The organism is Pseudonocardia xinjiangensis (genome assembly GCF_012911925.1).
Taxonomy (GTDB): domain Bacteria; phylum Actinomycetota; class Actinomycetes; order Mycobacteriales; family Pseudonocardiaceae; genus Pseudonocardia; species Pseudonocardia xinjiangensis.
The window spans coordinates 1-54,814 of sequence record NZ_JAAXKY010000033.1 but is presented as its reverse complement, the minus strand read 5'-3'; the positions used below and the strand labels follow the sequence as shown (position 1 = coordinate 54,814).

Here is a 54,814-nt window from a genome sequence, read left to right as displayed (position 1 = left end):
CTGGGGGGCGGGCGGAGGGGATCCGCGTCGCCGGCGAGCGCGGAGTCGACGAGCCGCGGCGAGCAGGCGAACGGCCAGCCCGGCGACGACCCGGGCGCGGGCCCGCATCCGGCGGACGCGGCCGAGGAGGCCGGGATCCGACCGGCGGACACCGGCGGTGAGAACCCGGCGTCCGGGAGCGGCCGCGACGGCGGGGGTGAGCATGACGAGATCGGTTCCGCCCCGGCTGTCGGTGCCCCGACGGATGTCGACGACGTCCATGCAGCTGCGCACCATCTGGAGCCCGCGGCCGCGGTAGCCGGGGTCGGCCGGGGGCGAGCGCCACCGGCCGCTGTCCTGCACCACGATCCGGACCCGGCGCTCGCGGCCGTCGGGGACCAGCGTCGCGGTGAGGACGACCTGGCCGTCGACCCCGGGCGCGTAGGCGTGGTCGACGACGTTCGCCACGGCCTCGTGCACGGCCAGGATGACGTCGTCGACGGCGTCATCGGGCCACTGGTGGACCTCCAGCCATCCCCGCACACGTCGTCGGACGAGCGACGGCGTGGCGGGCTCGGCGGGCAGCCGCAGGGTGAGCGCATCGGCACCAGGCAATGGTGCAGCCCTCCGCCGGCCCCTTCGGCCGGTCGGACCACCGTCGTCGCCTGGTAATTCCGTCACCGAACGTGCTGTTCCCGCCCGGCGGATGTTTACACACAGGGGAGGTTCAGCCCAGCGGTGGTGCGTGCACGCACGCGTGCCCGGACCCGTCCGATCGCACGGTGATCTCGGTGTCCACCGCGGTCAGGGTCAGGATCCGGGCGATGTGCGGGGTGGGGTTGGTGAGGACGATGCGGCTGCCCGTGGCGCGCAGGTCGCCGTCGATGTCGACGAACGCGCGCAGCCCCCGCGCGTCCACGAAGCGCAGTTCGGACAGGTCGATCTCGACCAGTTCGGGCCGCGTTCCGGACAGCTCGCCCACCGCGTCGGCGAGCAGGCCGACGGTGGAGATGTCGAGCTCTCCGCCGAGGTGGACGCGGAAGTGCGGTGACGTGCCGTCCCGGATGACCGTGACCTCGATGTCCAGGGTCGCGGGGGGCGCCGACACGCGGGAGGCGGAGCTGTCCACGTCGGTCACCGATGCTCTCTCCGGGAGGGTCGCCTGTGCGCGGCCGAGGGCCGGGGACAGGCGATGGCCGGCTGTGGACTCAACCGGGGTGCGAATCGTAGGACGGCGGAGAACGCACTGCAACGGCGCCACTGGCGTCCGCGAAGACTTCCTCTGTCGTCAGCTCGATAGGATCTGTATCAATGACTGGAAATCTCGGGGGAGGTGTCCATGGGTGTGGGTCGGCTCGACGACGAGGACTATCCGGCGGTGGCGATGGGCCAGGCTGCGGAGCTGCTCGAGGTGCAGCCGGCCTTCCTGCGCAGCCTCGACGCCGCGGGGGTGCTGAAACCGCAGCGGTCGGGTGGTGGCCACCGGCGCTACTCGCGCCGCCAGCTGGTGCTCGCCGCGCGGATGCGGACCCTGTTCGACGAAGGGCTGACGCTGGACGCGGCCGCCCGGATCGTGGAGCTTCAGGACGGTCTCGACACCGCGCGGGACCGGATCGCCGAGCTCGAGCGGCAGGTCGCGCGCCTGACGGACCAGCGCAACGGCCGGGGGCAGGGCGCCGAGGAGTACGCCGAGGACGGCCGTCGGTCGAACGGCACCTCGTGACTGTCGCCGGCACGTTGGTCCCTGTCGTTCGGGCTGCCCTGTCGTTCGGGAGGCGCTGTCGTTCAGGCGGCGGTGCGCACGGGGGCCGGCCGGGTGGTCGACGGTGGGGCGTCCGCGCCGTGCTTTGCGCGGCCCCGCCCGGCCAGGCGCGCCGCGGCGCGCATCGAACGGCGCGGGGCCTCCAGCGCGCCCACCACGCTGCGGTAGAGCCAACCCGGGGTGCAGAGGGTGCGGCCCCGGCCGAGGTCGCGCAGGCACTGGTCCACCACGGCCGCAGGGTCCAGCCACAGCGGAGACGGGGCGGCGGGCGCGTCGTGCTTGCCGGTGCGCATCCGCCCCGGGCAGAGAGCGATCATGCCGACGCCCGTGCCCGGCAGTGACGCCGCCATCGTGTCGGTGAACGCGAGCACCCACGCCTTGGTCGAGGCGTACGTGCTGCCCGGTGCGGGGAGGTAGCCGGCGAAGCTCGCCACGTTGATCACCGAGCCGCTGCCGCGGGCGATCATGCCGGGAAGCGCGGCGTGGGTCAGAGACATGACCGCGGTGATGTTCGTGTCGATCTGGCTCTGCAGGTCGTGCAGGTCGGCCTCGACGAACACGTCGCTGTTCTCGACGCCGGCGTTGTTCACCAGCATCTCGACGGGGCGGTACGGGTCGGCGAGCCGGTCCTCCGCCGCGGCCCGTCCGGCCGGGGTCGACAGGTCGGCGGCCAGGACTTCGGCCGAGACGCCGTGGCGGCGTGCGGCGGCCGCGGTGCGCTCCAGCCCGGCGCGGTCCCGTGCGACGAGAACGAGATCCATGCCGTCCCGTGCGAGACGGTCGGCGAAGACGGCGCCGAGGCCGCGGCTGGCGCCGGTGACAAGTGCGGTGGACATGGGACTAACGCTAGGAAGTCCACCCTGTAGTGACGCTGAGAAGCGCGTCGGATTGCTGAACGCCCGCTGAGAAGCCCCTACCGTCACGGGCATGGCCGCGCCCACGTCCCTGGAACGGCTCGTCATGTTCACCGACGCCGTGGTCGCCATCGCGATCACCCTGCTCGTCCTGCCACTGGTCGACGCGGTGGGGCACGTGGGGCAGGCGCAGGTGCCCTCGGTCGAGGTGATCACGGACAACCAGCCGCAGATCTACAGCTTCCTGCTGAGCTTCGCCGTCATCGCCCGCCTCTGGGTGGTGCACCGCCGACTGTTCGACGCGGCGGACGCCGACTCCCGGGGCCTGCTGTTCTGGAACATGGCGTGGCTGCTCACGATCGTGGTGCTGCCGTTCCCCACGGGGATGATCGGGGTGTACGGCGACGACCGGTTCACGGCCACGGTGTACGTCGGGGCGATCCTGGCGAGCAGCATCTGCCTGACGGTGCTCGCGTTCATCATCCGCGGCGGGGCCGACGTGGCGGGCGCGGTGGCCACCACGGCGATCCTGGCGGTCGCGTTGCTGGTGGTGGCGCTGGTCCCGGGGGTGACCTATCTCGCGCTCCTGCTGCTCGTGCTCACCCGGTTCGTGACCCGCGCCGTCGAGCCGCTGCTGCAGCGCATCCGCGGCGCCGGCCCCACCGGGCCCGCCGGGTGAATGCGGCCGCGCCTCAGACCTTGCGGCCGATGCCGCCCACGAAGAGCTTCTCGACCGGGTGGTCCCTCGGCGTGTCCTCGTCCGGCCGCCACCTGTTGAGGTACACCAGGCCCGGCTCGACCATCTCGAGCCCCTCGAAGAAGCTGCGGTTCTCGTCCCAGGTGCGGAAGCGCCCGGAGCCGAGGCCGTCCATGAACCCCCGCTCGAGGTCCCGGCACCGTGGGTCCTCGTCGAGGAAGTGGCTGACCAGCAGGTGGCTGCCGGGGGAGAGCCGGCCCCGGAACTCGGCCACGGCGCCGAAGGGATCCTCCTCGTCGGACAGGTGGTGCAGGATGGCCGAGATGAGCACCGCGAACGGCTGCTCCATGTCCACGAGCTTGCGGGTCTCCGGATCGTCGAAGATCGTCTCGGGAGCCCGCAGGTCGGCGGTGATCACCGTGCTGGTCTCGTTCTCGTCGAGCATGGCCCGGGCGTGGGTCAGCACCATCGGGTCGTTGTCCACGTAGACCACCCGCACGGTGGGGTCGATCGCGTGCGCGATCTCGTGCACGTTCCCCGCGGTCGGCAGGCCGGAGCCGACGTCGATGATCTGCTTGATGCCGGCCTCGCCCACCAGGAAGCGCACGCCGCGGCGCACGAAAAGGCGGTTGTCCTTGGCGAGCTGCCCGGCCTCGGGAATCACGTTGAGGAAGCTGTGGGCGGCGCGGCGGTCGATGTCGAAGTTCTCCCGCCCACCGAGTACGTAGTCGTAGACCCGCGCGATCGAGGGCCGTTTGAAGTTCAGGTCGCGACGCGCGCCGCTGCGCTCGCCCTGGCCGTGCGGCCCGGAGCGCGACTGCCCACCCGGCACGGATCCTCCTTCGCGGGGCGGTCAGCTCTGGCCGTATCCCGTCACCGATAGTTGCGGCGGAGAGACTAGCGTGATCGGGGGCACACGAGGCAACCTGCCGTTCACCCTTCTCAGCCGATGCTCAGCAGGCCGTGAAGTGATCCATCCCCACCTGGGCGACCTCCCACGTCAGCCCGAACCGGACCGGTGCCCCGTCGCCGCCCGCCGCGCTCGGGAAAGCGACCTCGTGGGCCTCGCCGACGGCCAGGGCGTCGAGAGACCTCGTGAGCTCCTGTGCTGCGTCTCCGCCCGGGTCATCGTGGTCGGCGACCCAGTCCCCGACGACCTGGCGGTAGAACTCGACAGCCTCGGTCCACCGTGGGAACCGGTGCTCCTCGTCGATACCGGTGACCAGCCACATGTCCTGCTCCCGTGATCTCGTGTGCATCGATTCCACCACGGGTAGACCCGCTCTGCATGCACTTCCGATGCCGATCCTCGTCGGAGGCCGGTGGATATCGAGGGAGTCCGAAGTGCCCGAAAACGGGAGCGTGGAGCGATCCGGTACCTCGGCCGACGGGTCCGGTGCCGCCGGGGCCGATGCCGGCGTGTCCGGTGCCGGGGTGCCCGAGCGGAACGGGACCACGCGCATCGTGATCGTCGGTGGTGGCTTCGCCGGCTACCAGGCGGCCCGCTCACTGACGCGGGCGCTACCGGCGGGCTCGGGCACGGAGATCGTGCTGGTGAACCCCATGGACTACTTCCTCTACCTGCCACTGCTGCCCGAGGTGGCCGCGGCGGTGCTGGATCCGCGGCGGGTGACGGTGTCCCTCCCGGCGACGCTGCCCGGGGTGCGGCTCGCGCTGGGCGAGGTGACGTCGGTGTCCCTCGAGGAACGCCGGGTCTCCTACACCGATCCCGAGGGCATCGCCCACGGCCTCGACTACGACCGGCTGATCCTCGCCGCGGGGAGCGTCAACAAGCTGCTGCCGATCCCGGGTGTCGCCGAGCACGCCCACGGCTTCCGGGACCTCGCCGAGGCGCTCTACCTGCGCGACCACGTCATCAGGCAGGTGGAGCTCGCCGACTCCACGACAGATCCCGACGAGCGCGCGGCCCGGTGCACGTTCGTCGTCGTGGGGGCGGGTTACACCGGCACCGAGGTGGCGGCCCAGGGCCCGCTGTTCACCGACGCGATCATGGCGAACCACCCGCACCTGCGCGGCCAGCGGGTGCGCTGGCTGCTGCTCGACCTCGCGCCTGCGGTGCTCCCCGGACTGGATCCGCGCCTGTCGCGCGCGGCGGACCGGGTGCTGCGCCGGCGTGGCGTCGAGGTACGGATGGGGGTCTCGGTCCGGGAGGCGACCCGCTCGGGCGTCCACCTCACGACCGGCGAGTTCGTTCCGACGCGGTCGCTCATCTGGTGCGTGGGGGTCCGCCCTGACCCGCTCGTGGAGGACACCGGCCTGCCGACGCAGAAGGGCCGGTTGCTGGTGGAACCGACGCTCGTGGTGCCCGGTCACCCCGAGGTCTTCGCCTGCGGCGACGCCGCTGCGGTTCCCGACCTGACCCGGCCCGGCCAGGTGACGGCGATGACCGCGCAGCACGCCACCCGTCAGGGCACGCTCGCGGGGCGCAACGTCGCCGCGTCGCTGGGCTACGGCCGCATGCGCCGGTACAAGCACCACGACCTCGGTTTCGTGGTCGACCTCGGGGGCACCCAGGCCGCGGCCAACCCGCTGCACATCCCGCTCTCGGGGTGGCCGGCGAAGGCTGTCACCCGCGGCTACCACCTGATCAGCATGCCCGGCAACCGGATCCGCACCGCCGCCGACTGGATCCTCGACGCCGCGGTGGGCCGCCAGTCGGTGCAGCTCGGCCTCGTGCGGTCGGCCGCCGTGCCACTCGACACCGCCGAGCCGGGGCCGGTGCAGCGCAGCGTCGCGTCCGGCTGACGTCCCGGCCCGGAGCTCGCGCATCCCCTCAACACGTGATGTGGCGGACGCGGCGAGCCTCGACCATAGATCGAGAAGGGCGTGGCCACCCGTGCACCGGAGGCGAGAGAGATGACGACGACCGAGACATCCCCGCGCGAGATCGGCGTGTCCTTCCATCATGCGTTGGCCACGAGGGACTGGCCGATGCTGCGCGCGCTCATGAGCCCGAACGTCACGTGGACCCTGCCGGGCGACAACGCGATCTCGGGCACGGCAGCGGGGATCGACGACGTGATCGCGCGCGCCGAGCTGATCGCCGCGTACGGAGTGTCGTCCACGCTGGAGCGCGTACTCGTGAGCCGGAAGAACCTGGCCATCGGGTTGCGCGCCACCGCCCGTCGCGGCGAGCACGTGCTCGACGAGTACATCGCGGCGGTCTGCACCCTGCGTCAGGGGCGGATCGTCCAGGTCGAGGCCTACCTCGACGACGTGGACGGGATGAACGCCTTCTTCGCCCGAGACGGCGGGTGAGCCGGGGGCCTGCCTGCCGGGGTCCCGCGATCAGGACGGGATTCCGATCGAGCTGTTCGCCGGTGCCGCGGCGGCCTCGGGGGAGCGCACGGGCCTCCCCTGGGGCGACACCACCGACCACAGGCCGCCGTCGACGACCTTGCCCTGCCCGTTGGTCTGGCCGGGCGCCGTATCACCCGCGAAGGTGTAGACGGGATGCCCGTCGACCGTCAGCTGCTCCCCGCCGTCGGGCCGGATGGTCCGGCCGAGGCTGCCGGTCACTCCGGGCAGGAACGCCGGCAGCGGCGACGGCGCGGGCACGAAGGGCCAGTCCTGGGCGCAGCTGTCCGCGCAGACGGACACGTTCCCCGGGTCGTTGCTGAACATGTAGAGCGTCCGGCCCTCCCCGTCCACCAGGATGGTGCCCAGTGCGCTCGGTTGCGGCCCGACGAGTGCGCCGTCGGGCGCCTCCAACGGCATGGCCGTCACGTGCGGCGGGGCCTGTGCGAGCGACGCGGGCGAGTTCGGATCCTCGGTGCTGCAGCCGGTGGTGACGAGGGCGATCGTGGCGAGCCCGGCGACACCGGCCCCCGTCAGCCATCGACGAGACCGCCGGCGGTCGGCTGCGCTGCCCCGGATCATCGCTCCTCCTCCACCGCCGGCGCCGGACCGTCCCGTCACGGGGTGGCGCCGGACTCCACGCGCGTCAGGGCGATGCGGGCCAGCTCGAGGCGGGACGTGACACCCAGTTTGGTGAACGCGTGCTTGAGGTGGGTGCTCACCGTGTGCGGCGACACGTAGAGCCGCTCGGCCGCTGCCCGGTTCGTGGCCCCGTGGGCGATGAGCCGCACCACCTCGAGCTCGCTCGGCGTCAGCGCCTGCCACCCGTGACCGGTGCCCGGCCGGGTGCTGCGCCGCCGGTACACGCCGAGCTCGCGCAGCGCGGACCGGATCCGCGCGGCGTCGCGCTGGGCGCCTGCCTCGTCGGCGATCCGCATCGCCGTCTCCAGCAACCCGACGGCCTCGGCGCGGTCGGTCCCGGCCGTCACTGTCCCGGCGTCCTCCAACGCCGCCGCCCGGGCGAGCGGCCGTTGCCCGGCCTCGAACAGCGCCGCCGCCCGGACCAGCTCCTCGCGGTCCTGCAGGAGCAGCCCGCGAGCGTGCGCGCGGGCCGCGGCGAACAGCGGCACGTCCGGGTCGGCCTCGGCGCGGCGTCCGACCACGGCGGCCGCCCGTTCGGCGATGTCGCGGTGCCCGGCCCGGAGGGCGAGCCGCACGAACCACGGCACGTCGACGAGGTCGAGCGGGCTGCGGGACCACGGCCCCGCGTCGTGGAAGCGCGCCGCCCCCTCGGTCAGGATCGTGATGGCCCGGCCCGGGTCGCCTCCGGCGTCGGCGACGAGGGCTCCCAGCCACGCACCGGTGCTGCGCACCGACGCGGACCTGCTCGCCCGCATCCGCTCGGCCTCGCGACCCGCCGTCGCCAGCGCCGCCTCGTCACCGGTGAGGACCGCCACCCGGCCGGCCGTGAAGACCGCGGTGAGGGCCGTGAAGTCCCCGTGGCCGAGCTCGTCGGCCATGGCGAGCGCCTGCTCGGCCGCCTCCCGCGCCTCGGCGGGCCGGCCGGCCTCCAGCAGCAGCCGGGAGCGGGTGGCGCTCCACAACCGCATCAACGCCAGGCCGGCCCCCACGCCGGCCTGACGCTGCTGCTGCTCGGCCACGGCCAACGCCTCGTCGAGGCGACCCACCGCGGCCAGCGCCACCGCGCGCCAGATCTCCGGCTCGCACAGGCGCTGCGCCACCTCCACGCGCCTGGTCAGCTCGGCCGCGGCGTCGGCCCCGGCCAACGCGGTACGCCAGTCGGCCCGGCACAGGTCGACGATCGACCCGACGCACACGGCCAGCGCCTCGGCCCTCGCGTTCTCGGACAGCCCGGCCGCGGTCATGGCCGAGCCGATGATCTCGCTCGCCCCCTCCGGGTCCCCGTCGAGCGCGGTCGCCAGGGACAGCACGGCGAGGAGATCGGCCCGCAGCGAGAGCGGCACCCCGGGTAGATCCAGGGCGATCCGGCAGTGCCGGATCGCGTCGACGAACGCGAACTGCAGGCCGACCAGCGCACCGCCCAGCCGCACCCGCGCCTCCGCCTCGGGGCGGAGCGGGACCTCGAGGGACTGCTGGGCGAGAGCAGCGGCCTGGGCCGGCCGGCCTGCGCACAGCAGCAGCTGGACGGTCTCGGTGACCAGCTCGGCCCACTCCGGCGCCCGGGACGTGGTGAGCTCCAGGGCCCGCACGCTGAGGTCGGCCGCCGCCGCCGGATCCGACGCGGCGGCCATCGCCGCGGCCTGCCGCAGCAGCGACACCGCGTCGCTGTCACCGGGCAGAGCCACGGCGGCCAGCAGCGTGGCGGCCTCGGGCAGCGGCCGCCCGGCCCGCAGGTCGGCGTCGACCACCTGCCGGCGCAGTCCGCGGACCAGGTCGGCCGGCAGGTTCGCCACGATCGCCTCGCGGACCAGCTCGTGCCGGAAGGTGAAGTGGTCGTCGTTCGAGACGATCAGATCCTCCTTGATGGCCGAGCGCAGCGGCTCCAGCAGCGCCGACGCGGGTTCGTCCAGCAGCGCCTCCAGCTGGCGGACGGTGCAGCGGGGCCCGAGCACGGCCGCGATCTGCACGGTCCGCCGAACCCGGTCGGGAAGTCGTTCGAGGTTGCGCGCCACGAGACCGCGGAACCGGTCGGGGAGCTGTCCCGCACGTGAGCCGGCGTCACCGTCCGGGGCGTCGTCTGCCGCGTGCTCGGCCACCCCCCGCAGCAGCTCGACCAGCAGCAACGGCCGGTTGGCCGCCCGTCCGGCCAGCTGCAGCACCGACTCGTCCACGTGGTCACCGAGGACGTCGTGCGCGATGGCCTCGACCGACTCCTGCTCCAGCGGCTGCAGCTCGATGGTGTCCGCGCCCGCAGCCGCCAATCGGTCGAGCGTGGTGTGCAGGGCGTCGGTACCCGCGCCGTCGCGGACGGCGAACATCCACATCACCGGGCGGTACGCGAGCCTGCGGGGCAGGCAGCGCAGCGCCAGCAGGGTGGCCGGATCGGCCCACTGCAGGTCGTCGAAGGTCACGAGCACCGGGGTCTGCAGCGCGACCCGTTCGAGATGCTTCCGGATGGTCTGCAGCAGCAGGAACCGGTGGTCGGCGCCGTGGTACAGGGCGGTGGGGAGCTCGTCGCCGTCCATGACGGGGTCCGGTCCGGTCACCAGCGACTCCATGAGCGGCGCGAGCGGAACGGCCCGGCTGTGCGAGTCGGCCGACCCGGACACGGTGCGGATCCCCATCTCGCGCGCCATCCGGCGGGACTCGGCCAGCAGCCGGGACCGACCCGCTCCCGCGGCGCCGCGGACGATCACGACGGAGCCGTTCCCCGTGCGGAGCGCGTCCAGGCCTTCGCGGACGTCACCCAGCTCCGCGGCCCGCCCCCGCAGGGGAACCTCGTCGTGGTTCGTACCCATCGCCTACTCCGATCCCACCATCGCTCGACGCCGCGCACGTGGTCCGCTGACCCGGTCGCACGGGCGCCCCCCGGCGCGCCAGACGTCCCAACTCGGCCCATCGTGCGTGGCGACGGCCGACGCGGGCATCCGTCAGATGACTCTGTCCGATTTGTGCCTTGGCCTGCGGCGGAGCTGTCCGGAGGCCCCCTCCGGGCCCGCGAGTCGCCCGCTTTCGCACCCTGAGTCGCCCCGGCCCGGGCGCGTCGCCTGCGGCCGCCCCGCGCAGCCGGCGCGGGGTCTTCGCAGGGCGTGTGGGTTCGTCGCAGACGCTGTGGGCTCTGCGAGGAGCACGGTTGGTCTGCGAGGACGTTCGGGGGGCGGCGAGCCGCCCGGTTTGCGGACGGGTCAGGCGGTCCAGGGGGTCGAGGGGATCCGGGTGAGCGGCTGGGCTCCGACCATGTGGAGCGGCACCCGGTAGACGGCGGCGCCGAGGTGCTCGGCGATCTCGTCCATCGTGGAGGTGAGGCCGGTGCAGCTCGCGACGAGCAGCACGGGGTGACCGGGCTGGATGAGGCGGGCGAACGCGGCGAGGCCGGGGCCGGTGTCGGGCAAGGTCAGGGGAGGGCCGGCCGTGGCGCCGTCGGTGCCGAAGGGTGAGAGCCGGCGCAGGGGGCTGCCGAGTGCATCGATCACCTGCCTCAGCACGGTCTGGCGCTCGCCGGTCTTCTGCCGGGCCTCCACGCGGATCTCGCCGTCGGCGGAACGCGCGACGACGGCGACGTGGCGCATCTCCGGGAGGCCTGCGGCCCTCTCCAGCACCGCGGCAGCGCGGCGGGCGTCATGGAAGACGAAGAGGAGCACGTCCAGGCTGTGGGAACACATGAAGATCAACCGTCCGTTGCTGGGCGACGCGAACGAGAGCAGCGTCCTGGCCCGCACGACGTCGGACATCCCCCGAAGACGTGAGGATTTGGCCGCGGTCGTCGTCCGTCTCCACGTACACAAGGCCTGCGCAATGCCGGGGAAACGCGACGACAAAGAGACGGCCGTCGGGCACTCAGCCGGCAGGCGTGACGGCGTCCACCGGGGGGCGGCCGGGCAGCGGAGCCGAGCCGGGTGGCCGCAGCCCGTCCATGATCACGGCCAGGGTGCGACGCCACTGCTCCGCCTCGGGCGCGATCCCGAGGTAGTTGCCGGAGGTGGCGGCTGCTTCCGCGAGGACGGCCACGTCACGCCAGGTGACGTCGTCCCGGATCGCTCCGGAGCTCTGGGCGCGCTGCACCAGCTTCTCCAGCGCACCGCGCAGCGTGCGGGTGTGTTCCCGGATGCTCTCCGACCGCTCCCCGCCGACGCCCGTCGTGCACTCGCGCAGGCCGCGGTTGCCGACCTGTCCCTCTGCCAGCACGGAGAGCAAGGTGGTCAGGCCCGAGACCGGGTCCTCGTGGTCGAGCGCACGCTGGGCCGCGGTGGACACCACGCCGATGGAGTCGAGCAGGACCAGTTCGATCAGCGCGTCTTTCGAGCCGAAGCGCCGGTAGAGCGTGCCGATCCCGACTTCCGCGCGTTCGGCGATGTCTGCGGCGGCCACGGCGAGACCCTGCTCGGCGACCGCGGTACGGGTGGCTGCGAGCAATCGCAACCGCTTACGCCGGGAATCGGCGCGTTCCTTCACACCCTCATCGAGTGGCCCCGATGCGTTCACGCCAGGAAGGGTATCAGTCGGACTTTAAACATCCGTACGGACGATTGAGTTCCAAGCGGACGCAACTCATCCGATCGGTCCCGGTGCGAGCACCGCCGACCGGCCGACAGGCCCCTGGTAGCCCGCCGTTTCCCGGTCACCCGGCCGCCGTCAGCCGCGGACCCGATCGCCGGTGCCGCCTCCCTCCTTGTGTTTCACTTCACCCCGCTGCCGCCGGGCGTGTTTCGCCAGGCGGGGTCGGGGCAGGCGGTGGGCGTGACCGGAGCCAGCCAGAGCCCGACCAGCGCGTCGATGAGCCCGGCCGTGGTGGACTCCCACGCCTGTCGGGCAGGTGCGTTCCCGTCGTGCAACGACCGCTCGCGCTCGGCGCACATGTGCACGACGAGCTGGCGGCTCATCTCGGCGCGATCGGCGCGCACTCCCGGGGGCAGGGCGGGGAGCAGCCGGACCATCCCGTCGAGTGCCTGGCCCACGGTGGGCGACGCCTCCGCGTCGGCCCGCACCACCTCGCGCAGCGACGGCTCGGTGCCGGCCTGGGCGAGGAACCGCGCATGCCAGGTCCGCCCGCCGAGCGTCGCGAGGTGGGCGGGGAGTGGCCGGACCATGCACTCGACCCGGTCGCGCAGCGGGGACTCGGGACGGAGTTCGGCCAGCAGGCCTCCGCGCAGCCGCTCGACCGCGGCGGTGTGCCGTCGAAGAACAGCCAGCACGAGCTCGGAGCGGCCGCCGAAGTGGTAGCCGACCACGGAGTTGTTGCCCTGGCCCGCCGCTTCGCCGATCTGCCTGTTGGACGTGGCCAGCAGGCCGCGCTCGGCGAAGAGGCGTTCGGCGGCGTCGAGGATCAGGTCGCGGGTCGCGGCGCCCCGGTCGGGGGCGGACTGCCGCGCGTCCTCGGCTCGGCCGTCGACGGTCACGAAGCCTCCGGACATCGGTCTGCGGCCTGTAAGTCAGCTGTCTGAATCACGGTATCTCCCTCTCGGAGACGCGGCCCACCTCTCCGGGGGAATCGCCGCGACCGATACGTCCTTTGCGACCGTTTTTCGCGATTTCTGCAGTGGGTAGAGACAATCAAATAGGTTAACGTGACCTAGGTGTGGGTCGACCTGCTTCTGCTGGCGAACCTGACCGCGCAGCCCGCTCACGGCTACGAGCTGCGCCGCAGGGTCGAGCAGAGCAGCGGGTACGCGCTGTCGAACAACTCGCTGTACCCGGCGCTGCGGCGGTTCTACGACGCCGGCGCCGTGACGCGCACGGCGGTGGACCGGCAGGGCGCCCCGGCGCGGCACGTCTACGCCATCACCGAGGTCGGCCGGGAGCTTCTGCACGACATGCTGGCCGAGCTCCCCGACGAGCTGGCCGCCGACGAGGCGGAGTTCCTCTCCCGGGTCGGGCACTTCGCGCTGCTGACCCCCGTCGAGCGGGTCGGCGTTCTCGACGCGCGGCGGCGGGCGATCCTCGCGCGTCGCGACCGGGTCCAGGCACTGGCCCGCTCCGTGGGGACGGCACCGGACGACGTCTGGAGCGCACTCGTGCTCGACGAGCTGCTCCGTCGCAGCCACGCCGAGGAGCACTGGCTCGCCACCGTGAGCGCCCGAGCGGCCCCTGCCGCAACGACAGCCGCCGCCCCAGCCCCGCCACCCGAGGAGGATGTCCGATGACCAGCACCGAACTTGCGCCGCAGCTGCCCTTCGACCGGCCGAACGTGCTCGATGTCGCGCCGCTCTACGCCGTCTTGCGGGCCGAGGCGCCGATCACGAAGGTGCGGACGCCCGCCGGCGACCCGGCCTGGCTGGTCACGCGGTACGAGGAGGCGCGCGCGCTCTTCGGTGACTCGCGGCTGGGCCGCTCGCACCCCAACCCGAGCGAGGCCGCCACCGTGTCCGACGCCGCCATCCTGAGCGGCCCCTCGGGCGACTACGAGACCGAGCAGGCCGACCACGCCAGGATGCGTGCCCTGCTGGTCCCGGCCTTCTCGGCCAAGCGGATGCGCCTGCTCGCCGGCCACGTGCGGGATCTCGTCGACGGCTGCCTCGACGCGATGGAGGCGGCCAGGGCGGCCGACCCGGAGCGGCCGGTCGACCTGCACGCCACGCTGTCCTTCCCGCTTCCGGTACTGGTGATCTGCGAGCTGCTCGGTGTGCCGTTCGATGACCGCGAGTACTTCCACGGCCTGTCCGACCGGGTCGGCCGGCTGGACGGCGGCACCGACGCCGCCGAGGCCATGGCGGAGTTCGAGCGCTACATGGGCGGGCTCGCCGAGGCCAAGCGCGCGAACCCCGGCGAGGACGTCGTCTCCGACCTGGTGCGGGCCCAGCAGGCCGATCCTCGTTTCACCGACGAGATGCTGGCCAGGCTGTCGGCCGGGCTGCTGTTCGCCGGGCACGAGACCACCGTGGGCCGTATCGACCTCGGCGTGCTCCTGCTGCTGTCCGACCTCGACCGGCGCGACGCCTTCGCCGCCGACCCGGAAGGTCAGGCGCAGCGCACCATCGAGGAGATCCTCCGGCTCTCGGCCCCCGGCGGGCTCGGCCTGCTCCGGTACGCCCACGAGGACATCGAGATCGGCGGCGTCACGATCGCCCGCGGCGACGCGGTCCTGCTGTCCACCGCAGCGGCGAACCGGGACCCCTCGGCGTTCGCCGAGGCCACGGAGTTCGACCCGGCCCGCAGCCCCAACCCGCACCTGTCGTTCGGCCACGGCCCGCACTTCTGCATCGGTGCGAGCCTCGCGCGCACCGAGCTCACGGCCGTCTTCTCCGCGCTGTTCCGCCGGTTCCCCGGGCTGCGGCTCGCCGTGGAGGTCGACGACCTGGTGGTCCGTGCCGACCGGCTCACCGGCGGGGTGACGGAGGTGCCCGTCACCTGGTGACGGGTCGGCCCACCGTCACGCGATCTCCGACGGCGCGACGAGCGCGTCGGAGATCGCATCGTGCAGGTCGCGGAAGGACGGGGTGAAGCGCAGCTCGCGCACGTCGCGCGGCCGGTGAAGCGGCACCGGGAACTCGGTGAGCACCCGTCCGGGCGCCGGGCTCATCACCACGACGCGGTCGGCCAGCGTGATGGCCTCGTCGACGTCGTGGGTCACGAAGAGCACGCTCGTTCCCAGCGTCTCCCACAGTGACAGGAACTCCGCTCCGATCCGGCGGCGCGTCAGGGCGTCGAGCGGGCCGAAGGGCTCGTCCATGAGGAAGAGGTCCGGGTCCGCGGCGAGGGTGCGCGCCAGCGCCACGCGCTTGCGCATCCCGCCGGAGAGCTGGCGGGGCAGGTAGTCGGCGAACCCGTCGAGGCCGACCGTGGTGATCAGGTCGCGGATCCGGACGTCCTGCTCGGCGCGGTTCCCGCCGGCCACCTGCAGCGGCAGGCGGATGTTCTCGTGCACGGTGCGCCAGGGGAGCAGGGCGTCGTTCTGGAAGAGCATCCCGACCCCGGCGGAGGGGCCGTCGATCGGTTTCCCGTCGATGAGCGCGTCGCCGCCGGACCGCTCGACGAGCCCGGCGACCACCTTGAGCAGCGTCGACTTGCCGCATCCGCTGGGCCCCACCAGGGCGACGAACTCGCCGTGGCCGATGCTCAGGTCGGCCCCGTCGAGTGCGAGATGCCGCCCCGTCCGCGTGCGGTAGGCGACGCGGAGGTCGCGGACCGCGACCTTCGGGGTCACTGCGGGCCCAGCAGGCTGAAGTCGAACGCGTCGGTGAACGACGGGACCTTGTCCGGCTGGACCTGCCCGACCTGCGTGAGCACCTGGGTGGTGTCGCGGTACGGGCCGTCGTCGATGGTCAGCTTCGGCGGGGCCTGGGCGATCGTCGCCGCGACGACGGTGCGCAGGGTCGTCGGGTCCAGGGTCGGGGCCTGCTGCTTCGCGGCGCCGAGCACACTCGGGAGATCGGCGTTCGCCTTGTCCTGCGTGGCGCGCAGGGCCTGCAGGAACGCCTGCATCGCGGGCTTGTTGTCGTTCACCCAGCTCGGCTTCGCGATCACCGCCAGCGCGATGTAGCGGAAGTCCGGCTTCCAGGTGAGGGTGAACGCGCCGGACTGCAGCATCGTGGTGAGCAGCGGGTCGCTGACCATGCCCGCCGCCGCGCCGCCCTTCCCGATCGCGGCCTGCATGGTCGCGCCGGTGCCCGCGCCCACGACGCGCAGCCCGGAGTACGGGACGCCCGCCTCGGCCGTCGCCTTCTGCAGTTCGGTGTCCGAGAGGCTCCCCGGCGCGGTGACGGCCACGGACTTCCCGGCGAGGTCGCCCACGCCGTGCACTCCGGAGCCGGCCGCGCTGACCAGGGAGTACGGCGGCGCCTCGCTCACGACCGCGTAGCCCTTCACGTCGAGGCCCTTGGCGCGGTTGTCGACGACGTGTTCCCCCGCGCCGACGAAGGCGTCGATGCTGCCGCCGACCAGCGCCTGGACGGCGTCGGAACCGCTGTCGAAGCAGATCTTCTGCGCCTGCAGCCCGTCCGGGAGGCCGCCGGAGTCGATGGCGAGCGCGGCCAGGCCCACCCCGCCGCAGACGAGGCCGACGCGGATCGTCGGGGGCCCGGGCTCGGCGGAGCAGCCGGCGACGAGCAGGGCCGTGAGCACCAGGGCGCCGGCCCACCGCCACGGTCGGCGAAGGGGATGGGTCATGGGTCGGGTCCTCGTCTCGGTGGTGTTCTCAGTGCTGCTTCTCGGGGTGGTGCCGCATGACCCGGCGCTCCACGTATCCCAGTGCCTGGTCCAGCACGATCGCCACGGCGGTGATGACGGCGAGGCCTGCGAAGACCCCGGTGACGTCGAGCAGGTTGGACGAGAGCTTGATGTAGTAGCCGAGCCCGGAGCTCGCGGCGATCAGCTCGGCGATGACGGCGCCGATGAGCGCGATACCGATGGAGAGCCGCAGCGCGGTGACCAGCCAGGGGACCAGCGACGGCAGCATGATCCAGCGCACGGTCTGCCAGCGGTTCGCCCGGAACGAGCGCGCGACGTCGAAGAGGTCCTGGTCGATGTTCCGGACGCCCTGGTAGACGTTGTAGAAGATCACGAACAGCACCATCGTGACGACCATCGTGATCTTCGAGAGCAGCCCGATCCCGAACCAGACGATGAACAGCGGCGCCAGTGCCACGCGCGGCAGGCTGTAGAGAGCCATCACGTAGGGCAGCAGCCAGCCACTGAGCAGGGCGGACATGCCGAGCGCCACGCCGAGCGCCACCCCGAGCGGCACGCCGATGAGCAGCCCGGCCCCCACCTCGATGAGCGTCTGGGTCAGATGCGGCCACAGCTGGCCCGTGCCGACGAGCTGCACGAGCCTGCCGACGATCTCGCTGGGGGAGGAGACGAAGAACTCCGACACGAGCCGGCCCGAGGCGAGCTGCCAGGCGCCGAGCACGACGACCGCCACGGCGATGCGTCCGACCAGCACGGTGCGCCGGAAGCGGTTCGCCTCCCGCTGGTCCTGCTCCAGCAGCGCGCTCCCGGCGTCGGACGGCTGCCGGGTGTCGTCGTCGCCGGGCACGGGTCCCGCGCGGTGCGCGCCCCGGGCGGTGCGTAGCGAGAGGCTCTCGGTCACGGTGCCTCCTCGCCGGTTCCCGGCTCGGCTCCCGTGGCGACCGGCCGGTCGGGATCCGCGCTCCAGGCGGAGAACGACCCGACGTAGAGGGGCGCGGTCACACCGGCGTGGGCGAGAGCGGCGACGGCGAAGGCGCCGGCCACCCCGCCGCCGCAGGAGAGCCCGGGGACCGCCGCATCTGCTGCCGCGAGCCCGTAGTGCGCGCGCACCTCGTCCGCGTCGGCCAGCGTCCCGGCCGCGCCCAGCACACCCTGGGAGGGGACGTTGCGGGCCCCGGGGATGTGTCCCTCCCGGTACGCCTGGGCGTCCCGGGCGTCGACGAGCAGCCCGCGGGCGGCGAGGGCGGCAGCGGCGTCGGCGTCCAGTTCGGGCAGCCCGCCCGAGCCCAGCTCCACGTCGCCGGGCTCGATGCCGGGCTCCTCCGTGTCGAGCTCATGGCCGGCGGCGGTCCAGGCCTGCAGGCCGCCGTCGAGAATGCTCACCCGCTGCAGTCCGGCCCAGCGCAGGACCCACCAGGCACGGGCCGCGGAGAGCCCGGAGCGGGTGTCGTAGACGACCACGGTCGAGTCGTTGCGCAGGCCCCACCGCCGCGCGGACCGTTGCAGGTCGGCGGGGTCCGGCAGGGGACGGCGCCCCTCGACCGGATCGGCGTCGGACCGGGCCAGCTCCGTGGCCAGGTCGACGGTGACCGCTCCGGGCAGGTGACCGGCGCCGCCGGTCCCTCCGGTCTTCTGGTCGTAGCGGATCTCCAGCAGGCGGACCTGCTCCGGGGCGTCCTGCAGCCACTTCTCCAGCTCGGCGACGCCGACGAACACCGGAACCTCGGACTCCGTCATCCGGCCACCGCCCCGGCATCGACGCCCGTCGCGAAGCGGCTGGGCGGGCGGGGGAGTCCGAAGTGCTCGCGCAGGGTCGTGCCTGCGTAGTCGCGGTGGTGCAGACCGCGGCGCTGCAGTTCGGGGACCACGAGGTCGACGAACGCCTCCACCCCGTGGGGCACGGTGGGCGGGAAGATCATGAACCCGTCGGCCGCGCCGGAGGAGAACCACTCCTCGAGCACGTCGGCGACCTGCGTCGGCGACCCGACGACCTCCTTGAACAACCCCCCGCGGATGAAGGAGGCGTTGACCTCGGCCACGGTCACGCGCTCGCGCCCGTAGAGCTCACGGGCCGAGCCGACGATCCGGAGTCCCTCGTCGGACAGCAGCGCGAGGTCGGCGACTTCCCCGATCGGAGCGTCGGGAGCCGCATCCGTGACGGCGACGCCGAGTGCCTCGGAGAGCCGCGCCCGGTGGACGGGACCGGTCTCCAGCAGGGCCTGCAACGTCGCGTACGCCTCGTGCGCCGCGCGTCCGGACTCCTCCACGTACACCGCGACGCCGGGCACGATGAGCTGGTCGGACACCGAGCGCCCGTAGCGGGGCAGCCGGCTCTTGAGGTCGTCGTAGTACCGCCGGGCACCCTCGAGGCCGAGGGTCGAGGAGTTGGTGAACCGCAGGTCGGAGTACTGCGCGCCGAGCTCGCGGGACCGTTCGGAGGCACCCGCGTTGATGATCGGGATCTGCCCCTGCACGGGCCGCTCGACGTTCAGCGGGCCGTCGACCGAGAAGAACTTCCCGTGGAAGTCGATGGTGTGCACCCGGTCCGGGTCGACGAAGCGGCCGGTCACCGGATCGGCGACGCGCGCGTCGTCCTCCCAGCTGTCCCACAGCAGTTGCAGGACCTGGATGTACTCGGTGGCCCAGTCGTAGCGGTGGGCGTTGTCCCAGTGCTGCTCGCGCCCGAAGTTGCGGGCCGCCTCGACGTTCTTGCCGGTGACGATGTTGAGCCCGACCCGGCCGCCGCTGAGGTGGTCGATCGTGGCCGCCGCCCTGGCGACGTTGTAGGGCTCGGAGTAGGTGGTGTTGACCGTGGTGATCAGCCCGATGTGCTCGGTGATCCCCGCGATGTTCGCGGCCAGGGTCAACGCCTCGGGCCGCAGGACCTCGTTGGGTGCCGCGAACTGGGAGGTGGTCAGCCCGACCACCCGGTCGCCGATGAAGAAGAAGTCGAACCGGCCCCGCTCGGCGGTCCGCGCGGCCTGCTGCAGCAGGCGCGGGTTGGAGTTCCCGTCGCTCCGGGAGCCGGGCAGGCGCCAGGCTCCGGGGTGGAAACCGGTGGGCCAGATCGTGAGGCCGAGATGCATCCGACGGGCTGGACCGGGCATACGAAGCCGCCTTTCGGCGCGAGAGGGCGGACCGCGCGCGGGGCGGCGGCCGCTTACGAGGAGGGGGGACACATCGACGGTCGCGCGGACGGCGCGACGGTCGGCGGGCTCAGCCGCGACAGCGACAGGTGCAGACCTTCAGCAGGTCGATACACCGGCGGCGAACGAGCAGCAGGGTGGGGATGACGGACAGCACGTCCGTGCCGGAAGCGGGGCGACGCGTATGCGCAGAACCACCCATCACCCGTCTCACCGCCATTCTTTCGCGAAGTCTGCGTGCCGAACGTATACAGGCCTGAGTTCTTCGGGTCGGCGGTCGCGGCAACTGTGATGCGAATCTCGGAGAGCTGCGCGCTGACATACCGTCAATTGTCGGGACAGCGGAGTGCCGGGCAGCCCGGCAATGTCCGACAAATGTTCGGTCATTACCGTTCAATCGCTACGCCACAAAAGCGGACGGGCGTGCGCAGCGTGCTTTATCGGACATGCTTCCGGGCGTCGCGCCGGTCGGCGCGACGTGGTGGGCCAGGCGGACCAGTGGCCTCCGACCCATGGTCGTTGCGATAGCTCACGATCGATGGGTAAGCAAGATCCGTTACAGTGATCTGTAACACAGTGAACTGGGATGGCTTGATCGTCCGATCGGTTCGTCGCCATAGTTCTGATCGTGCCGATCATTGACCTCGAGGGGTTCTGGCCGACCCGTCGCCAGGACGATTTCGACCAGTCCTGTCCGGGGACCTCCGCCGTCCTCTGACCGATCGCCGCGGCCCGCGGGCCGAATCCCCGGCATTCGGTCCCCGACCCCTCCGGACGCATCGCGTCCGGCTCAGGATCCGGAGCTCTCCCGTGGCCCACATTCGTCGCATCGCGCCCCGGCCGGGTGTCGCCGCGCCCGCTCGGGAACTCCCGCGAGCCGGCCGCGACCTCTCGGTCCCCGGCCCGGTCGGACCCGGCGACCGGCACCGCGTCCGGGTCCGCGAAGATCTCGACGCGACGGTGACCGGTGGCTACTGTGAGCCGCGCAACATCATCAGCCTCAACCCGGTCGGCTCGCAGGGCCGGGAGGATCAGGGCGTCACAAAGATGATCTACACTCCGAACATCGAGGAGCCACTCGCCTCCGGGTACTCCCCGGACTGCCGTACCGATCCGGTGACGACACCATGATCCGCGTCGTGAGGGAGGATCGCGCCCGCCGGTTCGTTCCGCGGCTTCTCCTCCCCGTCCTCGTGTCGCCGGTGCTGCTCCTCGCGCTCGCCGGGCCCGCGTGGGCGCAGACCGGTTGGGGCGCGGGCGGTGGGTCCCGCGACGCGGTGGACACCCTCCTGCCGTGGCCCCTCCTCGCCGTTCTCGGTGTCGTGGCGCTGGTGTCCAGCGCGTTGGTGGCCGGCACGGCGGCGCTGGGTTTCCTCGCCCCACCTTCGCGAAGCTCGATGCTCCTCGTGCAGAGCGCCGCCGCCGTGGCGGTGGTCGCGCTGGTGATCCGCTGCGTCGGCGGAGGCATCAGCGCCTTCGCCGCGCTGCCGCAGGCCGCCGGCGCCGCGGTGATCGCGGTGCTGTTCGCGCGTGGGGCCCGGAGCGCGTCCGCGGTGGGGGGCGTGCTGCTCACCGCCGCGCTGGCCTACGACGCGACGATCGGGCACACCGACTGGCACGTGGGGCTCGCCGCCGTCCACATGGTGGCCGCGGTCACCTGGCTCGGCGCCGCGGTGCTGGTCGCCACGCCCGCGTGTGGCGCCCGCTTCACGGTCGTGCGGCGGGTCACCCTGGTCTTCGCCGTGTCGGCCGTCATGGCGGTGTCGGCCGCTGCGCTGGAGGCGGTCGCCAAGGGGATGCGTTTCGACGCCGTGACGGCCACCTCGCTGACCGGTCTGCTCGTGCTGATCCAGGCGCTGGGCATGCTCGTGGCGGTCAGCACGGGGCTGTGCCGCCCCGGTGCGGTCGGCGGCCGGGTCGTGGCCTACTCCGCGGGGCTGGTCTTCACCGCGGGTTCGGTGCTGATGCTGGTGACCCCGCCCCCGGCTCCCGCCGAGCCGGGCCGTCCGCTCCTGCGGACGGTGGCCTTGGCGGATCAGGACGCGCCGGTGGTGGTCGTCCCGCAGCGGCCGGGCCGCAACCTCGTCCATGTCGGGATGGCCGGGGCGCTGGTCGGCGGTGTGCGCGCCGAGGAACGGCCCGGCGCACCGGGCGGCTGGGCCGTGGTCGACCTGCCTGCGGGCACCGACGTCCTCACGGTGGAGGCGGGTGGCGAGCAGGTGTCGCTGCGCCTCGACCTCGGCCCCGATCCGGCACCCCCGGCGCTCGTGGCAGGACTCACGGGACCGGACGGACCGGAGTGCTTGAGCGCCGTGGTCGGTCGGCTGCTGCGGGGCGCCGCTGACCTCCCGGCCGCCTGTCCGGCCGATGCACTCTCCGAGGCGGACGCCGCGACGCTCCGGGCCACCGTGCGGTTCCTCGGCGACCGTGACGTGCCGGCGCTGTACCTCGTGACCGACGGGTCGCGCCGGTCGGCTGCGGCCGCTGCGGTCGTCCGGGAAGCTGCTGCCGGAAACGGGCTGCCGGTGGCCAACCGGCTGGATCGGGCGGACGCGGCGCTGGTCGTCGCGGGCTGGGAGGTCGGTGGGCGCAAGCTCACCGACGAGGCGCTGAGCCTGTCGAGCGTCGCCCGCACGTACACCGCTCCATGGCTCGCCACGAACGCCGTGCTGGGCCGGCAGACCGGCGCCGTCACCACCCTGGACTTCGACCCGCTCGACGTGTCGGCGCAGCGCTACCTGGCCGACCTGCGTGCGGCGGGGCTGACCCCGCTCGCGTCGCCCGCCGGGTTCCGGGCGTGGACGGCACCCGGCGACGCCGGCCCGGCGGTGGCGGGGCCGCGGATCTTCGCGTCGGTGCAGATCTCGATGATGCCGACCGGGGCGGGTGAGATGGACAACCGCACCACCGACCCCTGGTTGCCCGGCGGGTCACTGACCCCGGTCACCCCGCCCCTGCCGCGGTGAACCACTCCGGAGGGGCTCAGAGCCTCGCGCGCTGAAGCGCCGGGATCGCCCCCCAGAGCAGCCCGAACACCGCGACGCACACCAGACCGGCGACGATCGCCGGTGTCGAGCCGGTCACGACGTCGAAGATCAGCACGACCACGCCTGTGACCGCCAGGCCCAGCAGGGCGAGCCCTCCGATGGCGAAACGCTGGCCCCACGCCACCAGCGCCGCCCGCGCGTGCTGGCGGAACAGGGCGCGGTGCAGCGCGACGGGCGCGATCAGCAGGCCGGTCGCCGCCGCCGACAGGGACAGCGCCACCAGGTAGAGCACGCGCTGCGGACCGGTCAGGTCGCCGAAGCGCGCCTGGAACGGCACCGTGAGCAGCAGACCGGTGAGCAGTTGCACGCCCGTCTGCACCACCCGGAGCTCCTGCAGGAGATCGCCCCAGTTGCGGTCCAGCCGCTCGGTCGCCGTCTCGTTGCGGGCCTCCTGATCCCAGGTCGCGTCCGACGCGACGTCGTCGACATCTCGCTCCACCGGCACCTCCTCACACGACCGTCGAGTGTGCCTCGAAGCCCGGTGGGATGTCGGAGGCCCGTGTCCGGGTACGGGATCAGGGGTTCGGGTACGAGATCACCAGTGGGACAGGGCAGGAACCCGGTCGGAGGTGCGTGCCAATGGCGGAGTCGGTGGGCGATCACATCCTGCGGAGGTTGCGGGAGTGGGGGGTCGAGCAGGTCTTCGGCTACCCCGGTGACGGGATCAACGGCATCATCGCGGCCTTCGGACGGGCCGGGGACCGTCCGCGGTTCATCCAGGCGCGGCACGAGGAGATGGCCGCGTTCGAGGCGGTGGGGTACGCGAAGTTCTCCGGGCGTGTCGGCGTGTGCACGGCGACCTCGGGGCCCGGCGCGATCCACCTGCTCAACGGGTTGTACGACGCGAAGCTCGACCACGTCCCGGTGGTCGCGATCGTCGGGCAGACGGAACGCAGTGCCATGGGCGGCGCGTACCAGCAGGAGGTGGACCTGCAGGCGCTCTTCAAGGACGTGGCGAGCGACTATCTGGTCGAGGTCAATGTGCCCGAGCAGCTGCCCAACGCGCTCGACAGGGCCATCCGCACGGCGCTGACCCGGCGGGCGCCCACGGCCCTGATCATTCCCAGCGATCTGCAGACCGAGGACCACACGCCGCCGGCGCACGCGTTCAAGCAGGTGCCGTCGAGCCCGCCGGGCCTGGTGGCGCCGAGGCTGGTGCCCGACGAGGCCGAGGTGCTGCGGGCGGCCGAGGTGCTCAACGCCGGGCAGCGGGTGGCGATCCTCGTCGGCCAGGGTGCCCGTGGCGCGGCGGCGGAGGTCGAGCAGGTCGCCGACATCCTGGGCGCCGGGGTGGCCAAGGCGCTGCTCGGCAAGGACGTGCTGTCCGACGACCTGCCGTTCGTCACCGGAGCCATCGGGCTGCTCGGCACCCGGCCGAGCTACGAGCTGATGCGCGACTGCGACACCCTGCTGATCGTCGGCTCGAACTTCCCCTACAGCCAGTTCCTCCCCGAGTTCGGCAAGGCCAGGGCCGTGCACATCGACATCGACGGGGCGATGATCGGGATGCGCTACCCCACGGAGGTGAACCTGGTCGGCGATGCGCGGACCAGCCTGCAGGCGCTGCTGCCGTTGCTGTCCGGTCCGACCGACCGGGCGTGGCGGGAGAAGATCGAGGAGAACGTCGCACGCTGGTGGCGCACGATGGAACGCCAGGCGATGCTCGACGCGAAGCCGGTCAACCCGATGCGGATCGTGTGGGAGCTCTCCGAGCGGCTCCCGCTGAACGCGATCGTGGCTGCCGACTCCGGTTCGGTGGCCAACTGGTACGCACGACACCTGCGCATCCGCGGTGACGTCCGCGCCTCGCTGTCGGGCACCCTGGCCACGATGGGGCCTGCGGTGCCGTACGCGATCGGGGCGAAGTTCGCCCACCCCGACCGGCCGGCGATCGCGCTCACCGGCGACGGCGCCATGCAGATGAACGGGATGGCCGAGCTGCTCACCGTCGCCCGCTATGCCGGCCGCTGGTCGGACCCGCGGCTGGTCGTCTGCGTGCTGCACAACAATGACCTCAACCAGGTCACGTGGGAGCTGCGGGCGATGGGCGGGGCACCGAAGTTCGAGGAGTCCCAGACGCTGCCCGAGGTGTCCTACGCCGACTTCGCTCGCGGTGTGGGCCTGGAGGGGATCACCGTGACGTCCCCGGAGGAGCTCGGTCCGGCCTGGGACCGGGCGCTGGCCGCCGACCGGCCCGCCGTGCTCGACGTGCACTGCGACCCGGAGGTGCCACCGATCCCGCCGCACGCCTCGTTCGAGCAGGCCGAGTCGGTGGTGCAGGCGGTGCTGAAGGGCGACCCGGACGCCGTCCACCTCGTGGTGCAGGGCGCGAAGACGAAGCTGCAGGAGATGCTGCCCGGCCGCCGCACCTGAGGTCCCAGCACCGGCTGCCGGTGGCTCCGATGCCGCCATTTGTCGACTCGGTTCGCCCGTTTACCGTCGTCTTGCATTCCCCTGGGCTTCCGATTGCGGCCGACCGCCTACGGTCAGGAACGACTTCGACGCATGTCGGTCGAGGCTCGTCAGGGACCACAGTCACCGGTGGGCAGCGGCCCGCCTGTCCAGGACATCGGCTCGACCGGCGCAAAGTGTTACGCCGCCACGGCGACAGTGCACTGGAGGACCGCGATGGACATCCGCTCGGCGGTGTTCGACCTCATCGATGGAGATCTCGCGCTGAGAGCGCTCGGCGTGGCCCATGGCTGCTGCGGCCGCCATGGTCAGGCCTCGTGCCGGAGGATCCCCGGATCCTGTTTCATCGTCATGGAATGGGCTGCGGACGACAATCCGTCGGCTCCCGCCGGTGCCGAGCTGCTGACGGTCCGGGCGCACCTGCCCACCGAACGCTCGAGCCAGCACCTGATCCTCGACCTCCTGCTGCACCGCACGCGGGCGGTCCTGTCGGCCGGCACGGCCGACGGTCCGATCACGAGCCTGCACCGGGGAACCTCACCCGACGTCGTGCACAGCGACTTCGGCACCGTCTTCAAGAGCAGCACGTTCCAGGTCGCTCCCCGCCGGCCCGCGGCCGCGCAGACCGGACAGCGGCTGACGCTGTCCACGTGGTCCGGTTACGACGATCTGAGGCTCGCCGCCATCGGCGCTGCCGGCGCCGCATCCCTGAGCATGAACTGACCGGGATGCCGGTGGTCTCCCGCACTAGACTCGGCCGGCACAGGCATCCAGCTCAGGGACCGGGGAACAGTAGATGATCTTGACAATCGTGGGTTGGATCGTGTTCGGCCTGATCGCGGGCTTCATCGCTCGCGCGCTCGTCCCCGGAAAGGATGACATCGGCCTCCTGCGCACCATCGTGCTCGGGATCGTCGGCTCGGTGGTGGGCGGGCTGATCTTCGGGCTGCTGACCGTGGGCATCCGCGGGTTCCAGCCGGCCGGCTGGATCGGGTCCATCATCGGCGCGGTCGTCGTGCTCGTCATCTACAACCAGGTCACCGGCCGCAAGCGCAACCGGCTCTGACCCACTCGGGGGCGGTACGCTCGGCGGAGGTCCCGCCGTCGCCGGTTCCGCAGTCCCTGCCTCCGCGCAGGTCCGGCCCCACCCGTGACACCCGCCGTGGCCGGGCGCATGCTGAGGTGCTGCCGGATGCGGTGACCGGGACGGCTGCGGAACGGAGACCACCCTCGTGCGCACTCGAATCGTCGGGCTCGCAGTCTGGGCCTCTGTGCTGGCCATCGGGCTCTTCGGGGTGCCGCTGGGCGTAGGGGTGTTCCAGTACGCGTCGCAGAGCGAGCGCAGCGAGCTGCAGCGCGTCGCCGACGCCGTCGCGATCACCGTGGCAAGCGACGTGTACGACTCCGAGCGGATCGAGGGGGTCGACGGGCCCGGTCCGGTCCAGGTGGCGGTGTACGACGACGACGGCACGCTGCTGGGCGGCGTCGGGCCGGGCGCCGAGCAACCGGAGGTCGCGAAGGCCCTCCAGGGCGACGTGGGGGCGGGCACCGAGAGCGGCTCCTTCGTCGTCGCGGTGCCGGTCACGCACGAGGACGACATCATCGGGGCGGTCCGGGCCGCCGCGCCCCGCAGCGCCGTCCTGCAGTGGGTGGCGCTGGTGTGGGCGGGGATGATCGCGCTCGCCGCGCTGGCCGTCGCCGCCACCTGGCTACTCGGGCGCCGGCAGGCCCGACGGCTGGCCCGGCCGCTGGAGGAGCTGGCCGTGGCCGCGCGCCGGCTCGGTGAGGGCGACTTCAGCGTGCGCACCCGGCAAGGGGGGGTCGGCGAGATCGACGCGGTCGGTACGGCGCTGAACACCACCGCCGTTCGCCTGGACGACCTGCTCGCCAGGGAGCAGGCCTTCTCCGCCGATGTGTCCCACCAGCTGCGGACCCCACTCGCGGGCCTGCGGCTCCGGCTCGAGGCCGCCCTCGAACAGCCGGGCCTGGATCCGCGTCCGGCCATCGTCGCGAGTCTCGTCGACGCGGATCGCCTGGAGGCGACCATCGACGAGCTGCTGGACCTCGCCCGCGGCAACCGGGACGCCCGCGGGGGCCCGGTGGACCTCGGTGTGCTGCTGGACGAGCTGTCGCCGGAGTGGCGCGGGCGCCTGGAGCTGCTGGGCCGCGGCCTGAACCTGACCGTCGAGCCGGGGACGCCGTGGCCCCGCGCATCCGCCGCGGCGATCCGGCACGTGCTCGCGGTGCTCGTGGACAACGCGACGACCCATGGGGCAGGCACCGTCGGGGTGACCGTCCGCGAGTCCAGCAACGTGGTGGCGATCGACGTCTCCGACGAAGGCGCGGGCGTGCACGACCCGGAGGGCGTCCTGTTCGCCCGCCGTGCCGACCAGCGCGACGGGCACGGCATCGGGCTGGCGCTGGCGCGACGTCTCGCGGAGGCCGAGGACGGCAGGCTGGAGCTCACCCGGCGCGCGCCGCCCGTGTTCACGCTGCTGCTGCCGCCTGCGCACGCCGAGCCCCTCGCCGATCAGGAGCCCATGGGGGGAGACGCACTCGGAGCTGCGGACGAGGTCGACGTGGTACGGGCTGGGCGCGGCCGTGGCACCGCTCGCGTCGATCTCGCCGGACCTGGGCCCGCCCGGGCCGAGCCCCGCTCTTGGTGACCCGCGAAACCCGCCCGCCGCCGCACTAACGGGCAGCGTTGCGGGGTTCGGGCGGGTCGAGCTCCAGCCGGTAGCCGTGGCCCCGCAGTGTGACGATCTCGGGAACCCGGGCCTTCGTCGCCGCGGCGATCTCCTCGATCTTCCGGCGGAGTGCGGCGACGTGGACGTCGAGGGTCTTGGTGGAGCCGTACCAGTGCTCGTCCCACACCTCCGACATCAGCGTCTCCCGGCTCAGCGCCACGTCGGGCTGGGCGGCCAGGCGGGCCAGCAGGTCGAACTCCTTGGGGCGCAGCCGCAGCTCGTGCCCGGCGACGGTGACCCGGCGCCGGGTGACGTCCACGACGAGGTCGCCGATGGGCCGCACGGCGCGCGCCGTCGATCCCTCGTTCCGGCGGAGGTGGGCGCGGATGCGCGCGTGCAGCTCGGTCAGGCGGACCGGTTTGACCAGGTAGTCGTCGGCTCCCGCCTCGAGTCCGACCACGACGTCCATCTCCGCCGAGCGAGCCGTCAGGATGACGAGAATGCTGCCGGGCTGGGCCCGCCGGAGCTGGCGGCAGACCTCGACCCCGTCCAGGTCGGGGAGGCCGAGGTCGAGCAGGACCAGGTCCACGGGGGTCGACGCGGCCCGCGCCAGGCCTGCGGTGCCGGTGCTCTCCCAGAAGACCTGGTGGCCGTGGCTACGCAGGCTGGACTCGAGGACGTTCCCGATCGTCGAGTCATCCTCGATGATGAGAATCCTGCTGGGCACGCTCACATTCTGCTCGGTTTCCCGCCCTTCTGTGCTCCCCGCGGCCCGCGGCCGGTTCCCGGGCCCGAAGGTGTGACGTGGGCCATGGTCAGGAACTGGGCGGACGCCGGTACGGACCACTAGGTCGGCGGCATGGCCAGACGGAGAGGGGCCGCAGGAGTGGTGACCGGGGACGTGCCGCGATGGGTCCTGTCCGCGGCGTTCGCCGTCGCGGTCGGCTACTACCTCAACCGGATGGTCGCCCACCGGCGGAGCGGGGTGCGGCGCCCCGTTCTGGACGAGGGTCTGCACGCGCTCATGGGCGTCGCCATGATCGCGATGCTGTGGAGCTGGGGGGCCGGCGTCCCGGTCATGGCGTACGTCCTGGTCTTCACGGCCGCGGCGCTCTGGTTCGTGGCGGAGGCCCTGTTCGCCACGCGGTCCCCGGTGACTGGCCCGAGCGGGCCGGCTCTCTGTGCCGGACCTGCGGGTAACGCGTGGTACCACGCGCTGATGATGGGGTCCATGGTCTGGATGGCCGTGCTGCTGTCCGCGGCGTCGGCAGGGGCGGCCGATGGCGGGGCGACGGACGGCATGTCCGCGATGCCGGGCATGGGCATGGCGATGGCGGAACCGGGTGCGGCGACGGGGCCCGTGTTCCCGGTGCCGCTGTGGAGCAGGGCGTCGAGCCTCGCTCTCGCGGCCGTGTTCTGTACCGCCGCTCTCCTGCTGGTCGGCCGCGGCCTGAGGCCCGTGCTCTCCCGGCGCCGGACCTCCCCGGCGCCGCCTGCCGTCCAGCTGGTCGGTGGGCTGATGGCCGCGGCGATGACAGCGGCCTTCGTCGAGATGGCCTAGATCGGAAGGTGGAGCAATGAGGGACAGCGCTGGCATGCGCCGACGCCGGTGGGCGCTCAGGACGGGTGTGATCGGGATCGGTGCGGTCACGGCCGTCCTGGCTCTCGCCGTTCCGGCCTGGGCCCACGTGAAGGTGTCCGGCATCGACGCCGTGCAGGCCGGATCGGGCGTGGTGACCTTCCGGGTGCCGTCCGAGTCGGCCACGGCGTCCACCACCGAGCTGCTGCTGACCTTCCCGTCGGCCACCCCGTTCACCTCGGTGGACACCCAGCCCAAGGCCGGCTGGACCGCGACGGTCAGCCGGAAGCCGCTCGCCCGGCCCCAGCAGGGGGAGGACGGCTCGGTGATCAACCAGTACGTGTCGCAGGTCGACTTCAAGGCGACGAGCCCGGCGTCGGCCATCCCGCCGGGACAGTTCGACATGTTCAACCTGTCGGTCGGCCCGTTCCCCGACGCGCCGAGCGTGGCGTTCGGCGCGTTGCAGACCTACAGCGACGGCACCACCGTCAACTGGGACGAGCAGTCGGCCGACGGGGTCACCGAGCCCGTGCACCCGGCACCCGTGCTGCAGCTCTCACCCGCGGCCGCCGGCACGCCGGCGCCGGACGGCCGGGCCGCGGCTGGCGCCCCCGGCTCCCCGGGGAGCTCGTGGATGGACGACGCCGCCCTCGGTCTCGGGATCGTCGCCCTGCTGCTGAGCGGGATCACCCTGGCGGTCGTCCGGAACCGGAACAGGACGTCGGCCAGGTCTTGAGCCGGATCCTGCGGCTGGGCGGGCCCCGGCTCCTGACCCTCGTCCTCGCCGCCGTGCTGTCCTGCGTCACGGTCGTCGGGCTGGCCGGCCCGGCCGCCGCGCACGCGGTGCTGGACAGCAGCTCACCGCAGGACGGCGCCAGGCTGGAGCACGCTCCGGCCACCGTCACGCTGACCTTCGACGAAGCGGTCCAGCCCATCCCGGCGTCCGACGAGGTCATCTCCGCGACCGGCGACCGTGTCGACACCGGACGGCTGACGCAGTCCGCGGACGGCACGACCATCGTGCTGCCGCTCCGACCGGACCTGCCCACCGGCACCTACGCGGTGACCTGGCGGGTGGTGTCGGCCGACACGCACATCGTCGGCGGCTCGATCACCTTCGGCGTGGGCGTGGACCCCTCGGCCGCCCCGGTCGCCCCGGTCGCCCCGCCCGACCGTGCACGCGCGCTCGACGTCACCGCCGACGCCGGCGAGGGCCTGCTGTACCTGGGGATCGTGCTGCTGGTCGGCGTCGCGGCCGCGGCGGCGGCGTTGTGGCCCTGGGCGCTCGCCGCGCGCCGGACTCGCCTGCTCATGTGGGCGGGCTGGCTGCTGATGGTGCTCAGCACCATCGCGCCGTTCCTGCTGCAGGGGCCGCGTGCGGAGAACGAGAGCTGGTCGGCGGTGTGGCGGTTCGCCGACGCGGGACAGACGCTGGACAGTGCCTTCGGACGTGAGCTGCTCGCCCGCCTGCTCCTGCTCGTGGTGGTGGCCCCACTGCTGACCACGGCGTGGGCGGGGCGCCTGCAGCGCCGCCGGTACGCGGTCGCCGGCGGGACGGTCGCCGTGGCCCTGCTGGTCACCGTCGCGCTGACCGGACACGAGGCGGTCGGCTCCGACGTGCCGGCCGCGATGATCTCCGCCGTCCTGCATCTGGCCGCCATGGCGGTCTGGCTGGGTGGGCTGGCCGTCCTGTTCACGATCGTGCTGCCCGCCGCCCGTTCCGGCGGGTTCCCCCTGAGCGCCGCCGGGATGACGCGCTGGTCCTGCGTCGCCTACAGCTGCGTGGCGTGCCTGGTGCTCACCGGGGAGTTCCAGGCCTCCCGTCAGATCGATCCCGTCGAGGCCTTGTGGTCCACCGGCTACGGCGTCGTCCTGCTGGTCAAGCTCGCGGTCATCGGCCTGGTGCTCGTCGCCGCGGCCGTGGCGCAGCGCCGCGTGCTGACCGGTGGTGACGTGCGCAGCGTCGTCCGGCGCAGCGTGCGCATCGAGGCCGGCCTCGCCGTCGTGGTGCTGGCGGTCACCGCGCTGCTGGTGTCCGAACCTCCGGGCAACACCACCTACGGGCCGCCGTCCGACATGACCGCTCCGCTGGGGCCGGACACCGTCCACGTCCACGTCGACGGCACCCGGCGAGGCCGGCAGAGCCTCGAGCTCACCGTGACGGACGCGGCCGGCCGGCCGGCGCCGGTCCAGGCGATCACCGCGAGCCTCTCCTCCACCGAGGTGGCAGCGCTGGCGGTCGCGCTGGCCCCGGACCCCGGCCCCGCCCCCACCACGGCGTCGGCGCGGTGGCACAGCACGGATGCCGTCGTGCCGCTGCCGGGCCCGTGGACCCTCGCGCTCGACGTCACGGTCGACTCCGCCGACGCCTACTCCACCGCGGCGCACTACCGGGTCTACTGATCACGGTGACTCGGCCTCGGGGACGCTCCAGCGTTCCTCGATCCGGCCGAACCGCCATAGCGAGACCGCCAGCGCCCAGACCACCAGGAACAGGCCCACGACGATGTAGCCGACGTACTCGAGGTTCAGCGCGCTGACGAGGCCGAGCGGCCCGCCGGTGGTGCCCAGCCGGTCGGCCAGGAGCTGGAGCAGCTCGATCATGCCGATCACGAGCGCGACGACCACGGACAGCGCGGTGATGGTCATGTTGTAGAAGACCTTGCGGACGGGCTTGAGGAACGCCCAGCTGTAGGCCGCGGACATGAAGACGCCGTCGGCGGTGTCGAACAGGCTCATGCCCGCGGCGAACAGCACGGGCAGGACGAGCACGGCGTACCAGGGCAGGTCGAACGCGGCTGCGCCGCCGGCGAGCACGAGCAGGGTCACTTCGCTGGCGGTGTCGAAGCCGAGCCCGAAGATGAAGCCGATGGGGAACATGTGCCACGGCTTGCTCACCGTCCGCATCACCCGGCCCAGGAGCCTGGTCAGGAAGCCGCGGGCGTTCAGGTGCTGCTCCAGTGCCTCGTCGTCGAGCGGTTCGGTGCGCATCCTGCGGAAGACGCGGGCGATGCCGACCAGCGCGAGCAGGTTGAGCAGGCCGATGAGCACGAGGAAGCCTCCGGAGAGGATCGTCCCGATCAGGCCCATGAGCTGTTTCACCCGGGAGGTGTCGTCCAGGTCCCCGGCCACCGCCCGGACCCCGACGGCCAGGAGGACGCACAGGGCGAGCACCACCGACGAATGGCCGAGCGAGAACCAGAACCCGACACTCCGGGCGCGCTTTCCCTCGCCGACGAGCTTGCGGGTGGTGTTGTCGATCGCGGCGATGTGGTCGGCGTCGAAGGCGTGGCGCATGCCCAGCAGGTACGCGGTCAGCCCCAGCCCGACCCCGAACGTCCCCTGGGTCCCGAGCGAGTAGCCGGCTGCGGCCACGGGTCCGGCCAGTACGGACCAGCCGAGAGCGGTCAGCCCGAGGATGAAGGCCGCCATACTGCCGATCTGGATCCGGTCCGTCCGGTCGAAACCCTGTCCCCGGTCCGTCATCCCGATCTCGACCACGCCGGTAATCATTGCTGAGCTGTTCAGATATTCACTGATGCGATCGTGTGGCGTCGGTGACCCACGGTGCGACGAACCGCCTGGCCGGGCACGAACGGATCGATACTGATCACCGGCTGGTGCCGGGGCCTGGCCGGCAGCGGTGTGACCTCGGTCGCATTGATCATCCGTCGAGGCCCGGCCGGCGGAACACACCTGGGAAACCGTCCGCCCACCCCCGAGGTCGTCCGTGCCCGAGAACCAGCAGTTGCCCCGTCTGGACGCCGTCGGCCGCTTCGGTGCTGCCCCGCCCGGGGTCGTCCTGGTGCTGCACGGCGGCCGGTCGACCAGCCACGCGAGCGGTGGGCGGAGGCGGTTGGCCTACGCCCGGATGCTGTCGTTCGCGTGGGTGCTCTCCGGGGCCGGCCCCGCCGTCTACCAGCTGCGTTACCGCTACCGGGGGTGGAACGCACCGGCCAAGGACGCGGCCCGGGACGCCGCGTGGGCGCTCGAGGAGATCGCGAGGCGGCATCCGGGGCTCCCGGTGGTGCTGGTCGGCCACTCGATGGGTGGCCGAGCGGCGCTGACGGCGGCGGGCGCGCCGAACGTGGTGGCGGTGTGCGCGCTCGCACCGTGGCTCGACGGTTCCGACCCCGTGAACCAGCTCGCCGAGAGGTCCGTGCTCATCGTTCATGGAGACCGCGAGCGCTACACCGATCCGCGCGAGTCCTACGCCTACGCCGTGCGTGCGAAGCAGGTGGCCGACCGGACAGCGCGCTTCGAGCTCCACGGAGCGGGCCACTACATGCTCGCCCGCACCCGCGACTGGCACTCGCTCGTCCGCCGGTTCGCACTCGGGGTGCTCGGCGTCGAACCGGAGGACCCGGTGATCGCGAACGCCATGCGCCAACCCGCCCCGGACGGCCTGCGCGCCGTCGTCACCACCTCCCGACCTGGAGCCGACGGATGAGCACCACTGCTGCGAGCCGTCCCACCGCCGCGGTGATCGGGGCCGGTGTCGCCGGGCTGACCGCCGCCCACCTGCTGCAGCGCCGCTACGACGTCACCCTGTTCGAGGCCGACACGCGGCTGGGCGGCCACGCGCACACCCACGAGGTCGTCAGCTCCGACGGCGGCACCACCTTCGTCGACACCGGGTTCATCGTGCACAACGAGCGCACCTACCCGAACCTGCTGCGGCTGTTCGGCGAGCTCGGGGTGTCGACGCAGGACTCGGACATGTCGATGAGCGTGCGGTGCGACGGGTGCGGCCTGGAGTACGCGGGAGCGCGCGGCCTGGGCGGCCTGTTCCCACAGGCCTCCAACCTGAGCCGGCCCGCGTACCTGCGGATGCTGGCCGAGGTGCTGCGGTTCCACCGGCATGCGCGCCGCGTGCTGGCCGACGAGCGCGCCGGCGACGTCCCGCTCGGGGCGTTCCTCGCGGTGGGCGGCTACTCGCGCTACTTCGCCGAGCACTTCCTGCTCCCGGTGGTCAGCGCGGTGTGGTCGGCGGGCGAGAGCGTGTCGCTGTCCTACCCGGCGCGGTACCTCTTCACGTTCCTCGACCACCACGGGCTGCTGGCGGTGGGCGGCTCGCCGCGGTGGCGCACCGTCGTGGGCGGTTCGCGCAGCTACGTCGAGCGGGTGGTGAAGAACCTCAGCGCCGTCCGGGTCGCCACCCCGGTGCGGGCGCTCGTGCGCCGCGCCGACGGGATCGAGATCCGGGACGACGCGGGCGGGCTCCACCGTGCCGACCGTGTGGTCGTCGCGACCCACCCCGACCAGGCTCTGGCGCTGCTGGCCGAGCCGAGCGCGGCCGAGCGCGCCGTGCTGGGGGCGTTCACCTACTCCCGCAACGAGACCTGGCTGCACTCCGACACCTCCGTGCTGCCGCAGCGGCCGGGTGCGCGGGCATCGTGGAACTACCTGAAGCCCGCGTGCTCGTCCACCGGCGCACCGGTGCTGGTCAGCTACGACATGAACCGGCTGCAGCGGCTCACCGAACCCGACGACTACGTCGTGACCCTTGGCGGCGCCCAGCGGGTGGACCAGGCGCGGGTGATCGCCCGGATGGGCTACGAACACCCGGTCTACACGCCGGAGTCGGTGGCCGCGCAGCGTCGGCTGCCCGAGCTCGACGACCCCACCCTCGCCTACGCGGGCGCCTACCACGGGTGGGGCTTCCACGAGGACGGGTGCGCCGCCGGGGTGCGGGCGGCCACGACGCTCGGAGCAGGCTGGTGACCACCACCGTCGGACGCGCCGGGACGGACCCGGCGCCGGTGGTCCGGGCGCCGGTGGCGGTGCCCGCGCTGTACGACGCCGAAGTGCGCCACGTCCGCAGGCAGCGGCTGGAGCGTTCCTTCCGGCACGGGGTCTACCTGTGGCTGGTGGACCTCGACGCGCTGCCCGCACTGCCGCGGTGGCTCCGGCCGTTCGCCCGCTTCGAGGCCCGCGACCACCTCGGCGACCCGCAGCGCTCGATCCGGCAGAACCTCGATGCCTGGCTGGCCCGCCAGGGCGTGGACCTGCGTGGTGGGCAGGTGCTGATGCTCGCCAACGCCCGGCTGCTCGGCCACGTCTTCAACCCGATCACCGTCTACTGGTGCCACCGGCCCGACGGCGTACTCGACTGCGTCGTGGCCGAGGTGCACAACACCTACGGCGAGCGGCACTGCTACCTGCTCCACCCCGACGCCGCGGGCCGGGCGAGCACGGCCAAGGACTTCTACGTCTCGCCCTTCCTGTCCGTGGACGGGCACTACGCGATGCACCTGCCGGTGCCCGGCGAGCGGCTGACCGTGTCGGTGTCGCTGCGCCAGCAGGGCAGCACCGCGCTCACCGCCACCGTCGTCGGCGCCCGCCGGGCGGCCACCGCGGCATCGCTGGTCCGGATGCTGCTGCGCCGACCTCTCGTCACCCACCGGACCACGGCGCTGATCCGCCGTCACGGCATCGCGCTGTGGCTGCGCAGGCTCCCCGTGGTCCCCCGACCGAGCCATCACCCGCAGGAGGGCGTCCAGTGACCGCCGAACCGATCAGCCAGCCCGGCGCCGCCCTCGCCACGGGGCCGACGGGACTCGACCTAGCGCGGCCCAGCGCCGGCGTGTGGCCCGGCCTCGCCACCGTGCCCCGCGCTCCGGCCAAGGCGCGGATCGCCGAGGCGCTGTTCCGGCGGGCGGTGCGGTCACTGCCGGTGCGGGTGGTGTTCCCGGGCGGGGAGCGGATCGGAGCGGGCGGGCTCGACTCGCCGGTGATGCGGGTCGTGCGACCGGAGGCCTTCTTTCACCGCCTGGGCACGGGCTCGAAGATCGGTTTCGGGGAGTCGTACATGGTCGGGGACTGGATCTGCACGCGCCCGGCCGACCTGCTCACCCCCTTCGCCGCCCAGCTGTCCACGCTGATCCCGCCGGTCCTGCAGCGCATCGGCCGCCGCTTCGCCGAGGCACGCAGACCCGGCGCCGAGGCGAACACGCTCGACGGCGCGCGGGAGAACATCCACCGGCACTACGACCTGTCCAACGACCTGTTCGCCACGTTCCTCGACGAGACGATGTCCTACTCCGCGGCCTGGTTCGCCGACGGCAGCGACGACCTCGTGGCGGCGCAGCGCCGCAAGATCGACGCCGTCCTCGACATGGCAGGCGTGCGCTCCGGGATGCACGTCCTGGAGATCGGGACCGGCTGGGGTGAGCTGGCCGTCCGGGCCGCGCAGCGCGGCGCCCGCGTCACGACGATGACCCTGTCGTCCGAGCAGGCCCATCTCGCCGAGGAGCGGATCGCCGCCGCGGGCGTTGCCGACCGCGTGCAGGTGCTGCTGCGCGACTACCGCGAGGCCCAGGGCAGCTACGACGCCGTGGTCAGCGTCGAGATGGTCGAGGCCGTCGGCGTGCAGTACTGGCCGACGTACTTCGCCGCGCTGGACCGGCTGCTGCGCCCGGCCGGTCGCGTCGGGCTGCAGTCGATCACCATGCCGCACGACCGGATGCTGGTGACGCAGCACGACTACACGTGGATCTCCAAGTACATCTTCCCGGGCGGGGTGATCCCCTCGGTCGAGGCGATCGAGCAGAACCTGCGTGACCACACGGGGCTGCGCATCGTCGAGCGGCGCAGCCTCGGTCCGGACTACGCGCGCACGCTGGCCCACTGGCAGCGCACGTTCCTCTCGCGCCGCGACGAGGTCGCCGCGCTCGGGTTCGACGAGACGTTCTGCCGGATGTGGGAGTTCTACCTCGCCTACTGCGAGGCCGGGTTCCGCGTCGGCTACCTCGACGTCTTCCAGCTCTCGCTGCAGCGCCGCTGACCCCGCTGCCGCCCCCACCGCTCCGCCGGATCTCAGGAGACCCCATGCCCCGCCCCGTGGCCCCGCAGCTCGCCGGGCTCGTCGAACGCCTGATCGGCGCGCCGCTGCCGATCCGACTCCGCGCCTGGGACGGCAGCGAGGCCGGCCCCGGGGACGACCCGGATGCGCCCGTGGTGGTCGTCCGGCACCGCCGGGCGCTGCGGCGGCTGCTGTGGAACCCCGGCGAGATGGGTCTGGCGCGGGCGTTCGTGGCAGGCGAGCTGGCCGTCGACGGCGACATCGCCGAGGGCCTGTCGCGGTTCTGGAAGCTCGCGAGAGCCCAGAGCCTCGCGGGGGTGCGGCTGACCCGAGCCGATGTCGTGGACGCCGTCGCCGTCGCGGCCCGGCTCCGCGCCATCGGCCCTCGCCCGAAGCCCCCCGCGTCCGAGGCCCGGCTGTCCGGCGGCCTGCACACCCGCCGCCGCGACCGGGCCGCGATCGCGCACCACTACGACCTCTCCAACGAGTTCTACGAGTTCCTGCTCGACCCGCAGATGGCCTACTCCTGCGGGTACTGGACCCAGGAGGGCTCGCCCGGCTACGGGCTGGCCGACGCCCAGCGCGACAAGCTCGACCTGATCTGCCGCAAGCTCGGCCTGGCCCCGGGGATGCGGCTGCTCGACGTCGGCTGCGGCTGGGCGGCCCTGCTCGTCCACGCCGCGCAGCACTACGGCGTGCACGCCGTCGGCGTCACCCTGTCCGCGCAGCAGCAGGCGTACGGGCTCGCCCGCGTGCGGGCCATGGGGCTGGCCGACCGGGTGGAGATCCGGCTGCAGGACTACCGGGCCATCGGCGCCGACGTCCCCGAGCAGCCCTTCGACGCGATCGCGTCCATCGAGATGGGGGAGCACGTCGGCCAGGACAACTACCCGGTCTACGCGGCGCAGCTGCACAGGCTGCTGGCGACGCACGGCCGGCTGCTGCTGCAGCAGATGTCCCGCGGCGCGTCCGGCCACAACCCGGCGCCGGGCGGGGGAGCGTTCATGGAGCGCTACGTCGCGCCCGACATGTACATGCGGCCGCTCGGATCCACCGTCACCCTCCTCGAGGAGGCCGGGCTGGAGGTCGTCGACGTCCACTCGCTGCGCGAGCACTACGTCTGGACGGTCCGGCCCTGGCTCGACACGCTGCGGGAGCGGGAGGCGGAGGCCGTCGCGCTGATCGGCGAGGAGCAGTACCGCGTCTGGCTGCTCTACCTGGCGGGCGCGGCACTGGCGTTCGAGGAGAACCGGATGGGCGTGCACCAGATCCTCATGGTGCGCCCCGACGCAGCCGGGCGAACGGGCCTGCCGCGCAGCAGGCGGGCCGTGCTCGGAACGGACCCCGGCAGCACCCCCACCACGGCGAACGGCGTTCTCATCGCTCCGGAACTCCGGTGACGCCCTACCCGTGGGGTGCCGCGCTCACCAACCTCGTGGTCACCGCGGCCGTCGTCGTGGTGGTCTTCGCCGTGGCCCTGCTGGTCGCGGTGCGGGTGCGGGGCGGGCGCCACGACGGGATCGACGTCGTGTGGGGAGCCGGGTTCGCGATCGTCGCGGTCGCCACCCTGCTCCTGTCGGCCGGTGACGGCGACGCGTGGCGGCGTTGGCTGATCACCGTCCTGACCGTGGTGTGGGGAGTGCGGCTGGCGTGGCACATCGGGCGCCGCAACCACGGCACAGGTGAGGACCCCCGGTACGTCGCCATCCTCGCCGAGGCTCCCGGCCGTCCGGTCGCCCACATGGTCCGCAAGGTCTACCTCCCGCAGGCCGTGGTGCTGTGGATCGTGTCGCTGCCCGTCCAGCTCGGGCAGTACGGCTCCGCGGGCGGCGCACTGTCGACGGTCGTGACGGTCGTCGGCGTGCTGCTCTGGGCCGTCGGGTTCACCTTCGAGACCGTGGGCGACGCCCAGCTCGCGGCGTTCCGCGCCGACCCGTCGAACAAGGGCCGGGTGATGGACCGCGGGCTGTGGCGCTACACCCGCCACCCCAACTACTTCGGCGACTCCGCCGTCTGGTGGGGGCTCACCGTGCTGGGGCTGCACCACCTCGCCGGCCTGATCGGGCTCGTCGGGGCCGCGCTGATGACGTGGCTGCTGGTGCGGGGCACCGGGAAGAAGCTGCTGGAGCAGACGATCGGTGAGCGCCGCCCCGGCTACACCGACTACGTGCACCGCACCAGCGGGTTCCTCCCGCTGCCGCCCAGGAAGAAGAAGACGAGCTCGTGACCCGGGAGGTTCTCAAGCGCCGGAATGCCCGGTAGGGGATGCGCTCAGCTGCCCTGTTCGGCCGGTCTGGGTCTGCTGATCTGCCCCGCCCGTGAGTGAGCTGCACCGGCCTCGCCTGCGCCGGTGACGGAACCGGGGCGGGTCGTCGGGGTGATCACCGCTCCGTTCGGCTGCTGTGGCGCGCCGGTGCGCCCGTTGGTCGGGTACGGCAAGGGCTCCAGCGGGTGGCGGTGGACCTGTATGGCCTGGTAGGCGACCAGCGCGACGAGCAGGGCGAACAGCGCCACGGACGCCCACAACGTGCCCCAGCCGAGACCGCCTTCGTCGACCGGTTTGGTCAGCGAGTCACCACCGGCCGCCCCGAGCGGGCGGGTCAGGACGAACGCCAGCCAGAACAAGAGCATGGTGTTGATGTTCGTCAGGTAGTGGGCGCCCACGATCACCAGCATGATCGCGGCGATGATGAAGAAGGCGTTGTGGAACCCGAGGCCGGTGTCGTCGGACAGCCAGTCACCGGTGGCGGTGCCCAAGGTGTTCGACACCAGAATCGCGATCCAGTAGAGGATCTCGCCCCTGCGACTGGCGATGTTCTCCACGTCGTATGTCTGCCCGGTGCGCCACCACACCACGAAGATGATCGCCAGGAGGGTGGTGAGGATCAACGCGCCCCATCCGTAACCCACCCCGCTGGGGACGCTGGAGTCACCGGGCCCCCGGTCCAGGAAGTCCGAGACCTCGGTCCCCACCAGGCTGGTGCCCAGGACCACCGCCCAGAACAGCGCCGGACGGAACCGCTTCGCCCTGATCTGGAGCACCAGCACGACCACGAAGAACGCGAGAAAGATCAAGGCGGTGGCGACGTAGCCGACCCCGAGGGTGATCCCGAACAGGTCCCCGGCCGTCTCGCCCAGGGTGACCGCGATGATCTTCACAATCCAGAACAACAGCGTGACGTGCGGAAGCTTGCGCATCACGGAGTAGGCCAGATGGTCCGGAACGCTCCGACGGCCCGGTCCGGGCATCGTTGAGGACATTGTTCTCCCATCGAGATTAATGCCACGGTGGATGGCGAATACGCGCACGGTGCAGTCCGTGACCCGGATCGAAGATCTTTCGAATGTACCCGCGACTGCGTTAGCTATCGGCAAAAACGGTGGCGATTCGCTGTCAATTCCGTCGTTGGGCCCGATGTCCGGTATGCGCCTTCGGCGGGTAGGAGCTGGGCCGACGTATAACCGTCCGGAAGTAGAGAGTGAGCCCGGATGGTCTATTCCGAACGGATACGCGGAGGGACCGGAGCTGGTTCCACCGGCTCGGGCACCCGAGGCCGGAGACTGATGGGTATGACCAGCAGCGATGTGACCGGCGCGGCACGGAACCCGACGCGGTGGCGCCATCCGGCGAACCAGCGCCTGGACCGGCGCCGGCGGGGGGAACGGATCGCCGACCAGGTCACCACCGTGTTCGGGTCGTGGCGGTTCATCGTCATCCAGACCGCGATCGTGGCGGCGTGGATCGCCCTGAACCTGGTGGCGGTGGCCCAGCGGTGGGATCCCTACCCGTTCATCCTGCTCAACGCGCACGGCCGGGACTGCACCTGTGTCGGCCGGCTCGGACCGGACGCCGAAGACCTGCTGGCAGGCGTGTCGCGCGGTCTGTGACCTGGTGATCAGCCCTCGGGCATCGGTGCGTCGAGGAAGTGCAGCACCACGTCCAGGACCAGCTCGGTGCGGGCCAGGCCGAAGAAGTGCGTGGTCCCGGGGAACACTGCCAGCTGCGAGGCCGGGACGCCCTCGAAGTCGCCGTTGACGCCACCGCCCCGCAGCCGGAGGAACCGGACGGCGTGGTCGAGCGTGACCGCGTCGCAGTCCCCGACCGTGATCAGGGTCGGGGCGGCGATCCCCTCGATGTCGGCGTCGGACCAGCCGGTGAAGCCCTCGTCGAACGTCCCGAGCTTGTCGAGCAGGTCCTGCAGCTTGTCGGGGTGCGGCGACTTGGCGCGGTACGCCTGCTCCATCGGCGTTCCCGCGATCATCTCGACGGTCATCGAGCCGACCGCCCCGGCATTCTCCGGGCGGAGCCCGTCGCTGTTGAACGAGGCGGACGACACGATCACCTTGCGGACCAGCTCCGGGTGCTTGACGGCCAGGTGCAGGGCCGTCCCGCCGCCCACACTGAACCCGAAGACGTCGACCCGCGCGACGCCCAGGTGCTCGAGCACGCCCACGACGTCGGAGGCGAGGTCGGCGCACCTGAGCAGCCGGTCGGCGTCATTGGTCCGGCCGTGGCCCTGGAAGTCGACGGCGATCACCTGGCGCGTCGCTGACAGGCCGGGGAGCAGCTCACCGAACTGCAGGTCGATGTCGAACAACCCGCCGTGGAGCAGGAGCAGGGGTGTTCCGCCCGAGCCGTGGATCTCGTAGTACATCTGCAGGCCGTTCACCGGGGCGTATCCGGTTCGGGGTGCGGCACTGTCCGATATCGGCATTTCGCGAGTGTTCAGCCGTCCGGGCAACTTGGTCAACCACATTCGCCGACACGTCGGCGCGGCGCGTGCCGACCGATGAGTTCGAGGCCTGCCGGTGGTCGACACCGCTGTAGTCGACCCAGACGCCCAGGAGGCCGCCGATGACCACCACGATCGCCACCCACACCCTCGACGCGCCGGGTGCCACCATCATCTACGACGTGCGCGGCACCCTCGGTGCGGGCACGCCGCTGCTGCTCATCGGCTCCCCGATGGACGCGCAGGGCTTCGCCACGCTGGCCGGCCACTTCGCCGACCGCCCGGTCGTCACCTACGACCCCCGCGGCACCGCGCGCAGCACCCGGACCGACGGCCACGGCGAGATAACGCCCGACGACCATGCCGGTGACCTGCAGCGCGTCGTCGAGGCGATCGGTGGCGGCCCGGTCGATGTGCTCGCCAGCAGCGGCGGCGCGGTCAACGCACTGGCCTGGGTGGCCCGGCACGGCGAGCACGTGCGCACGCTGGTGGCCCACGAGCCCCCGCTGGCCACGATGCTGCCCGACCGTCAGGCCGTCACCTCGGCGATCGAGGACATGTACGAGACCTACCAGCGCGACGGGCTGGGTCCGGCGATGGCCAAGTTCCTCATCATCGTCAGCTACGACGGGGAGTTCCCCGACGGTTACCGGTTCCCGCCGGTCGACCCCGCGCAGTTCGGCCTTCCCGTCGAGGACGACGGCAGCCGCGACGACGCACTGCTCGGCCAGAACCTGCGCAACTGCACGGGCTACCAGCTCGACCTGGAGGCGCTGCGGGCGTCCGGCGCCCGCATCGTGCCGGCTCGTGGCGAGGCCTCCCACCAGACGCTGGCGGCACGCGGCGCCGACGCGGTCGCGGAGGCGCTCGGGGTCGAGCCCGCGCGCTTCCCCGGTGACCACGGCGGCTTCCTGGGCGGCGAGTACGGCATGCACGGTGAGCCGGACGCCTTCGCCCAGCGGCTGCGCGAGGTGCTCGACGGGGCGTGACGGTTACGCTGCACGCCATGGCGCGGGTGAACGACGTCGGTGGGCAGTCGGGCTTCGGACTGATCGCCGTGGAACCGGACGAGCCCCCGTTCCACGCCGACTGGGAGGCACGGGTGTACGCGCTCAACGTCGCGATGCTGCGGCAGGGGGTCTACAACCTCGACCAGTTCCGCGATGCGATCGAGCGGATGCCGCCTGCCGAGTACCTCGCCGCGTCGTACTACGAACGGTGGATGGCGGCCGTGGAGTCGTTGACGGCGGCTGCGGCTCCCGCGCCGCGTGCGGACGATGACTGAGCCCCGGTTCGCGATCGGCGACCGGGTTCGCGCACGAGCGGTGGACCCACCCCACCACACCCGGGTTCCCCGCTACGCGCGAGGCCAGGTGGGCGAGGTGGTGGAGATCCAGGGCACGTGGCCGCTGGCCGACGACCGGGCGCAGGGGTTCGCGGAGCCGCGGGTCGAGCCGGTGTACACGGTCCGGTTCCCCGCCGGGGCGCTCTGGGGGCCGCCGGGCGGCCACTGGGTGCAGGTGGAGTTGTGGGAGTCCTATCTGGAGGTCGTGGCGTGAGCGGGCACCACTCCGACTCGGAGATCGCCGTCCGGGTACGCAGGCTGGAGGAGCGGCTGATCGACGCCGGCCTCACCAGCGACGAGCAGCTCGACGGCATCATCGGGCAGATCCTGTCCGGTTCGCCGGCGAACGGGGCCCGGGTCGTGGCCCGCGCCTGGGTCGACCCCGCGTTCCGCGGGCGGCTGCTGGCCGACGCGAACCAGGCGCTGGGCGAGCTCGACCTGTCGATGAGCACCGGGCCGCAGACCCAACGGTTCACCGTCGTGGAGAACACCCCCACGGTGCACAACGTGCTGGTCTGCACGCTGTGCTCGTGCTACCCGATCGGGCTGCTCGGCCCCTCGCCGTCCTGGTACAAGAGCGAGGCCTACCGGGCGCGTGTGGTCCGGGAGCCGCGCGCGGTGCTGGCGGAGTTCGGGCTGGAGCTCCCCGCGGAGACGGAGATCGTCGTGCACGACACCAGTGCCGAGAGCAGGCACATGGTGCTTCCCCTGCGCCCGGAGGGCACGGCCGGCCTGGGCGAGGCCGACCTGTCGGCCCTGGTCACCCGGGAAGGGCTGATCGGAACAGCCGCGGTGTAGCGCGGTCAGCCGTTCATCATCGCCATCATCAGGTTCTGGATGGTCAGCACCGCGGGCGGCATGAGCACGAGCGGCCTCATCATGCCCTCGTCCTCGTGGTCGAGGATGTGGCAGTGGTACACGAACCGGCCGGTCTTCTCGCCGAACCGGCCGGCCACGGTGACCGCCTCGTTCACCGGCACGCCGACGGTGTCCTTCCAGCCGGACTCCGAGACCGCGATCGGCAGGGTCGCGCCGAGCGTGAGCGGCGTGGTCGTGCCACCGAGGGTGGCGTCCAGCCCGGCGGGGTCGAGGGCCCGGCGCTCGATCAGCTGGAAGTTCATCAGGTGGATGTGCATGGGGTGCACCAGCGGCCGACCGACCGGATCCACGTTGAGGAAGGTCCACTTCTCCCAGCTTCCCGACGCGGCGAAGAAGTTGGTGGTCTCCTCGAAGCTCTGGGCCGCGATGCGGAAGGTCCTCGTCCCGCCGGATAGCGCGATCTGGACGATCCCGGCGCCGGTCCTCGCCTTGGGGCCCGCGTCCACGAGCTCCGACATCTTCGGCATGCCGCTGGCGTCCATCGAGAGCATCACGAAGCGCTCGACCGCGTCCTTCGGCACGTCGGCGGCGGTGATCCGGGTGAAGCTGCTGAGCTTCTTCGGTGGTTGGTAGGCGGGGCCTTTCCGCGGGGCGCCGGCGACCCGGAACTGCATGACCTCGGGGAACGGGATGCCGGCCCCGGGAGCCGGGCTGCCGGCCGGAACGGTGGGGATGGTGTTGACGAGCCGGAGGTTCTTTCCGGCGAACCCGGCGAAGTCGATCAGCAGGTCCACCCGTTCCGCGGCGTTGATCGTCAGCACCCCGTCGACCGGGTGGGCCCTGTCGAGCAGGCCCCCGTCGGTGCCGATCACCTGGATGGCGCCCGTGACCGGCTTGCCGGTCTTCTCGTCGAGAACGGCCAGTGCGTAGCCGCGCGAGACCGAGGCGTTCACCATCCGGAAGCGGTAGGCCCGGGCCTCCACCTCCAGGTACGGCCACACCACACCGTTCACCATGGTGAACGGGCCGGTCGTCGAGACGGCCGGCGGCATGGCCCCGGGCGTGACGGGCCCGGCCAGGACCCGCTTGACCAGGATCTGGCCGTTGATCCGGCCGGCGGGGTCCGTGTCGAAGTTGATGTCCGCGAGCATCAGCGGGATCTCGTACGCACCGCTCGGCAGGCCGAGGTGCTCCTCGTCCGGGTCCCGGATGATGTAGTTGCCGATCAGCCCGGCCGTCACGTTCAGGGCGGTGATCGGCATGGCGTGGTCGTGGTAGAAGAGGTGGGCTGCCGCGTCCCCGTTGGGGTACTCGCAGAGCTGCACACCACCGGGCGTGACCCCGGCGTCGGGTAGCCCGTCGGCAACGGCGTTCTGCTGTCCGCCATGGACGTGGACCGAGGTCCACGGCGTCAGCCGGGTGAGCTCGGAGCGCGCCGGAGCCCCCTGCGCGCCGGGCGGGTTGGCGGCCGAGACACCGGGCGGCGGGCCCACGGGCTGCACGAAGACGCCCTTCACCGGGCTGGTGCCGGTGAGCTCGTTCTGCCACGCGATCCGGACCTTCTGACCGCTCTCCACCTCGATCGTGGGGCCGGGGTAGTGGCCCTCGTACGTCCACATCGGAGTGGTCGGCAGCTGGGAGTGCAGCCGGACCTTCTGGGCGACGAGCTTCACCACGTTCGTCACGCCGGTCCGTGGCTTGAGTGTGGGAGGTATCCGCAGGGGGTCCAGGAACGGGGTCAGCGTGGAGACCTGCGGACTCGACGGGCCGTTCGGCAGCGCACCCGACCCCGCAGCGCTCCGCGACATCTCGTTCGCCGACGCCCTGCTGACGTCGCCGCTCAGCAGTTGGGTTCCCCCGTAGACGGCCGCCGCCGCGGCCCCGGTCATTCCGATGAAACTACGTCGACTGTGTTTATCCACAGTGTGGAAACTTTCGCATGGACCACTCCGTCGGATGGTGGGAACCGGCATTTCCGAGGCGGCTCGTGGTATGTCTGCGAGCCATCTGGGGTAATTGTGCGCGACCGGACGACCGCGCGCGGACAGCCAAGATGTCGGATCGGGCGGATAACAGCGATCCCTGTTTCTCTCCCGTGCCTGACCGCCCGACGCACGGGTTGCATGCGGGGAGTCCTTATTCACTTACGCGTATGAAACCTGGCGAGTTCAGCTTGTGAAACATGGCGCACGTCACAACGTCGACGATCGGGGGACGCCCCACGCAAAAGATGCGGAAACGGCCTGGATCGCCCGGAAATAGATGACCGCCTCAGTCAGCTGGGTAGCGGTTCCGACCGGTACGTAAGTCGTTTGTTTCATTGCGCCGCGCATCCAGACAGGTGGCCGTCACGAAATGATCAGGGGATCAGCTCGCGCCGGGAGGGCTCCGCGTGCCGAGCCGGCCTGCGGAGCTGCTGCCTGCTGCGCGGGGTCATGGGGCGGGGTCGGGCGGTTCGACCAGGCGGTGCTGGTAGGCCAGGGCGACCAACTGGGCGCGGTCGCGGGCGCCGAGTTTCGTCATGGCCCGGCTGACGTGGGTCTTGACGGTGGCGTGGCTGATGGTGAGGGCGTTGGCGATGTCGGTGTTGCTCAGGCCGTGGGCCACGAGTCCGACGACCTGTTTCTCCCGGGCGGTGAGCTGGGCCAGTGCGTCGGCGTCGAGCCGCGGGGTCCGGTGGGTGAGCCGGGCGATCAGCCGGCGGGTCAGGCCGGGGGAGAGGAGGGCCTCGCCGCCGGTGACGACGCGGATGCCGTGCAGCAGTTGGCGGGGTTCGGTGTTCTTGATCAGGAAGCCTGCGGCACCGGCTCCGAGTGCCTCGATCACGTACTCGTCGTGGTCGAAGGTGGTGAGGATGAGCACGTGGACGTCGGCGAGGTCCGGGTCGTCGGCGATCTGCCGGGTGGCGCGCAGCCCGTCGACGCCGGGCATCCTGATGTCCATCAGCACGACGTCGGGGCGGGTCTGGCGGGCCAGGTCCACCGCGGTGGCTCCGTCGGCGGCCTGGCCGACCACGATCATGCCGGGCTCGTTGTCGATGAGTACCCGGAAGCCGCCCCGGACGAGGGCTTCGTCGTCGGCGATGAGCACACGGATGGGCTCGGTCACCGCTTCGCACCCCGGAAGTTCGCGCACGGGGACATCATCGCGGGTTCGGTACGGGCAGCTCGGCGCACACCTCGAAGCCACCGTCGGGGTGCGGCGCCGCGGTGAGCCGGCCGGACAGCGCGCGGGCCCGCTCGCGCATCCCGTCGATGCCGTGCCCGTGCTGCTCCGCCTCGGTGTGGTGGGTGTCGGCGCCGGTACCGGGGCCGTCGTCGTGGATCCGGATGAGCAGCCGCGCCGGCTCGTGCCCCAGCGTCAGCCGCACGGTGCGAGCCCCGGCATGGCGGAGCACGTTGGTCAGCGCTTCCTGGACGATCCGGTAGGCGGCCAGATCGACGGGGGCGGGCAGCCGCCGCGGGTCGCCGTCGACGGTCAGCTCCACCCGTAGGCCTGCGGCCTCTGCGGTGTCGAGCAGCTCGGAGAGCCGGTCGAGCCCGCCCCGGGGCGCCCGCGGCTGCCCGGCTTCCTCCGCTGTGGACGTATCCGTGCGCAGGATGCCGAGGATGGTCTTGACGTCGGTGAGGCCCTCGTCGCAGATCTTCTTGATCGTGGTGAGGGCCTCGCGGGCCTGACCGGGGCGTTGTTCGATGACGTGCAGACCCACCCCGGCCTGCACGCTGATCGTGGCCATGGTGTGGCCGAAGACGTCGTGCAGTTCGCGGGCGATGCGCAGCCGTTCCTCGGCCGCGATCCGGCGGCCCCGCTCCTCGCGGCTGCGGGCCTCCCGGGCGAACCGGGCGCGGGTGGCCGCGAGCACCGCCCGGTTGTAGCCGACGGCCGCCCCGGCGCTGCCCGCGGTGGCCACCAGGAGGGCCACCTCGGGGACCACGCCGGCGGTCTCGGCGTCGCCGAGCACCACCCGGATCGCGATGATCTGGATCAGCGCGGTGGGCACGGCGCCCGCGACACCCCACCGCCAGCCCTGGTGGGCCGCGAGGGTGTAGCAGCCGATCAGCGGCGCCAGCGTGATCAGCCGCCCGGGATAGGCGCCGAGGAACCAGACGAGGGGCACGGCGTTGAGCACGAGCAGCGCCGCGATCGGGTAGCGGCGGCGCACCGCGACCGCGGCGGCGGCCGCCGCCGCCAGCGCGACCGCTCCGGCGTCCAGAGGAGCCGGGCTCGCGGCCGCCGCGGGCCCGACCCCGGCGACCGCGGCGGCGAGGAGCCCGGCTGCCACACCGACACCGAGACCCGCGTCGGCCACGACCGGCGAGAGCCCGCCGCGGCGCACCGCCTCACGCACGGTGATGACCATTCTCCGCCCTTCGATCCGGGACCAACCGGACACCTGCCCGGATCATCTTGCGGGTGCCACCGCGGGATGTGCATCCACCGGGCGTGGTGTCCCGGCACTACCGCACTGGGCGGGGGCGGCTACCACCGGCGGCTGACCGTACGTCGGGGGCGGCAGCCGGGAGACACCACGCTCGCCCGACGCGCAGGCGCCACCCGCCCACCACTATCGGACACCAGATCCACAAACCTGGCGAAAAGGACCCCCCGATGTCCGTCCAACACCTGATCGCCGTCGCTGTCATCGGCCCCGGCTCCGGCCGGCTCGGAGCCAACCTGGCCGCGGCGGTGGCACTGATCGGCCTGGTACTCGGCGGGCTGACCCTCGCCCGCTCCCGCCACGCCGGCTGACCGGACACCGGTGCCGCACCATGCCGGTGGCGACGACCGCCAAGGTGCGGACCGTGGTGACCAGCCGTTCGAGGGGGAACCGGGCAGCGCCGGCGCGGCTACCATCCGAAACATGGGTGACCGACGCCAGCGCGTGGCCGGGCGGCCGGGGTGAGCGGTGAGGAGACCGTGGCCCTCGGGGGTCGGCAGCGCGCCCGGGTCAGTCCGCACGAGCAGGTCGACGCTCTGACCGGAGCCGTCGAGGACCTCGCCGGTCAGTTCAGCCTGCAGCCATTGTTGCACCGCATCCTGCGGCGGGCGGTCGTGCTCCTCGGCGGCGACGCGGGCTCGATCTCCACCGTCGACGAGGCGGCCGGAACCTATCGCAAGCAGGTCGACCTCGGCGTCGGCTGCCAGGAGGGCAAGGTCTTCTCGCTGAGGGAGGGCGCCACCGGCGCGGTCGTCGCCAACCGGGCGCCGGTGGTGTTCGACAGCTACTCCCAGGTCAGCGGGGGCCACGTCGCCCCGTCCGACCGGACCCGCCTGCACGCCACCGTCGCGGTGCCCATCGAGTGGGGCGGCGAGATCATCGGGGCGTGCGTCGTGTTCAGCACCGATCCGCAGGTCCGGTTCCGGGACGAGGACATCGAGCTGCTGGGCCTGTTCGCCACCCACGCCGCCATCGCCATCGTCAACGCGAGGCTGCACGCCGAGGCCGCCGAGCGGGCCCGGCGACTGGCCGTGGGCGCCGAGCGGGAGCGGGTGGTCCGCGACGTCCACGACACCGTGGCCCGGGCACTCGGGTCGATCCTCCTGCATCTCGACGCCTGCGCCGAGCCGGTCGGCTCGGCGCACATCGCCGCGGCACGGGAGGCGGCCCGCGTCGCGCTCGCCGAGACCCGGCGGACCGTGCTCGGCCTCGGGCCCGCCCTGCTCGAGCAGGGCTCGCTCGAGGACGCCGTCGCCGTCGAGCTCGCGTGGGCACGCTCGACCACGGCGCTGCGCACCGACCTCGTCGTCACCGGTGAGCCGCCGCCGTTGGCGCCCGAGATCAGCCAGCAGGCACTACGCCTGGTCCAGGAGGCGCTCACCAACGTCGTCACCCATGCCAGGGCGGCGTCGGTCCGGGTCGGGATGATGTACGGCGCCGAGGACGTCGCCGTCGTCGTCGAGGACGACGGGGCCGGGTTCGACCCGGCCGTGCTCACCGATCGCCGCCGGTCCGGCCTCGGCCTGCACGGCATCGTGGCGAGGGCGCACCGGCTCGGCGCCGAGCTCGAGATCGAGTCGACGCCGGGGTGGGGCACGCGGGTCCGGGCGCGGATCCCCTACGAGCCACGCGATGCGGGCAGCGCGGTCCGCGCTGACGTGCCGTGGCGCGTACTGGTCGTCGACGTGCGGCCCGTCGTGCGAGCGGGCCTCGTCCGGCTGCTGGCCCAGGCCGAGCCCGACATCGTGGTCGTGGGCGAGATCGGGGACGCGCGCGAGGTGGTCGACGCGGTGCGGGTGCTCGACCCCCACGTCGTACTGGTCGACCTGCGGATGCCGGTGCTCGACGGCGCCCGGCTGACCTCCTACATCCGCGCCGCCGGACCGGGGGTCTCGGTGCTCGTGATCACCGACGACCTGTCCGACGAACTGCTGCGCGACGCCGTGCACGCCGGTGCCTCCGGGTGCATCGGGACCGACCTGGACGGCTCGGCGCTCGCGCGTGCCGTGCTGGCCGCGGCCCGCCGGGACGCGCCGCTCACCGAGACCGTGCTCGGCACCTTCCGGGAGCGCGACCGCGCGGGCAACGGCCGGCTCACCAGCCGCGAGCGCGAGGTCCGCACCCTGGTGGAGCTCGGCATGCGCGACAAGCAGATCGCCGACCGGCTCGGGATCTCGGCGAAGACCGTCGAGAAGCATGTGGGTGCACTGCTGCGCAAGACCGGTGCACCCAACCGGACGTCGCTGGCCCGCTGGACGGACCTGTCCGGCGCAACGCGGTAGGGATTTCCCCTAGTCGAAGATGGGGAGAACCACGCCTGGAAATGCGATGGCGCCTGGCTAGCCTGAATCCGTGCCCGTCGTGACGCTCAAGGACATCCTGTCCGATGCCTTCGACAAACGGTACGGTGTGCCCGCGATCAACGTGTTCAACGACCTGACTCTCGAGGCCGTTCTCGCGGCGGCCGTCGAGAAGTCGTCGCCGTTGATCGTGCAGACATCGGTCAAGACCGTGAAGTCGATCGGTGTCGATGTGTTCTATTCCATGTGGACCGCGATGACCGCGGGGATCGAGGTTCCGGTCGCCCTGCACCTCGACCACTGCCCGGAGCGCGAGGTCATCACGACGTGCCTCGACCGCGGCTGGAACTCGGTGCTGTTCGACGCCTCCCACCTGCCCGTCGAGGAGAACACCCGGCAGACCATCGAGGTCGTCGCCGAGGCCCGCAGGCACGGCGCGCACGTCGAGGGGGAGATCGAGTCGATCACCGGGGTGGAGGACGGGATCGGGTCCGACACGGTGGCGCGGCGCCAGGACCTGCAGGTCGCCCTCGACTTCCTCGAGGCCACCCAGGTCGACGTCTTCGCGCCGTCGATCGGCAATGCGCACGGCACGTACAAGGCCGCGCCTCAGCTGGATTTCCAGCGGGTCTCCGACATCGTCGCCGTCCATCCCGTCCCCATCGCGTTGCACGGCGGGAGCGGTCTTTCCGACGAGCAGTTCCGCGATTTGATCGACCGCGGCTGCGCGAAGGTCAACATCTCCACAGCGCTCAAGGAGACCTTCATGAAGTCGAGTCTCGCTTTTCTGCAGGAGACCGCGGCCAAGGACAAATGGGACCCGCCGTCGCTGTTCCGGTCGGTGCGGCAGGAGGCCGTCGACATGGCCGGGTCGCTGATGGAGCTGTTCGGCAGCGCCGGCCGAGTCGGCTGACCCGTGCCCGCCCTCGTCTTCGACTGCGACGGTGTCCTCGCCGACACCGAGCGCTACGGCCACCTGCCCGCCTTCAACGCGACGTTCGAGGAGTTCGGCCTTCCCGTCCGCTGGAGCGAGGCGGAGTACGGCGAGAAGCTCCTGGTCGGCGGCGGCAAGGAGCGGATGGCCACGATGCTGACGCCCGACTTCCTCGCCGCGGCCGGGCTCCCGTCCGACCCCGGTGAGCTCGCCGAGCACCTCGCGAGCTGGCACCGCCGCAAGACCGAGATCTACACCGGGATCATCGCGGGCGGATCGATCCCGCCGCGGCCGGGGGTGCGGCGGATCGCGGAGGAGGCCGCCGACGCCGGCTGGTCGCTCGCCGTGGCGTCCACGTCGGCCGAGGTCTCGGTGTGCAGCGTCCTCGCGCACGTGATGGGCGACGCGCTGGCCGGCCGGTTCGCCGTCTTCGCAGGCGACATCGTCCCCCACAAGAAGCCCGCCCCCGACATCTACCTGCTCGCCGTGTCGGAGCTGGGGGTGTCGCCGGATGACGTCGTGGTCGTGGAGGACAGCCGCAACGGGATGCTCGCCGCGCTCGACGCCGGGCTCGCCTGCGTGGTCACCCCCAGCAGCTACACGGGCGGAGAGGACTTCACCGGCGCCACGCTCGTGGTGTCGTCGCTCGGCGACCCGCAGGAGACCACACGGGTGCTCGACGACCCGTTGGGGCTCGACCCGACGCCGTTCGTCCGCCTCGACCACCTCCGGACGCTCCTCACCGAGGCTGCGCCGCGCCCGTCCAGCAGGGAGTGAGCATGACGTCGCCGTCATCAGCGAATCTCGAGTTCGTCGTCCGTACGATCGCGCAGACCGCCGTGGACAACGAGCGAGCGTTCGGTGAGCTGGACGCGGTCGTCGGCGACGGCGACTTCGGCTACTCCCTGGCTCGCGGGTTCGAGATCGTGCTGGCCGACTGGGACTCCTTCGACCGCACCGAGGCGTCGGGGCTGCTGCAGAAGATCGCCCTGACCATCTCCAAGCGGGTCGGTGGCACGTCCGGCCCGCTGTGGGGCACGGCGTTCCTCCGGGCGTCCGCGGCGGTGAAGGGGAAAACGGAGCTGACCGGCGAGGATGCCGTCGCGATGCTCCGGGGTGCCGCCGAGGGGATCAAGAAGAGGGGCAACTCCGACGTCGGCGACAAGACGCTCCTGGACGCGCTCGTACCGATGACGGACGCGATCGCCGAGCGGCTCGCCGCCGACCCGGCGACGCCCGCCCCCGAGGTCGCGAAGGTCGCCGCGGGCGCCGCCCGGGCCGCCGCCGACGCGACGACATCCATGCAGGCGAGGCGGGGCCGTGCGAGCTACACGGGTGAGCGCAGCGTCGGATCACCCGATGCGGGTGCTGTCGCCGTCGCGGTGATGGCCGAACGTGTCGCCCAGACCTGGCCGGGATCGGCGAGCTCCTGAGCAGCCCGAACGCAGGACGGCGAGTCCCTCAACGACGAGACCGATGGAGTACCGCATGAAGAAGTTCGTCAACGACCCGAAGAACTACGTGCCGGAGATGCTGGAGGGCCTGGCGCTGGCCAACCCGGACACCCTCCGCTACGTCCCGGACTACAACCTCATCATGCGGGCCGATGCCCCGCGTGCGGACAAGGTCTCGATCATCCAGGGGTCCGGGTCCGGTCACGAGCCCGCCCACGTCATGGCCGTCGGCCCCGGCATGCTCGACGCCGCCTGCCCGGGTGACGTGTTCGCCGCCCCGCCCACCGACTACGTCTACGAGACGATCAAGCTGCTCGGCACTCCCAAGGGCGTGCTGCTACTGGTGAACAACTACACCGGCGACCGGATGGCCTTCGACATGGCCCAGGAGCTCGCCGAGGCCGAGGACGTCAACGTCCGCACGCTGTTCATCGACGACGACGTCTCGGTCCAGGACTCCACCTACACCGTCGGCCGACGGGGTGTGGCGGGCAACTTCTTCGTGATGAAGGCGGTCGGGGCAGCGGCCGAGCGCGGTGCCGACCTCGACGAGATCTACCGGATCGGGGAGAAGGTCAACAGCGTCACCCGGACGATGGGCATGGCCCTCACCGCATGCACGCCGCCCGCTAAGGGGGCACCCCTGTTCGACCTGCCGGCCGACGAGATCGAGATGGGCGTCGGCATCCACGGCGAACCGGGCCGCCGGCGGGTGAAGCTGATGCCGGCCGACGAGATCGTCGACGAGCTGCTCGACGCCGTGGTGACCGACCTGCCGTTCGAGTCCGGCGACCGGGTCGCCCTCATGGTCAACGGCCTGGGCGGCACCCCGATCAGCGAGCTGTACATCGTCTACCGGCGGGCCCACAACCAGCTCGCCGACCGCGGTATCACCGTGGGCCGCAACTACGTCGGCGAGTACTGCACGTCGCTGGACATGGCAGGCGCGTCGATCACCCTCGTCCGGCTCGACGACGAGATCGAGTCCCTGCTCGCCGACCCGGCGGAGATCGCGATCCGGGTGTTCTGACCGCTCACATGGAGTGCTGGACCTGCAGCGAGTAGATGACGACCTCGCCCTCGGCGTCGGGGCTGTCGCCCGTGTCGGTGTTGGACAGGACGTAGGCACCGGCCTTGAAGTACCACCCCGAGCCGCTCAACGGGATGTCGGTGGCGAGCTTGCCGTTGTAGAAGACCTGGATGTGGCTGTCGGCGGCGACGAGCTTGAGGTCGTACGGCGTGCCGAGCTTGTAGGCGGGGTCGATGGTGACCCTGGTGGAGTCCCTGCCGTACTCGGCCACGAGACGCTGACCGATGAGCCGGATCAGCACCACGTCGTTCTTGGCGTCGTGGATCTGGGCACCCACCACCTCTGGCTTGGCCGGGGGCAGCTTCGTGAAGGCTTCGCGGACGGTGAGCGTGTGGGTGCCGCTGGTGTTCGACCAGCTGGCCTTGTCCGCCCCTGTCATCTCGCGGAGCTCGGAGCGCGGGTAGTCGCTGCCCGACGTGGTCGCGCCGCCGGCGTTGGCGGCGAAGACCACGCCGTCCTTGGCGTCGTCGAGGTGGAACCAGGGCCCGCTGAACGTGGCGAGATCCGGTTGGTGGACCTGGTCCGGGTCGCCGTCGTCCCCGGTGGGCAGGGTGAGGTACCAGTTCGAGAGGTCGAGGAGATCGGCCGGGTAGCGCGCACCCGGCTTCGGCGGACCGCCCGGTTCCGGGGTTGCGGGGGCCGGGGTCGCGG

55 protein-coding genes and 1 pseudogene are annotated in these 54,814 nt (G+C 72.2%); 32 read left to right on the top strand and 24 right to left on the bottom strand.

Annotated elements, in window-relative coordinates; genetic code table 11:
- Both HF577_RS12875 and HF577_RS12870 read right to left on the bottom strand, forming a co-directional pair.
- A partial coding sequence (locus tag HF577_RS12875) for an ATP-binding protein (protein WP_169396045.1) occupies window positions 1-594 on the bottom strand: 594 nt, incomplete at its 3' end.
- A 112-nt stretch (window positions 595-706) separates the two neighbouring features.
- The gene (locus tag HF577_RS12870) at window positions 707-1,117 is read right to left on the bottom strand and encodes an STAS domain-containing protein (RefSeq protein WP_169396044.1); all 411 of its coding nucleotides are present in this window, start codon (window positions 1,115-1,117) and stop codon (window positions 707-709) included.
- A 201-nt stretch (window positions 1,118-1,318) separates the two neighbouring features.
- On the opposite strand from HF577_RS12870, the gene HF577_RS12865 reads away from it, so the two are divergent.
- Window positions 1,319-1,702, top strand: a complete 384-nt coding sequence (locus HF577_RS12865; RefSeq protein ID WP_169396043.1) for a helix-turn-helix domain-containing protein — start codon at window positions 1,319-1,321, stop codon at window positions 1,700-1,702.
- Window positions 1,703-1,764: 62 nt separating this feature from the next.
- Here HF577_RS12865 and HF577_RS12860 read toward each other — a convergent pair whose 3' ends face one another.
- The gene (locus HF577_RS12860; protein ID WP_169396042.1) at window positions 1,765-2,577 is read right to left on the bottom strand and encodes an SDR family NAD(P)-dependent oxidoreductase; all 813 of its coding nucleotides are present in this window, start codon (window positions 2,575-2,577) and stop codon (window positions 1,765-1,767) included.
- A gap of 91 nt (window positions 2,578-2,668) precedes the next feature.
- On the opposite strand from HF577_RS12860, the gene HF577_RS12855 reads away from it, so the two are divergent.
- On the top strand, window positions 2,669-3,274 hold the full coding sequence (locus HF577_RS12855; RefSeq protein WP_169396041.1) for a TMEM175 family protein: 606 nt from the start codon (window positions 2,669-2,671) through the stop codon (window positions 3,272-3,274).
- A gap of 13 nt (window positions 3,275-3,287) precedes the next feature.
- Here HF577_RS12855 and HF577_RS12850 read toward each other — a convergent pair whose 3' ends face one another.
- A complete protein-coding gene (locus tag HF577_RS12850; RefSeq protein WP_169396040.1) occupies window positions 3,288-4,124 on the bottom strand; it encodes an SAM-dependent methyltransferase in 837 nt (278 codons plus the stop codon).
- A gap of 121 nt (window positions 4,125-4,245) precedes the next feature.
- On the bottom strand, window positions 4,246-4,551 hold the full coding sequence (locus tag HF577_RS12845; RefSeq protein WP_169396039.1) for a hypothetical protein: 306 nt from the start codon (window positions 4,549-4,551) through the stop codon (window positions 4,246-4,248).
- 175 nt (window positions 4,552-4,726) lie between these two features.
- On the opposite strand from HF577_RS12845, the gene HF577_RS12840 reads away from it, so the two are divergent.
- Both HF577_RS12840 and HF577_RS12835 read left to right on the top strand, forming a co-directional pair.
- Window positions 4,727-6,058, top strand: coding sequence for an NAD(P)/FAD-dependent oxidoreductase (locus tag HF577_RS12840; protein WP_312859107.1), 1,332 nt, complete (start codon window positions 4,727-4,729; stop codon window positions 6,056-6,058).
- A 111-nt stretch (window positions 6,059-6,169) separates the two neighbouring features.
- Window positions 6,170-6,571 carry a nuclear transport factor 2 family protein gene (locus HF577_RS12835; RefSeq protein ID WP_169396037.1) on the top strand — a complete coding sequence of 134 codons (402 nt, stop codon included), beginning with the start codon at window positions 6,170-6,172 and terminating at the stop codon, window positions 6,569-6,571.
- 30 nt (window positions 6,572-6,601) lie between these two features.
- On the opposite strand, the gene HF577_RS12830 is transcribed toward HF577_RS12835, so the two are convergent.
- From HF577_RS12830 to HF577_RS12810, 5 genes are all read right to left on the bottom strand, one after another.
- On the bottom strand, window positions 6,602-7,192 hold the full coding sequence (locus tag HF577_RS12830; RefSeq protein WP_169396036.1) for a COG4315 family predicted lipoprotein: 591 nt from the start codon (window positions 7,190-7,192) through the stop codon (window positions 6,602-6,604).
- A 35-nt stretch (window positions 7,193-7,227) separates the two neighbouring features.
- Window positions 7,228-10,050 carry a helix-turn-helix transcriptional regulator gene (locus HF577_RS12825; RefSeq protein ID WP_169396035.1) on the bottom strand — a complete coding sequence of 941 codons (2,823 nt, stop codon included), beginning with the start codon at window positions 10,048-10,050 and terminating at the stop codon, window positions 7,228-7,230.
- 387 nt (window positions 10,051-10,437) lie between these two features.
- Window positions 10,438-10,983, bottom strand: coding sequence for a hypothetical protein (locus tag HF577_RS12820; RefSeq protein WP_169396034.1), 546 nt, complete (start codon window positions 10,981-10,983; stop codon window positions 10,438-10,440).
- Window positions 10,984-11,089: 106 nt separating this feature from the next.
- Window positions 11,090-11,734, bottom strand: coding sequence for a TetR/AcrR family transcriptional regulator (locus tag HF577_RS12815; protein WP_169396033.1), 645 nt, complete (start codon window positions 11,732-11,734; stop codon window positions 11,090-11,092).
- Between the two features lie 194 nt (window positions 11,735-11,928).
- On the bottom strand, window positions 11,929-12,648 hold the full coding sequence (locus tag HF577_RS12810; protein WP_312859104.1) for a TetR/AcrR family transcriptional regulator: 720 nt from the start codon (window positions 12,646-12,648) through the stop codon (window positions 11,929-11,931).
- Between the two features lie 177 nt (window positions 12,649-12,825).
- Between HF577_RS12810 and HF577_RS12805 the strand changes: the two genes are divergently transcribed.
- Together HF577_RS12805 and HF577_RS12800 are read left to right on the top strand one after the other, a co-directional pair.
- Window positions 12,826-13,392, top strand: a complete 567-nt coding sequence (locus tag HF577_RS12805) for a PadR family transcriptional regulator (RefSeq protein WP_169396031.1) — start codon at window positions 12,826-12,828, stop codon at window positions 13,390-13,392.
- A complete protein-coding gene (locus tag HF577_RS12800) occupies window positions 13,389-14,603 on the top strand; it encodes a cytochrome P450 (protein WP_169396030.1) in 1,215 nt (404 codons plus the stop codon). Before HF577_RS12805 ends, HF577_RS12800 begins: the two co-directional genes overlap by 4 nt.
- A 15-nt stretch (window positions 14,604-14,618) precedes the next feature.
- On the opposite strand, the gene HF577_RS12795 is transcribed toward HF577_RS12800, so the two are convergent.
- Genes HF577_RS12795 through HF577_RS12775 form a run of 5 tightly spaced genes read right to left on the bottom strand, consistent with a single transcriptional unit; the run spans window position 14,619 to window position 19,482 of the window.
- The gene (locus HF577_RS12795; RefSeq protein WP_169396029.1) at window positions 14,619-15,392 is read right to left on the bottom strand and encodes an ABC transporter ATP-binding protein; all 774 of its coding nucleotides are present in this window, start codon (window positions 15,390-15,392) and stop codon (window positions 14,619-14,621) included.
- A complete protein-coding gene (locus HF577_RS12790; RefSeq protein ID WP_169396028.1) occupies window positions 15,389-16,354 on the bottom strand; it encodes an ABC transporter substrate-binding protein in 966 nt (321 codons plus the stop codon). Before HF577_RS12790 ends, HF577_RS12795 begins: the two co-directional genes overlap by 4 nt.
- Window positions 16,355-16,382: 28 nt before the next feature.
- Window positions 16,383-17,276 (bottom strand): ABC transporter permease, encoded by an 894-nt coding sequence (locus tag HF577_RS39710; RefSeq protein ID WP_211174188.1) that lies wholly within the window; start codon window positions 17,274-17,276, stop codon window positions 16,383-16,385.
- Window positions 17,273-18,112, bottom strand: coding sequence for a sulfurtransferase (locus HF577_RS12780; RefSeq protein ID WP_169396027.1), 840 nt, complete (start codon window positions 18,110-18,112; stop codon window positions 17,273-17,275). The genes HF577_RS39710 and HF577_RS12780 overlap by 4 nt, the downstream gene beginning before the upstream one ends.
- Window positions 18,109-19,482, bottom strand: coding sequence for an NtaA/DmoA family FMN-dependent monooxygenase (locus HF577_RS12775; protein ID WP_169396026.1), 1,374 nt, complete (start codon window positions 19,480-19,482; stop codon window positions 18,109-18,111). Before HF577_RS12775 ends, HF577_RS12780 begins: the two co-directional genes overlap by 4 nt.
- 849 nt (window positions 19,483-20,331) lie before the next feature.
- Here HF577_RS12775 and HF577_RS12770 point away from each other — a divergent pair.
- Both HF577_RS12770 and HF577_RS12765 read left to right on the top strand, forming a co-directional pair.
- Entirely contained in the window at window positions 20,332-20,652 is a 321-nt protein-coding gene (locus HF577_RS12770; protein ID WP_169396025.1) for a hypothetical protein, read from the top strand.
- Between the two features lie 8 nt (window positions 20,653-20,660).
- On the top strand, window positions 20,661-22,487 hold the full coding sequence (locus HF577_RS12765; RefSeq protein WP_169396024.1) for a hypothetical protein: 1,827 nt from the start codon (window positions 20,661-20,663) through the stop codon (window positions 22,485-22,487).
- 16 nt (window positions 22,488-22,503) lie between these two features.
- Here the strand turns inward: HF577_RS12765 and HF577_RS12760 are convergent, their stop codons facing one another.
- Entirely contained in the window at window positions 22,504-23,007 is a 504-nt protein-coding gene (locus tag HF577_RS12760; protein WP_169396023.1) for a DUF6328 family protein, read from the bottom strand.
- 140 nt (window positions 23,008-23,147) lie between these two features.
- On the opposite strand from HF577_RS12760, the gene HF577_RS12755 reads away from it, so the two are divergent.
- From HF577_RS12755 to HF577_RS12740, 4 genes are all read left to right on the top strand, one after another.
- A complete protein-coding gene (locus HF577_RS12755) occupies window positions 23,148-24,941 on the top strand; it encodes a thiamine pyrophosphate-requiring protein (RefSeq protein ID WP_169396022.1) in 1,794 nt (597 codons plus the stop codon).
- Window positions 24,942-25,196: 255 nt separating this feature from the next.
- A complete protein-coding gene (locus tag HF577_RS12750; protein ID WP_211174187.1) occupies window positions 25,197-25,703 on the top strand; it encodes a hypothetical protein in 507 nt (168 codons plus the stop codon).
- Window positions 25,704-25,776: 73 nt separating this feature from the next.
- Window positions 25,777-26,046 carry a GlsB/YeaQ/YmgE family stress response membrane protein gene (locus HF577_RS12745; protein ID WP_169396020.1) on the top strand — a complete coding sequence of 90 codons (270 nt, stop codon included), beginning with the start codon at window positions 25,777-25,779 and terminating at the stop codon, window positions 26,044-26,046.
- A gap of 166 nt (window positions 26,047-26,212) precedes the next feature.
- Window positions 26,213-27,646: a HAMP domain-containing sensor histidine kinase gene (locus tag HF577_RS12740; protein WP_169396019.1), complete on the top strand. Its 1,434-nt coding sequence runs from the start codon at window positions 26,213-26,215 to the stop codon at window positions 27,644-27,646.
- Window positions 27,647-27,671: 25 nt separating this feature from the next.
- On the opposite strand, the gene HF577_RS12735 is transcribed toward HF577_RS12740, so the two are convergent.
- Window positions 27,672-28,394, bottom strand: coding sequence for a response regulator transcription factor (locus HF577_RS12735; protein ID WP_169396018.1), 723 nt, complete (start codon window positions 28,392-28,394; stop codon window positions 27,672-27,674).
- A gap of 132 nt (window positions 28,395-28,526) precedes the next feature.
- Here HF577_RS12735 and HF577_RS12730 point away from each other — a divergent pair, with 132 nt between their 5' ends.
- From HF577_RS12730 to HF577_RS12720, 3 genes are read left to right on the top strand one after another with little or no spacing between them, the layout of a single operon-like run.
- Window positions 28,527-29,228, top strand: coding sequence for a DUF5134 domain-containing protein (locus tag HF577_RS12730; RefSeq protein WP_169396017.1), 702 nt, complete (start codon window positions 28,527-28,529; stop codon window positions 29,226-29,228).
- A gap of 16 nt (window positions 29,229-29,244) precedes the next feature.
- Window positions 29,245-29,982 (top strand): YcnI family copper-binding membrane protein, encoded by a 738-nt coding sequence (locus HF577_RS12725; RefSeq protein ID WP_211174186.1) that lies wholly within the window; start codon window positions 29,245-29,247, stop codon window positions 29,980-29,982.
- Entirely contained in the window at window positions 29,979-31,649 is a 1,671-nt protein-coding gene (locus HF577_RS12720; RefSeq protein ID WP_169396016.1) for a copper resistance CopC/CopD family protein, read from the top strand. Before HF577_RS12725 ends, HF577_RS12720 begins: the two co-directional genes overlap by 4 nt.
- Here the strand turns inward: HF577_RS12720 and nicT are convergent, their stop codons facing one another.
- Window positions 31,650-32,732: a Nickel transporter NicT gene (gene nicT, locus HF577_RS12715; RefSeq protein ID WP_211174185.1), complete on the bottom strand. Its 1,083-nt coding sequence runs from the start codon at window positions 32,730-32,732 to the stop codon at window positions 31,650-31,652.
- A gap of 244 nt (window positions 32,733-32,976) precedes the next feature.
- Between nicT and HF577_RS12710 the strand changes: the two genes are divergently transcribed.
- From HF577_RS12710 to HF577_RS12685, 6 genes are read left to right on the top strand one after another with little or no spacing between them, the layout of a single operon-like run.
- Window positions 32,977-33,696, top strand: a complete 720-nt coding sequence (locus HF577_RS12710) for an alpha/beta hydrolase (protein WP_169396015.1) — start codon at window positions 32,977-32,979, stop codon at window positions 33,694-33,696.
- Entirely contained in the window at window positions 33,693-34,970 is a 1,278-nt protein-coding gene (locus HF577_RS12705; RefSeq protein ID WP_169396014.1) for an NAD(P)/FAD-dependent oxidoreductase, read from the top strand. Before HF577_RS12710 ends, HF577_RS12705 begins: the two co-directional genes overlap by 4 nt.
- Entirely contained in the window at window positions 34,967-35,752 is a 786-nt protein-coding gene (locus HF577_RS12700) for a DUF1365 domain-containing protein (protein ID WP_407692204.1), read from the top strand. Before HF577_RS12705 ends, HF577_RS12700 begins: the two co-directional genes overlap by 4 nt.
- An 11-nt stretch (window positions 35,753-35,763) precedes the next feature.
- The gene (locus tag HF577_RS12695; RefSeq protein WP_169396049.1) at window positions 35,764-37,032 is read left to right on the top strand and encodes a class I SAM-dependent methyltransferase; all 1,269 of its coding nucleotides are present in this window, start codon (window positions 35,764-35,766) and stop codon (window positions 37,030-37,032) included.
- Between the two features lie 44 nt (window positions 37,033-37,076).
- Window positions 37,077-38,450, top strand: coding sequence for an SAM-dependent methyltransferase (locus HF577_RS12690; RefSeq protein WP_169396012.1), 1,374 nt, complete (start codon window positions 37,077-37,079; stop codon window positions 38,448-38,450).
- Window positions 38,447-39,277 carry a DUF1295 domain-containing protein gene (locus tag HF577_RS12685; protein ID WP_169396011.1) on the top strand — a complete coding sequence of 277 codons (831 nt, stop codon included), beginning with the start codon at window positions 38,447-38,449 and terminating at the stop codon, window positions 39,275-39,277. Before HF577_RS12690 ends, HF577_RS12685 begins: the two co-directional genes overlap by 4 nt.
- Window positions 39,278-39,321: 44 nt before the next feature.
- Here the strand turns inward: HF577_RS12685 and HF577_RS12680 are convergent, their stop codons facing one another.
- Window positions 39,322-40,248, bottom strand: a complete 927-nt coding sequence (locus tag HF577_RS12680; RefSeq protein WP_246266293.1) for a COG4705 family protein — start codon at window positions 40,246-40,248, stop codon at window positions 39,322-39,324.
- A gap of 495 nt (window positions 40,249-40,743) precedes the next feature.
- Here HF577_RS12680 and HF577_RS40150 point away from each other — a divergent pair.
- Window positions 40,744-40,854 (top strand): annotated as a pseudogene (locus HF577_RS40150) (DUF1003 domain-containing protein); the annotation flags it as partial.
- Between the two features lie 92 nt (window positions 40,855-40,946).
- Here the strand turns inward: HF577_RS40150 and HF577_RS12670 are convergent.
- Window positions 40,947-41,720, bottom strand: a complete 774-nt coding sequence (locus tag HF577_RS12670) for an alpha/beta fold hydrolase (protein ID WP_211174183.1) — start codon at window positions 41,718-41,720, stop codon at window positions 40,947-40,949.
- Window positions 41,721-41,905: 185 nt separating this feature from the next.
- Between HF577_RS12670 and HF577_RS12665 the strand changes: the two genes are divergently transcribed.
- Genes HF577_RS12665 through HF577_RS12650 form a run of 4 tightly spaced genes read left to right on the top strand, consistent with a single transcriptional unit; the run spans window position 41,906 to window position 43,926 of the window.
- The gene (locus HF577_RS12665; protein WP_169396008.1) at window positions 41,906-42,772 is read left to right on the top strand and encodes an alpha/beta fold hydrolase; all 867 of its coding nucleotides are present in this window, start codon (window positions 41,906-41,908) and stop codon (window positions 42,770-42,772) included.
- Window positions 42,769-43,068 carry an SH3-like domain-containing protein gene (locus HF577_RS39235; protein WP_211174182.1) on the top strand — a complete coding sequence of 100 codons (300 nt, stop codon included), beginning with the start codon at window positions 42,769-42,771 and terminating at the stop codon, window positions 43,066-43,068. Before HF577_RS12665 ends, HF577_RS39235 begins: the two co-directional genes overlap by 4 nt.
- Window positions 43,061-43,342, top strand: a complete 282-nt coding sequence (locus HF577_RS39230; RefSeq protein ID WP_169396007.1) for an SH3-like domain-containing protein — start codon at window positions 43,061-43,063, stop codon at window positions 43,340-43,342. Before HF577_RS39235 ends, HF577_RS39230 begins: the two co-directional genes overlap by 8 nt.
- The gene (locus HF577_RS12650; RefSeq protein WP_169396006.1) at window positions 43,339-43,926 is read left to right on the top strand and encodes a nitrile hydratase subunit alpha; all 588 of its coding nucleotides are present in this window, start codon (window positions 43,339-43,341) and stop codon (window positions 43,924-43,926) included. Before HF577_RS39230 ends, HF577_RS12650 begins: the two co-directional genes overlap by 4 nt.
- A gap of 5 nt (window positions 43,927-43,931) precedes the next feature.
- Here HF577_RS12650 and HF577_RS12645 read toward each other — a convergent pair whose 3' ends face one another.
- The 3 genes from HF577_RS12645 to HF577_RS12635 all read right to left on the bottom strand — a co-directional run bounded on the left by HF577_RS12645 (window position 43,932) and on the right by HF577_RS12635 (window position 48,307).
- Window positions 43,932-45,836 (bottom strand): multicopper oxidase family protein, encoded by a 1,905-nt coding sequence (locus HF577_RS12645; protein WP_211174181.1) that lies wholly within the window; start codon window positions 45,834-45,836, stop codon window positions 43,932-43,934.
- A 544-nt stretch (window positions 45,837-46,380) separates the two neighbouring features.
- Window positions 46,381-47,055 (bottom strand): response regulator transcription factor, encoded by a 675-nt coding sequence (locus tag HF577_RS12640; RefSeq protein ID WP_312859103.1) that lies wholly within the window; start codon window positions 47,053-47,055, stop codon window positions 46,381-46,383.
- A 34-nt stretch (window positions 47,056-47,089) separates the two neighbouring features.
- Window positions 47,090-48,307: a sensor histidine kinase gene (locus HF577_RS12635; protein WP_169396005.1), complete on the bottom strand. Its 1,218-nt coding sequence runs from the start codon at window positions 48,305-48,307 to the stop codon at window positions 47,090-47,092.
- A 248-nt stretch (window positions 48,308-48,555) separates the two neighbouring features.
- Between HF577_RS12635 and HF577_RS12630 the strand changes: the two genes are divergently transcribed.
- The 6 genes from HF577_RS12630 (at window position 48,556) to dhaK (ending at window position 54,103) form a co-directional block, all read left to right on the top strand.
- Window positions 48,556-48,696 carry a DUF6223 family protein gene (locus HF577_RS12630; RefSeq protein ID WP_169395998.1) on the top strand — a complete coding sequence of 47 codons (141 nt, stop codon included), beginning with the start codon at window positions 48,556-48,558 and terminating at the stop codon, window positions 48,694-48,696.
- Between the two features lie 168 nt (window positions 48,697-48,864).
- On the top strand, window positions 48,865-50,667 hold the full coding sequence (locus HF577_RS12625) for a hybrid sensor histidine kinase/response regulator (protein WP_169396004.1): 1,803 nt from the start codon (window positions 48,865-48,867) through the stop codon (window positions 50,665-50,667).
- Window positions 50,668-50,737: 70 nt separating this feature from the next.
- A complete protein-coding gene (locus HF577_RS12620) occupies window positions 50,738-51,598 on the top strand; it encodes a class II fructose-bisphosphate aldolase (protein WP_169396003.1) in 861 nt (286 codons plus the stop codon).
- A 3-nt stretch (window positions 51,599-51,601) separates the two neighbouring features.
- Window positions 51,602-52,396, top strand: a complete 795-nt coding sequence (locus HF577_RS12615) for an HAD-IA family hydrolase (RefSeq protein ID WP_169396002.1) — start codon at window positions 51,602-51,604, stop codon at window positions 52,394-52,396.
- A 2-nt stretch (window positions 52,397-52,398) separates the two neighbouring features.
- Window positions 52,399-53,052 carry a dihydroxyacetone kinase subunit DhaL gene (dhaL, locus tag HF577_RS12610; RefSeq protein WP_169396001.1) on the top strand — a complete coding sequence of 218 codons (654 nt, stop codon included), beginning with the start codon at window positions 52,399-52,401 and terminating at the stop codon, window positions 53,050-53,052.
- Between the two features lie 55 nt (window positions 53,053-53,107).
- Entirely contained in the window at window positions 53,108-54,103 is a 996-nt protein-coding gene (gene dhaK / locus HF577_RS12605; protein WP_169396000.1) for a dihydroxyacetone kinase subunit DhaK, read from the top strand.
- A gap of 4 nt (window positions 54,104-54,107) precedes the next feature.
- Here the strand turns inward: dhaK and HF577_RS12600 are convergent.
- Window positions 54,108-54,814 (bottom strand): polysaccharide lyase family 7 protein (locus tag HF577_RS12600; RefSeq protein ID WP_169395999.1); only part of this gene is annotated, 707 nt, incomplete at its 5' end.

Bases quoted from the DNA above. Each gene is read 5' to 3' on its own strand.
- HF577_RS12855 (WP_169396041.1), top strand. From the start codon at position 2,669: ATGGCCGCGCCCACGTCCCTGGAACGGCTCGTCATGTTCACCGACGCC.
- HF577_RS12680 (WP_246266293.1), bottom strand. From the start codon at position 40,248: ATGCGCAAGCTTCCGCACGTCACGCTGTTGTTCTGGATTGTGAAGATC.
- HF577_RS12820 (WP_169396034.1), bottom strand. From the start codon at position 10,983: ATGTCCGACGTCGTGCGGGCCAGGACGCTGCTCTCGTTCGCGTCGCCC.
- HF577_RS12665 (WP_169396008.1), top strand. From the start codon at position 41,906: ATGACCACCACGATCGCCACCCACACCCTCGACGCGCCGGGTGCCACC.
- HF577_RS12725 (WP_211174186.1), top strand. From the start codon at position 29,245: ATGAGGGACAGCGCTGGCATGCGCCGACGCCGGTGGGCGCTCAGGACG.
- HF577_RS12750 (WP_211174187.1), top strand. From the start codon at position 25,197: ATGGACATCCGCTCGGCGGTGTTCGACCTCATCGATGGAGATCTCGCG.
- nicT (WP_211174185.1), bottom strand. From the start codon at position 32,732: ATGACGGACCGGGGACAGGGTTTCGACCGGACGGACCGGATCCAGATC.
- HF577_RS12860 (WP_169396042.1), bottom strand. From the start codon at position 2,577: ATGTCCACCGCACTTGTCACCGGCGCCAGCCGCGGCCTCGGCGCCGTC.
- HF577_RS12845 (WP_169396039.1), bottom strand. From the start codon at position 4,551: ATGCACACGAGATCACGGGAGCAGGACATGTGGCTGGTCACCGGTATC.
- HF577_RS12865 (WP_169396043.1), top strand. From the start codon at position 1,319: ATGGGTGTGGGTCGGCTCGACGACGAGGACTATCCGGCGGTGGCGATG.
- HF577_RS12745 (WP_169396020.1), top strand. From the start codon at position 25,777: ATGATCTTGACAATCGTGGGTTGGATCGTGTTCGGCCTGATCGCGGGC.
- HF577_RS12830 (WP_169396036.1), bottom strand. From the start codon at position 7,192: ATGATCCGGGGCAGCGCAGCCGACCGCCGGCGGTCTCGTCGATGGCTG.
- HF577_RS12730 (WP_169396017.1), top strand. From the start codon at position 28,527: ATGGCCAGACGGAGAGGGGCCGCAGGAGTGGTGACCGGGGACGTGCCG.
- HF577_RS39230 (WP_169396007.1), top strand. From the start codon at position 43,061: ATGACTGAGCCCCGGTTCGCGATCGGCGACCGGGTTCGCGCACGAGCG.
- HF577_RS12705 (WP_169396014.1), top strand. From the start codon at position 33,693: ATGAGCACCACTGCTGCGAGCCGTCCCACCGCCGCGGTGATCGGGGCC.
- HF577_RS12790 (WP_169396028.1), bottom strand. From the start codon at position 16,354: ATGACCCATCCCCTTCGCCGACCGTGGCGGTGGGCCGGCGCCCTGGTG.
- dhaK (WP_169396000.1), top strand. From the start codon at position 53,108: ATGAAGAAGTTCGTCAACGACCCGAAGAACTACGTGCCGGAGATGCTG.
- HF577_RS12630 (WP_169395998.1), top strand. From the start codon at position 48,556: ATGTCCGTCCAACACCTGATCGCCGTCGCTGTCATCGGCCCCGGCTCC.
- HF577_RS12775 (WP_169396026.1), bottom strand. From the start codon at position 19,482: ATGCCCGGTCCAGCCCGTCGGATGCATCTCGGCCTCACGATCTGGCCC.
- HF577_RS12780 (WP_169396027.1), bottom strand. From the start codon at position 18,112: ATGACGGAGTCCGAGGTTCCGGTGTTCGTCGGCGTCGCCGAGCTGGAG.
- HF577_RS12800 (WP_169396030.1), top strand. From the start codon at position 13,389: ATGACCAGCACCGAACTTGCGCCGCAGCTGCCCTTCGACCGGCCGAAC.
- HF577_RS12755 (WP_169396022.1), top strand. From the start codon at position 23,148: ATGGCGGAGTCGGTGGGCGATCACATCCTGCGGAGGTTGCGGGAGTGG.
- HF577_RS12835 (WP_169396037.1), top strand. From the start codon at position 6,170: ATGACGACGACCGAGACATCCCCGCGCGAGATCGGCGTGTCCTTCCAT.
- HF577_RS12690 (WP_169396012.1), top strand. From the start codon at position 37,077: ATGCCCCGCCCCGTGGCCCCGCAGCTCGCCGGGCTCGTCGAACGCCTG.
- dhaL (WP_169396001.1), top strand. From the start codon at position 52,399: ATGACGTCGCCGTCATCAGCGAATCTCGAGTTCGTCGTCCGTACGATC.
- HF577_RS12645 (WP_211174181.1), bottom strand. From the start codon at position 45,836: ATGACCGGGGCCGCGGCGGCGGCCGTCTACGGGGGAACCCAACTGCTG.
- HF577_RS12825 (WP_169396035.1), bottom strand. From the start codon at position 10,050: ATGGGTACGAACCACGACGAGGTTCCCCTGCGGGGGCGGGCCGCGGAG.
- HF577_RS12635 (WP_169396005.1), bottom strand. From the start codon at position 48,307: ATGGTCATCACCGTGCGTGAGGCGGTGCGCCGCGGCGGGCTCTCGCCG.